Genomic DNA, 57,671 nt, shown 5'->3' with positions numbered 1-57,671 from the left:
AGGGCTATGGCATCCGTGCTAAGAAGATTGATTTGAAAAATAATAAATTGTCCTTTGACGTGATGAATAGTAAAATTACGGATAATCAGTAGGAAGGAGACCACAATGAGACGCAGCTTTTATGAGTTTTTAATGACTCTTCGTAATGTGGAAAGCGTTGAACCAGAAGCAGAATTTGCCAACAATGCTTTTCATGACTCGTCTTTTCCTAAACAAGAGCAAGATTATCAAAAATTATCCGAATATTTAGAATTGAATGCTGGCTATTTGCCTAGTATGACGATTTTTGATGAGGTTTATCAGAAGTATCAAGAAATAGATAAAAAATAATTTGAGGAAAACAGGTGATGGCAATGGCTTTACAATGGTACCCCGGACATATGAACAAGGCAAAAAATCAAGTACAGGATCGCTTAAAATTAGTCGATATCGTCCTTGAAATTGTCGATGCAAGATTACCCTTCTCTTCGAGAAACCCTGTTTTGGAACAAATAATTGACCAAAAGAAGCATATTATTATTTTGAATAAGTCGGATTTGGCCGATCCTAAAGTTACCCGGGATTGGAAGCTTAATTTTGAGCAGGAAGGTACCAATTCAATTGAGCTAGACGCCAAGCACAATAAAGGTTTGAATCAAATTAAGAGTATGATTCGTTCAGAACTTTCTGAAAAGATTGAGCGTTATGAAAGAAATGGCGTTAAGAATTACCAAATCAAAGCGATGTGTGTCGGTATTCCCAATGTTGGCAAATCGACCATTTTGAACAGACTGGTCGGTAAAAATGTGGCCGTCACGGGTAATAAGCCTGGTGTGACGAAGAATCAAAATTGGTTAAAAACTAATATTGGTATCGATTTACTCGATACTCCTGGTATTTTGTGGCCTAAAATAGATGATCCTAAGGTAGGGATGAAATTGGCTCTTTCAGGCGCTATTAAGGACAAAATCTATGCGGCTGATGATGTAGCTATCTATGCTCTGAACTTCCTCGAGGAGCATTATATGGACCAATTACAAGAAGCCTATAAACTAACTAATACTGACATCTTCAATCATACGACACCAGAGTTGTTGATGAATTTAACCAAGAAATTTGGCTATAAAGATGACTATGACCGAGCTTCTAAACGGATCATCGATGATGTGCGTAAATTAAAGCTAGGCCGCTTGACGTTTGATGTTCCTGGGGAGTTTTATGAAGAATAAATATACCATCTCAGACATAAAAACACTGTTAAGTCAAACGAATGTTTCCGCTGACTTGCTGGCTGAATTAGCTGGTGATCCCAGAGTTGGCGTGCAAAAATTATTGGCTAGCTATCAAGAAAAATTACGTAAGCAACAAGCTTTGATTGCCAGATTTCACAGTAAAGAGTTTTTAGAAAAACCATATTGGGATAACGGCAAAGTGGTTGCTGGCGTGGACGAAGTTGGACGTGGACCATTAGCCGGGCCAGTGGTCACAGCCGCGGTTATTTTGCCACCTGATAATACGCTCTATCAAGTCGATGATTCAAAGAAGCTTTCGGCAGGAAAACGTGCTGAATTGTATCGTCAAATTTGTGATCAAGCGCTTGATATCAGTCTTGGAGTAGGTAGTCCGAAGAGAATCGATCGAGAGAATATTTATCACGCTACTGAACTAACAATGCGTGATTCGATCAACAATTTGTACCTCAAGCCAGACCATATTTTGGTTGATGCAATGACTATACCAGTTGATATACCACAGACTAAATTGATCAAAGGCGATGCCAAATCTCTAAGTATCGGTGCCGCAAGTATCGTGGCTAAAGTAGCCAGAGATCGGTTAATGTCGATGTATGGTCAGCTCTATCCGGAATTTGGCTTTGAACAAAACGATGGCTATGGTACTAAGCAGCATTTGCAAGCTTTGGATGCTGTCGGTCGCACCAAGATCCATCGGTTAAGTTTTGCCCCAGTAAAAAAAATTGTTAAATTGTATCACGAGTAGACATCATTCCGTAATTTCATTCAAAGGAGTGATGTTTTTCTTATGGCTAATTTGACAGAAATATTAATTAGATGCAAAATGACTGGCATAGTTTCAAATGAATTGATGCTAAAAATTATAAAAATATCTATAAAAAGTGCTAATCTAGAATTGGAAGTCAGTAATTTCTTAAAAAAACAATTAGGAATTGCTAAATATAACCAGTTTCTTCTATTATTAACAGTGCAACCTCAGAAATTGCCGTCAGCTATCAATTTTTTAGATTTAGAGTATCCACAATTATTAAGAACGATTTATAATCCGCCGGCACTCTTGTTTTTTTCAGGAAAGATTGATTTACTTAAGACTGATTGCATTGCAATTGTTGGGGCCAGAAAAGCGACAGATTATAGTTTTCGTTGCTTGCAAAAGCTTGTCCCACGTTTGGTAAATCGTTATACTATTGTGAGCGGTCTAGCAAGCGGAGCTGATTCGTTTGCTCATTATCATACTTTACATAATTCTGGTCGAACGATTGCTGTTATCGGCTGTGGCTTAGATCAGGTTTATCCGAAGTCAAACTTGGAATTGCAAAGTTTAATTATGGATAAAGGTTTGGTTATCAGTGAGTACCCACCAGGGACTCCTTCGATGGGTAAACATTTTCCGCAAAGAAATCGAATCATTGCTGGTCTTTGTCAAAAGGTTATCGTGACTGAGGCCAATCGTCACAGTGGTTCACTGATCACTGCGGATCTAGCATTAGAAAATAATCGCGAGGTGCTGGCAATTCCTGGAGCAATCGACAGTCCTTTGTCTATTGGATGTAACCGGTTAATTGAGGAAGGCGCTACGCCATTGATCGACTTTAATAATTTTTAAATTTAAACTTGTCAGTTTATTGTTTAGATTGACAAATGAAAAAATCTGTGATTAATATATTGTCAGTTTTAATTGATCCATTGGAAAGGAGCACTTTACGTGCCATCAACTAAGCAAAAAAATCTGGTGATCGTGGAATCACCATCAAAAGCAAAAACTATTGAAAAATATTTGGGACGTAACTATCACGTAGTAGCATCATTGGGACATGTTCGTGATCTGCCTAAGAGTCAAATGGGTGTTGATATTGAACATAACTATGAACCAAGATATATTTCGATTCGTGGTAAAGGCCCCGTAATTAAAGATCTCAAAAAAGAAGCAAAAAAAGCTAAACGTGTCTATTTAGCAGCCGATCCGGATCGTGAAGGTGAAGCCATCGCTTGGCATGTTTCACATCTATTGGGATTAAATGATGACGATAAAAATCGAGTTGTCTTCAATGAAATTACTAAAGACACTGTTAAACAAGCCTTTAAAACACCCCGTTCGATCGATATGAACTTGGTCGATGCTCAACAAGCCCGTCGTGTTTTAGATCGTTTGGTCGGTTATTCGATCTCACCAATTTTGTGGGCCAAAGTTAAAAAAGGTTTGAGTGCAGGTCGTGTGCAGTCAATCGCTTTAAAACTTGTAATTGAACGTGAAAATGAAATCAAGAAATTCGTGCCTGAAGAGTACTGGACGATCGAGTCAACTTTTAAACACGGAAAAGAGAAATTTAAGGCTAATTTCTATGGACTTGACGGAAAAAAAGCTGACCTCAAAAATAATGATGAGGTTCAAGCTGTTTTAGGAAAAGTCGACAAGAAAAAAGACTTTAATATTGATAAAGTGATGAAAAAGGAACGTAAACGGATGCCAGCTGCTCCATTTACAACTAGTTCACTTCAACAAGAAGCCAACAAACGACTCAACTTTAAAACTAGAAAGACCATGATGATTGCGCAACAATTGTATGAAGGAATCAACCTGGGCCGCAAAGAGGGTACCGTTGGTTTAATTACTTATATGCGTACCGATTCGAAACGTATTTCAAAAGTAGCTGAAGCTGATGCTTCCAAGTTCATTCATGAAGAATATGGCGAGCCATACGCAATTGTTAAAGAACGTAAGGATAAGAACCAAGAAGGTGCACAAGACGCCCATGAAGCCATTCGTCCTTCATCAGTCTTTCGTACTCCAGCTTCACTTAAAGAGATCCTTAGTCGTGATCAATTCCGCTTGTACAGCTTGATTTGGTCAAGATTCGTTGCTAGTCAAATGACACCAGCTGTCTTTGATACTATGACAGTTGATTTGTCACAAAATGGTGTTATGTTCAGAGCTAATGGTTCAAAAATCAAGTTTGAAGGTTACCGTAAGGTTTATCAAAGTGCTGCAGACAGCTCGAAAAAAGATAACATCTTACCAGAATTAGCCGAAGGCGACAAAGCTAAACTTGATAAAAATGATCCAGCACAACACTTTACTCAACCACCTGCACGTTTCACTGAAGCTTCATTGGTCAAAGCTTTGGAAGAAAACGGAGTTGGTCGTCCTTCAACCTATGCTCCAACGATTGATACGATCCAGCGTCGTTATTACGTAAAATTAAATGGAAAGAGTTTTGAACCGACTGAACTTGGTGAAATCGTTGATAATTTGATTCAAGACTACTTCCCTGACATTGTTAACGTGGACTTTACTGCCCATTTGGAAGATGAACTTGATAATATCGAAGAAGGTAACGAAAATTGGGTCAAAGTCGTAGATCGCTATTACAAGCCTTTCGCTAAGGAACTTGAGTCTGCTGAAGACAAGATTGAAAAAGTTCAAATCAAAGACGAACCAGCGGGAATGGATTGTGATATCTGTGGTGCACCAATGGTTATCAAGATGGGACGTTACGGTAAGTTCTACGCCTGCTCACGTTTCCCAGAATGTCGTAATACTAAACCAATCGTTAAAGAGATAGGCGTCGTTTGTCCTAAGTGTAAAAAGGGTCAAGTCATCGAAAGAAAATCCAAGAAGAATCGTATCTTCTACGGTTGTTCAAGATATCCTGACTGTGACTTTGTTTCATGGGACAAACCAATTGGCCGTGATTGTCCAAAAGATGGTCACTACTTAGTTGAGAAAAAGGTTAAGGGTGGCCGTCAAGTAATCTGTCCAAATGGTGATTATGAAGAGGCTATTCAGAAATAAATGAAAGAAAAAAAATTAATCGATAAATTTGTCGAAAATTTAATGGTTAATCATCATTACTCGAAAGAAACAAAAAAATCTTATTTAGAAGATATAGATAATTTTGTTTCTTTTTTAGACCAAAATGGTGGTTTTCATGGATTTACGAAGATCAATCGAATCGATGTCGAAACTTATTTGACTTATTTAGATGAAAAAAACTATGCAGATGAGACCGTTTCTCGACGGATCTCGGCGTTGCGGTCATTTTATAACTTTTTAGTTCGGAATAAGTTTATTAAGTCCAATCCCTTCGATCTCGTGCAATTGCGTCATAAAGGGCGAAAATTGCCACGATTTTTCTATGAAAAGGAGATGAATCAACTCTTTGAAGCAGTCAAAGGGGATGATCCACTTTCTCAAAGAAACGCAGCTTTATTAGAATTGCTCTATGCCACTGGCATGCGGGTCAGTGAGTGTGCTAATCTATTGTTAGATCAATTGGATTTTTCTAATGAAATCGTGTTGATTCATGGTAAAGGTGACAAGGATCGCTATGTTCCTTTTGGAAGCTATGCCAAGAGTGCATTAGAGGTTTATTTTGATCAAGGACGAAAAGTGTTGATGACGAAGAATCATCAAGACCATCAATATGTTTTTGTAAATAGTCGTGGTAAAAATTTGACTAGTCGTGGGATCGAATATATTTTGAATCAGATAATCAAGCAAACAAGCTTGACATCTGATATACATCCGCATATGATACGTCATACATTTGCCACGCACATGTTAGATCATGGGGCAGATTTGAGGACTGTGCAGGAGTTACTGGGACATTCCAGTTTATCGACGACACAGATATATACTCATGTGACAATGGAGCATTTACAAAAAGACTACAAAAAATATTTTCCAAGATAAGAGGAAGGTAAATCAATGACTACAATAGTTGCTGTAAAGCATGATGGCCACACCGCAATTGCTGGTGACGGTCAAGTTACATTAAGCGAAAAATTTATTATGAAAGGTTCCGCACACAAAGTTAGACGTATTTTTAACGACCAAGTTGTGATCGGTTTTGCCGGTGGGGTAGCTGATGCTATCACTTTACAAGACTGGCTAGAAAAGAAGCTCAAAGCTTATTCAGGTAATTTAAAACGAGCAGCTGTTGAACTTGCTCAAGATTGGCGTAAAGATCCAACTTTGCAAAAGCTTGAAGCCATGTTGATCGCAATGGATAAGGATGACTTGCTTTTGATCTCTGGTAGTGGAGAAGTGATCGAACCTGACGAAGATGTAGTCGCTATTGGTTCTGGCGGTAATTTCGCGCAAGCCGCAGCCATTGCTATGCAACGTCATGCCCAAGATATGACAGCTGAACAAATTGCCGTTGAGGCAATCAATATTGCTTCAAATATCGATATTTTTACTAACGATAACATTATTTCTGACAAATTTTAGAGTGGAGATTATTAAATAAATGGAAACTTTAACACCAAAAGAAATTGTGGCTCAACTAGATAATTACATTATTGGTCAAACTGATGCAAAGAAGGCTGTGGCGATCGCGCTTTACAATCGTTACCGCCGGATGCAAGTACCAAAGAAATTGCAACAAGAAATCACTCCAAAGAACTTAATGATGATTGGACCTACTGGTGTTGGTAAGACTGAAATTGCCCGCCGTTTGGCTAAAATCGTCAATGCTCCATTTGTAAAAGTGGAAGCAACTAAGTTTACGGAAGTCGGTTATGTGGGCCATGACGTTGAATCAATGGTCCGTGATTTAGTCAGCGTTGCCGTTTCAATGGTCGAAAAAGAAAAATTTGACGAGATCAGACCTGAAGTTCGCCGTGACGTCGATAAGCGTTTGGTTAAGTTGATTGCACCTGGTGTTAAAAAAGAACAACGCCAAAATAACAATGACTTTATGAGCATGCTCAATAACATGCAAAATGGCGGTCAAGGTTTGGGCAACATTTTTAACAACTCTGATACAGTTGATGAAGATCCAGATGCTAATTTAGAAGTAACTGATGAAGTCCGTGACCAACGTTTGTCTGTCAAAGAACAATTGGATAAAGGGTTGCTAGAAGACACTGAAGTTACGATCAAGGTCGAAGAGTCTAAAAAAGTTGGGCCAATGGACGACCAAATGGGTCAAATGGGTATCGACATGTCCGGAATGATGGATTCATTGATGCCTAAGAAGACAATTACGAGAACTTTGCCAGTCAAAGAAGCTCGAGAATTGTTGATCCAACAAGAGTCACAAAAGCGAGTTGACCATGACGAGATCTATCAAAAAGCTATCGAAAGAACTCAAAACAACGGTATCATCTTTATCGATGAGTTTGATAAGATTGCCGCTGGCGATAAACGTAATTCGGGTGAAGTCTCTCGTGAAGGTGTGCAACGTGATATCTTGCCAATCGTCGAAGGTTCACGAATCAACACTAAATATGGTCCGGTTGATACCGATCACATTCTCTTTATTGCTTCCGGTGCCTTTGCTGAAAGTAAACCAAGCGATTTGATTGCTGAGTTGCAAGGCCGTTTCCCAATCAGAGTTGAATTGAACGATTTGACAGAAGACGATTTCATTCAAATTTTGACAAAGCCAGACAATGCTTTGACAAAACAATATGTAGCGCTTACAAGAGCTGATGGGATACATTTAACTTTTACTAAAGAATCCGTGGAAGAGATTGCAAAAATCGCATTTGAATTAAATAATAGTAATCAGAATATTGGTGCTAGACGACTTTCTACTGTCTTGGAAAAGATCTTGGCAGATATTCTTTACGAAGGACCTGATATGCAAATGGGCGACATTACCATTACTCGTGAATATGTCCACGAACAAGTTGGTAAAATTGCTTCTGATCAAGATCTTTCACGTTATATTCTTTAGGGGGATAAAAATGACAGTTTATCAATTGAAGAACGACTTCTTAACTTTAAAAGTAAATTCACTCGGTGCTGAAATGAGCAGTATCAAGAACAATGAAGATTCAGAGTTTATCTGGCAAGCAGACAAAAACGTTTGGGGCAGACATGCACCTGTTTTGTTCCCAATTGTCGGTCGCCTAAAGGATGATCACTACTTTGTTGATGGCAAAGAATACAAGATGACTCAACATGGATTTGCTCGTGACCAAGAATTTAGCCTCGATTCACAGACTGATTCAAAATTGGTTTTGAGCTTAACTACGAGCGAAGCCAGCTTGGAAAAATATCCATATCACTTTAAGTTAAGAATTATTTATCAACTAGTTAAAGATACTGTACAGATCTTATATTTAGTTGATAGTTTGGAAGAATCAGACGACATGTACTTCTCAATTGGAGCACATCCAGGCTTTGAGGTACCATTTGACAAGGATTTACAATTTGAAGACTATCAAGTTGAAGTTGATCCGGTTGAAACTAGAACTCATATTCCAATTGACAACCATTTGATTGATTTGAATGGCGAAAAGAAAGTCGACAATCAAAACTTCCCAATGACACGTGACTACTTCGTCGATGACGCTGTAGTTTATCGTTTGAATGCACCGGCAGAAGTAACTATTTCTAGTCCAAAATCTGATCACAAATTAACTTTGGATACCGGAAACGCTAAATTCTTCGGTATGTGGTCAACATATCCTGACGACAATGGTAAGTTCATGTGTATCGAACCATGGTGGGGACTTGCTGATAAGACTGACTCAGATAATGACTTTAAGAATAAATACGCAATCAATAAGTTAGCTCCTAAAGAACAATTTGAAGCTTACTTCTCAATCAGCGTTAAGTAGTATTACGTTTTTTCGTAAATTTAAACAACACATATTTAAAGCCCCAACGTTCATTAAGAATGTTGAGGCTTTATTTTGTAGTTTTTTCATTATCAAATATTAATAGCCATATTGGTTAGCAGCACTACCATCGGGGTTCAAATAGCCCTTTTCCATGCCTTGTTGGGTCTGTTTTTCGCCAAAGGTTTTCATATCATCAGGCGTACTTTGTAAAGCTTGTAATTGTGACATACCATGGTCCACTTTGTAAGCGGCTGGAGATTCACCGTATTTATTGATGAAACCACTTAAAGTATTCTCATCATATGAAATACCGTTTGACTGTTGTTGCGAGTTCTGAGCGCTTTGTTGCTGAGCATTAGTATTTGTACTAGTTGCCTGTTGCGATTGATCAGAGGTCTGATTCTGAACTTGTTGATTAGAATTATTTTGCTGGTTATTATTCTGATCATTTGCAGGTTGGTTGGATGTAGTAGATTTTTTTGCAGTCTTTTTCTTAGCTGCAGGAGTCTTCTTTTTGGTGACTGTCTTTTTGGCAACGGCGGTAGTTTTATCTTTTTTTTCAGTTGAAGAGCTAGCTGATCTATTATTTGAACATGCTACTAGTGAAAGGGTAGCAGCAATTAGTAGAGCTGATGTGATAATTTTTTTCATCCTGATATCCCCCATATCCTGAATATTATTTAAATCCATTAATAACAATATAACACTTGAGGTATTCAGATATGAGAACGGCGTTTGTCAATCAGACTTTTGAAAGCAAAAAAAAAGTCACTCACCGAAGTGAATGACGTTAAATAACCGATGGCTCAAATTAAGCTTTATTGCAGTTCTGATTGAGTTTTACCACTGACCTTATCATCGGTGAACTTGACGGTGAATTGAGCTCCTGTCTTGCCAGAAATGCCTGTGCTATATGTGTAACTCTTTGATAGCTGATTATTGTTGAGTGATTCGCTATAGCTGTTAGGTTTACCCAAGTTATTTAAAATAGTGCTTTCAGGCATCCCATTTTGAATCGACATGTAAGCATCTAAGCCCAACTTCTTATCACGAGTGACTTTTAAGCCATTCAAGACTTTACTAACAGCACGCCCATGGATGAAATTGACTTTTAGATTTGAGCCGTTGCCACCATTTTGAATCTTATTCCAAGTTTTAGTTTGGATTTTAGTGTTGTTGGCATTAGAAGTACTTGTTGAATCGGCTTTACCGAGCAATCTCTCAACGGTTTCTACAGGTGTACCTTGAGCTTCATTCAGATAAATTCCACTGTATTGAGCAAAAGTTACGCCAGATTTATTTACCTTAGTCTGTTTAGACTTGTTCTGACTTGACTTGGTCGATTTAGCGACTTTGGTTGTGGTATGGAAAGGACCAGTAGCGGTCAATTTCATCGCAGTTACGCCTCCTCCAGCTAAGAGAACTAAGACGATAATGGTCCAGAACCACCATTTTTGATAGAAATGTTGTTTTTTGCGTCGCAAAGAACGTTGATATTGCGTTCTGGATGGCAAATTATTATTGTGATCCATAACTGACTCCTCCCATATTGATAACGCTTTAAACTCATTCTATCAGTAACAGTACCTAAAAGTATTGATATTATAAAAAAAGCAAAACTAATTTTAGTTTTGCTTAAAAATTCCTTATTTATTTTTTTCGTTGGCCTTTGCTTGTTGCTTTTTATAACGTAAACCAATTGGAACCAGATTCTCTTGACCTTTCAAAAGTCGCTTGATATTAGGAATATGACGATAATAAATAATGACAGTAACAATTACAGCGACAGTGGTTAAGATCCAGTCATGCAAGAAGAGGGTCATAATGGTGAAGACTAAGATCGTCGTTAAACTAGCAACACTGACCATGCTAGTCACGTAAACGATACTTGCTAGTAAGATAAAGCAGATCAAAAACAACAGTGGATTGTATGCTAGTAAAATACCTGCACTAGTAGCAACAGCTTTACCACCACGGAACTTGAGGAAAATCGAATAACAGTGTCCGATAACAGCACAGATACCGACGAATAGGATCAAGTGACGGTTAAGACCAAAGAAAACTGGCATCAATGCGCCTAAGGTTCCTTTTAAAATATCGATCACTAAAACGACCGTCCCAGCAGTTTTACCGAAAACCCGATAAGCGTTAGTTGTCCCAACGTTTCCACTACCGTAGTCGAAGATATTTTTATGGAAAAATATTTTACCAACGAGATATGCGGTTGGAAATGAGCCGATTAGATAGGCTAAAATTACACAAATGAGAAGTTTCATTAAAAAATCACTCTCTTAGCTTTATTTTTTTGGTATATTGTAACTCTATGGTGTTTTAAAGGAAATGTAAATACCAACCTAGATATTATCCACTATTTCTAGAAAAAGTAAAAGATTTCTCTTGAAAGCGAACGTACATTCGCATAAGATGAATAGTGTTATAATACTAGAATATTGGAAGAGTAGTAAATGAAAAGGAATGATATAAATGCCAAAATCATCTTATGATGATTCGTCGATTCAAATCCTTGAAGGACTAGAAGCCGTACGAAAAAGACCTGGTATGTACATTGGTTCCACTGATTCACGTGGATTACATCACTTGGTCTATGAGATCGTTGATAATGCGGTCGATGAAGCTTTATCAGGATTTGGTAAAGAAATCAATGTAACAATTAACAAGGACAGCAGTATTACTGTAGTTGACCATGGACGTGGGATGCCAACAGGGATGCATGCTTCTGGTAAGCCAACGATCGAAGTTATCTTAACCGTACTTCACGCTGGTGGAAAGTTCTCTGAGAACAGTTATAAAACATCTGGAGGTTTGCACGGTGTCGGCTCATCAGTCGTGAATGCGCTTTCGGAGTGGATGACTGTCCGGGTTGTCCGTGACCACAAAGTTTATGAGGAACGTTTCGAAAACGGTGGTCATCCAGTGGGAACGTTGAAAAAGACTGGAACAACTAAAGAAGACTCTGGTACGACGATCAGCTTCAAACCAGATAAAAGTATTTTCCAAACCACAAAGTTTAATTATGATACTTTAGCTGAAAGATTGAGAGAATCAGCTTTCTTGCTAAAAGGTGTCAAATTCACGATTACAGATAAACGTGGTGAAGAAGAAAAACAAGATATTTTCCATTATGAGGATGGTATTCAATCATTTGTTAAGTACCTCAACGAAGACAAAGATGTCTTAGGGGGCATTTTTTACGTTGAAGGAACTAATTCAGAGATTGAGATCGAATTTGCCGGCCAATATAATGACGGTTATTCGGAAAATATTATCTCCTTTGTCAATAATGTTCGAACAGCTGATGGTGGGACACATGAAGTCGGAATGAAATCTGGTTTGACGAAGGCGTTCAACGATTATGCTCGTAAAGTTGGGCTTCTCAAGGAAAATAGCAAAAACCTCGAAGGTAGTGATGTTCGAGAAGGTTTGTCAGCTATCATTTCGGTCCGCATTCCCGAAGAGATCTTACAATTCGAAGGTCAAACTAAAGGCAAACTTGGTACGCCACAAGCCCGTTCAGCGGTCGATCAATTAGTATACGAACAGATGAGTTTCTACTTGTTAGAAAATGGTGAGCAGGCTCAAATGTTGGTCAAGAAGGCTTTAAAAGCTCGTGAAGCCCGTGATGCTGCTAGAAAAGCTCGTGAAAGTACTCGGAGTGGCAAAAAGAATAAAAAGACCGATGGTTTATTGTCTGGTAAATTAACTCCGGCTCAATCTAAGAATGCCGATAAGAATGAATTGTTCTTGGTCGAAGGGGATTCCGCTGGTGGTTCTGCTAAACAAGGCCGCGATCGGAAATTCCAAGCCATCTTACCTTTGCGAGGAAAAGTTTTAAATACGCAAAAGGCTAAACTGGAAGATATTTACAAAAACGAAGAAATCAACACAATGATCTATACAATTGGTGCTGGTGTCGGAGCTGACTTTAAGTTGGAAGACCGTAACTATGACAAGGTGATCATCATGACCGATGCCGATGATGATGGTTCACATATTCAAATTCTCTTGTTAACGTTCTTCTATCGCTACATGAGACCGTTAGTTGAATCTGGCCACGTCTACATCGCTTTATCGCCACTGTATAAACTACAAAAGGGTAAAGGTGCCAAGACCCAAATTAAATATGCCTGGACACCTGATGAACTACAGGCTGACATTAAGCAAATGGGTAAAGGCTACGACCTACAACGTTTCAAAGGTTTAGGTGAAATGAATGCTGATCAGCTTTGGAAGACGACGATGGACCCAGAGAATCGAATTTTGATCAGGGTTAATATCGATGATGCAGCCTTAGCCGAACGCCGAGTTACTACCTTGATGGGTGATAAAGTTAAGCCTCGTCGTGATTGGATCGAAAGCAATGTTCGTTTCAATGGTACAGAAGAAGGCGACAATATTTTGGAAAAAGTCGATGATGAAACTGACCCAATTGATAGTAAAATCGTTGACGATTTATTGAATAAGGAATAGGTGATAGATAGTGACTGAAAATTCTTCTAAAATTCAAGATATTTCGCTCGAAAAAATCATGGGAGATCGATTTGCGAGATATTCTAAATCAATTATTCAAGAACGTGCTCTACCTGATATTCGTGATGGTTTAAAGCCTGTTCAACGAAGAATTTTGTATTCAATGTTTTTGGATGGCAATACTTATGACAAGGGCTTTCGTAAGTCCGCTAAGGGTGTCGGTAATGTCATGGGTAACTTTCATCCCCATGGTGACTCTTCAATTTATGAAGCGATGGTCCGTTTATCCCAAGACTGGAAATTACGCAATCCTTTGATTGAAATGCACGGTAACAATGGTTCGATGGATGGTGATCCACCAGCTGCCATGCGTTATACTGAAGCCCGTTTGAGTAAAATCTCTGGGGAAATGTTACGTGATATCAACAAAGACACTGTTGATGAAGAATGGAACTTTGATGATACTGAAAAGGAACCCAAAGTTTTACCAGCACGTTTTCCTAACTTGCTAGTTAATGGTGCGACTGGTATTTCAGCTGGTTATGCGACTGAGATTCCACCACATAATTTGGGTGAAGTGATCGACGCAACGATTAAGATGATCGATAATCCCGATATCACTTTGGATGAATTGATGAAAATCGTTAAGGGACCAGACTTCCCTACAGGTGGTATTTTACAAGGCAAGGCTGGAATCAAAGATGCTTATAAAACAGGGCGAGGCAAAGTTTACTTACGTTCTAAGACATCGATTCAAGAGATTCGTGGTCATAAATCACAGATTGTCATCACTGAGATCCCTTATGAGGTCAACAAAGCTCAATTAGTTAAAAAGATGGACGAAATCCGAGTCTTGAAGAAAGTCGATGGTATCGCGGAAGTTCGAGACGAAAGTGATCGTCAAGGTTTGTCGATTGTTGTTGAATTGAAACGGGATGTCGACGCCCAAGGAATTCTCAACTATTTGTTCAAAAATACTGACTTGCAAATTTCTTATAACTTCAACATGGTGGCAATCGCTGACATGCGGCCTCAACAAGTCGGATTGGTCCAGATCTTAAAGGAATATATCAAACATCAACAAGACGTGGTCTTACGCCGTAGTCAATTTGACTTAACTAAAGCGAAGAAACGTCTGCATATCGTTGAAGGTTTGATCAAAGCTTTGTCGATCTTGGATAAAGTAATCAAGACGATTCGTGGCAGTAAGAATAAATCAGATGCGAAGAACAATTTGGTGAAAGAATATCAATTTACGGAAGAACAAGCCGAGGCAATCGTATCGTTACAACTTTACCGTTTGACTAATACTGATGTGACCGAACTTCAAAAAGAAGATAAGGGCTTGAAAGATCAAATCAGTTCTTTGACGAAGATCATTGAAGATCACAGTACCTTGATGAAAGTTATCAAAAAAGAATTGACTGAAGTTCGCAATACTTATGCGGATCAACGTCGTACCAAGATCGAAGCACAAGTCGAAGAGATTGAAGTCGATACTCGTGTCATGGTCGCTAGTGAAGATGTCCGGTTATTGGTCAGTCATGATGGCTATGTCAAACGTAGTAGCTTGCGTTCTTATCAAGCTTCCACTGCAGATGACAATGGTCTAAAAGATGAAGATTATCCAATTATTGATCAAAATGTTAATACCTTGGATCATCTCTTTATCTTTACTGATAAAGGTAATTTGATCTATCGTCAAATTTTTGAGATCGACGACAGTCGTTGGAAGGATATGGGCTCGCATTTATCTCAAGAAATTGGTCTTGATAGCGATGAATCGATCCTACGTGCGTTCGTCTTCAAAGATTTGAAGCAAAAAGGCAACTTCTTAGCCGCAACTAATGAAAATTACATTAAGCAAGTTTCCTTTAGTGACCTCTTGCCTGGTCGAACTTACAAGTCCAGAGCTTCGAAGTATTGTAAGATCAAAGACGCCGCGGCTCGAGTGATGGATGTCTACTATGTTCCAAGTGATGCACAAAACTTAGTCTATGTCTTTACCAAGCATTCCTATGCTTCAGCTTTCCCAATCTCAGAAGTACCAGTTGTCAGTGGCAAAGCTATGGGTGTGAAATTCGTCAGTCTGAAAGATGATGACCAATTGGCTGGATACTTCTTAGCCAACGATGATGAAGAAAAAATCGCCGTCTTGACACAACGTGGTTCCTTCAAGCAAATGAAACTTTCTGAAATCCCGGTAACTAGTCGTGCCCGTCGAGGAGTCTTGACATTAAGGGAATTGAAGAAACAACCACATCGCATCAGCTTAGTAACTAATCTGTCTAATGAGATGGAATTATCGGTTATTACCGATACCAATCAAGAGATAACAATCGATCGTAGCAGTCACCAAAGCACTGATCGTTATTCCAACGGTTCATTTATCATGGATCCAGCAACTGATGGTAATCCAATCAGATTTGTAAAAAAAATTACAGAAAATATGTAATATAAATAACAATGTTTAAGTTTATATAGTATGATTAATCTTATAAATTGCATTAATTTTTACTTGTACAAATACTGAGGAGGATTCTTTTATTGCTGGACGAAAAATCAAGAAGAGTCTTTAGTTCCAAAGCTCTAAATTACTTTGATGAATTGACCAAGAATATGAGTTATACCAAGACGGCTCAACTATTAGGCATTACGCAGCCGGCTTTGACGCAACAAATTAAAAAAATCGAACGAGTTGTTGGAGCACCGTTGTTTTACAGCGTCGGTAAGAAAATCTATCTGACAGATCCCGGAACATCGCTGTTGAAAGCAACTCATCAGATGTTTGATTTAATCAATAATGTAACTGACCAGATTCAACAAGCTTCATCTGAAAAAAGCGGTACGATCAGCATTGGCTTACTATCGACGGCTGAATCAGTTGTAATTGAGGACTTTATCGTTGAATACAACAAAATCAATCCCAATGTTGTGATCGACTTGAATCTCTTAACTCGAAAAGAACTCTGGGATAATATTCAAAATAATCGCATCGATCTTGCAATTATGTATTTACCAGATCGTAATATTAAGAGTTGGAAGATTTATAAGTCCAAGAAGATCATCAGCGACAATATCATGTTGATCCACAACAATGAGAAATTTAGCAAACGTAAGTCGATCAGTTACAAAGACGCGATCACCAAACCTTGGGCGACTTATTTACAAAGTTATTATTTCTCTGAACTGTTGCGAGAACGTTTTAGGGATGCATTAGTCGACGCACCACAAGTCGTAGCCCGTTTTTCATCGCCATATCAGTTATTGAAATTTACTCAAGAATCTGAGGACGTCTACACCGTTTTACCATTGAGTTTTTGCATTGCTCACAAAGCAATGTTTAAACTTTACCAAACACCACTTGAACCAGCCATATCAAGTGATTTATCATTTGTATATCGAGAGGATAAAGAAAAGATTCCACGGATTCAGGAATTCTTAGATGAATGGGATAACTTCTTGAACGAAATGAGTTACATTGATCGTCTTAAATCTTCTAGATAAATATTAAAAAGGGGTATAGTACACATGCCAAAGGAAAAAGAATTAGTTTTCGGACACAAAAATCCTGATACAGATGCTGTTTCAGCAGCAATTGCATATTCATATTTACAAAATCAATTGGGATACAATACAGAAGCGGTCGCATTGGGCGAACCAAATCTTGAAACAAAATTTGTTTACAATCACTTTAATGTTAAGTTCCCAAGAATTATTTCTGCTATCAACGGCGAAGTTAAAAAAGTTATGTTAGTAGATCACAACGAAAGACAACAAAGCGTCAGTGATATTGATGATGTTGAAGTAACGCATGTTGTCGATCACCACAGAATTGCTAACTTTGAAACAGCTTTGCCTCTTTATTACCGGGCAGAACCACTTGGTTGTGTAAGTACAATTATTTGGAAGATGTACTTAGAAAATGATGTTGAAATTCCAAGTCAAATCGCCGCAATCATGGCTTCATCAATTATTTCCGATACTTTGCTATTGAAATCACCAACAACTACTGACGAAGATCGTGCTGCTTTGAAGAGTCTTGCTCAAACAGCTGGCATCGACTATGAATCATATGGTCTTGAAATGTTGAAAGCTGGAACAAACTTAGACAGCAAATCAACTCAAGAATTGATCGATATGGATGCTAAGAGCTTTGATATGAACGGCACAAGTGTACGTGTTGCCCAAGTTAACACAGTTGATGTTGATGATACTTTGAAGCGTGAAGCTGAATTCATTAAAGATATTAAGGCTGAAAATGCTGACAAGGGTTATAACTTGTTCGTACTTTTGATCACAAATATTTTGACTAGTGACACTACTGGTTTAATTATCGGTGATGCAGATCCTATCGCTAAATTTGAAACAGCTCTTAATACCAAAGTAAATGATAACAAGGCTGCCTTGCCTGGTGTTGTTTCACGTAAGAAGCAAGTTGTTCCTCCATTGGATGAACAATTCAAATAAAATTTCAAGCTATTATTGAAAATAAACTGATAACTGGATAAGTCGTCAGTTTATTTTTTTTGCTTAAAAGACTATCTCTGCAGTAATTAGAGGTATAAGCTATTTATGCCTTCAAAAATAAATTATGAAAAATGATAATTTTAAATAATGTAAATCTTGAAAACGCATTCTATTTTCTGATATAATACTAGCATTGTTCAAAATCAACATTATTGTGAAATATCAACTTGATTTTAAATGGAGAGTTTTTTATAAGGGAGTTCAAATAAATGAATGCATTAAATTTATTGATTGGTCTTATGCCAATGATTGGTTGGGGATTCTTCCCAATCTTAACTGGTAAATTTGGAGGTAAACCGGTCAATCAGATCCTCGGAACTACATACGGTACCTTGATCTTTGCCATCGTAGTTGCCTTGGTCAAACAAACACCAATGTTGAGCGGCAAGGCTTTGCTGTTTACCTTCTTATCAGGTGTCTTCTGGGCCGCAGGACAAATTTTAGTTTTTTATGCTTTTGCTGAGATGGGTGTTTCCAGAACTATGCCGGTTTCAACTGGTTTTCAATTGATTGGAGCTTCACTATGGAGCGTGATCGTTTTAGGTGAATGGGCAGGCGTACAAGCAAAATTGATTGGCTTTTCAGCTATTATTTTGATCATCGTCGGTGTCTGGTTAACGACTTTTAGCGAAAAGAAATTGCCGAAGTCTGATGGCGGGATGAATGCCGTTAAGGGTGTCTTGTTGGTTGCCTGTGCTGAAATCGGTTATCTAGGTTATTCCGCTTTTCCTCAAGGAGTTAAGGTCAGCGGTTTTTCAGCTTTCTTACCTCAAGCACTGGGCATGGCTGTGGTAGCAACGATCTTTGCTCTAGCAACTAAGAGCAATCGTCAAACTCAACCTTTCAAAACTAAGAGTTCTTATACTAATATTATCAGTGGTTTCTTCTTTGCCTTTGCTGCTTTGACATATTTAATCTCTGCTCGACCAAACGTTAATGGTTTGGCAACAGGTTTTATCTTGTCGCAGATGAATGTGGTCATTGCAACGATTGGTAGTATTTATATCTTGCATGAAGGCAAGACCAAGAAGGAAATGGTTTATATTATTTCTGGTTTAGTCTTGGTCGTAATTGCAGGAGCAGTCACAACTTTACTTTAAAGCAAACAAAAAACACGTTGGAGATCGATTCCAGCGTGCTTTTTTCATATCAGAGAGTTTATAAATTTAATTGGTCTATCTTTATTAACTATACAAATTGGGAGGATACTTATTTATACGTAGTATTAATGAGAAAATTATATTTTTTTGTAATGTATATCTAAGGAGTATATTTGTCAGATAGCTTTTCTCTATCTGACGACTAGAATATACCGCCAATTAGTTCGATAGTTAAATCATTTGCTCAAGTTAACCAGCATAATGACGTAATGTTGGCGGCGTATATGACTTGATAAAAGTTCCGATTTCTGGCAGAGAATCGCTGAATAATAAGGTGTCGCGGGTCCTTTTTTCCATAAAGCCATTAGCTGTCATTGAGTCGAAGAAACTTTCCAATTTGTCATAATAGTGATTAATGTTGTAAAAGATACAAGGGTTTTGACTGTCACCAATCACTGTCCAAGAGAAGGCTTCGGAAATCTCCTCCAAAGTTCCTGGACCTCCGGGAAGGGCAATGTTTGCAATCGAGTCATTCAACATGGCTTGCTTTCTTTGTGACATATCTTCGACGACATCGAGTTTTGACAGAGTATTATGTGATAATTCTCGGCCAGCTAGTTCCTTAGTGATGATTCCATGGACGAAGCCGCCTTTTTCAAGGACACTGTTGGCGATCACACCCATTAATCCATAACGGCCGCCGCCATATGTTAAACCATAGTTGTTTTCCACGATCCAATGACCTAATTTTTCGGCACCTAAGGTAAAAATTTCTTCATTACCAGTGGAGGCACCACAATAAACTGCAATATTTTCCATAATTTCACTTTCTATACTTTAAAATTTGTCTCGCGTTTGAGGCGACGATAATACATCAAAGAAGGGGTATCTAAGGCATCGAGGGCTCTTTGCTGATCAGTTGTCAGACTATTGGTACTCAAGGCTAAGAGGATAAAAGTTGTATATAGTTTCTTGGGCGCCAGATCAAGCTTAGTTATTTCACTATCTCTTTTGAGGTCACGATGAATAGCGGGGACGGTCAAAAGAGGCGAATTAGCTCCTCGGTTGCGACTCAAGAATAGGTTATCATTATTCCAAAATGAACGATAAGGTTCTATAAAGTTTTGATATAAATTTAAAAATTGTTGTTCGGTTTGATTGAAGTCGATCTGTTGAAATTTGCGATAAAAGCCTTCAGCCATCGCTTCTTTGTAATTGAAACCTTTAGCGATGATCAAAATCAGTAGCCGAGTATAAATACTTAGATCAGCTTTAAGGTAATCATCAAGCTTTAAAAAGACTTCTACGGGGAAATCACTTTGTTTAGGGACAGTTACACTATTAATGTTTAAAGTTGGTATTTCCGGTGTTTTTTTAACGCTGAAGAGGTATTTGAAGTAAACGTTCAAATTGCTAAGTACTTTGTTGATCGTACTAGCGGATAATTTCAAGTTATCAAGCATGAAGTCTTTAAAATGACGTACGTCGGCTTCATGAATCTCTTTAATATCCTCGGAGATTTTATAATCGAGATTATGTTGAATCGTATAGTTGAAAAAATCAGTTAACGAGTTGAGATACTCCGTGTGAGCTTTTTCGGAAATATGACGCGTTTTTAAATGGGCTTCAAAGCCAGTTAAGTAGGGAATTTTGACCATAATAAAACCTCCTTCCTTAAATATTATACATTTTTATATCTGAGCGTAAAAAAAGAGAGCTAGATCATCCTAGCTCAAAAGATATTTAATTAACATCGATCGATAAAACAGCGTCCCCGGCCGTAACATTCTTATCAGAAAAATCACCCATTGCTTTAACGGCATCAGAATTAGTGATAATTGCCATGATGGAAGTATCTTTACCAGCTGCTTTGACTTGATCTAAGTCCATCGTAGCTAATTTTTCTCCGGAGGCAACTGTATCGCCTTCTTTGACAAAAACTTCAAAGGGAGCGCCCTTTAGTTCAACCGTATCGATTCCCAAGTGTAACATGACTTCCAGACCATTTTTACTTGTAATCATTAAAGCGTGTTTAGTAGGAAAGACGGTACCAATGACACCACCGATCGGTGCCACGATCTCACTTTCACTAGGAGCAATGGCAAAACCATCACCCATTAATTTTTGGGAAAAGACTGGATCACTAACTTTTTCAAGATGAATCAAATCACCAGTGGCTGGTGCAACGAATTCGTCAACTTTCTTTTTTCTAGAGAATAACCCCATAATTAATCTTCCTCCTTGAAGTTCATAGCAATTAGTTACTGGTATTTGACCGTGGTAAAATTACTAATGCGCTTACATTGTTAATAGTTCAATTATAATTAATTTTTTCGAATTTGCAATAAGTTGATTGAACAGGTGCCGTTAGCAACTAGTTTTTTATTGAATGAAAAGCTCACTTTATCGTTAATGATCAAAAAATTCTCTTCGGTGGCAAGCTAGTTTGATAAAATGTAACGTAAAAGGAGTGGTCACATGTCAGTTAGAGGTAGGATCGTCAATGCTAAGAATGAATTATCAACGGCTGAAAGTAAGATTGCTAATTATATTTTAGAGAATCCGCAAGCAACCATCAAAATGACTGCGGCACAATTAGCAACCGTTGCTGGAACTAGTCCGGCTTCAGTCATTCGCTTGACCAAACGTTTAGAGATCGACAGCTTCACGACGTTAAAGATTCTGTTGTCATCAGACTTAACTAAGGATCAAGCTAATCCCAGTAAAGAAATCGATATTTTAGCGCAGGAGCCTTTTGATTCCATCAAAGAAAAGCTGTTGAACAATGCTTTGCAGTCGATCGCGGAAACGACCGATCAAGTCAATGAAAGTGCGGTTGACAGTTTAGTCAAAGCTATCATTAAAGCCACTAACGTCTTTGTCTTTGGCGTGGGGGCGTCGTATCTAACTGCACAAAATATCGCTCAAAAATGGAATCGCTTAGGTTATGCCACAATGGCTGACAATGATTTGAACATTTTGTTGCCTAAACTGGTAAATGCTAATCATGACGATCTTCTCTGGATCATTTCAAATTCGGGAGAATCACCTGAAGCTCTAGCGGCAGCGAAATTTGCAGAAAGTTCTGGGTTGACCGTGGCGGCAGTTACTCAATTTGGAACGAATGATTTGAGTAAGCTTGCCCAAATTGTTGTCCATACTTCACAGCCTAAAGAGAGTCCCAATCGGATTGCAGCCACTAACTCACTCTTAGCGCAATTTATGCTGGTTGACATGATCTTCTATGACTTTGTCAGTCAAACGTTTACTGACAGCTCGAAGTTTCTGAATAAATCACATGATTTAGTCAAGGAATATAAAGAAAAATTTGGCAAATAAAACCATAACTTTTGAAAGTAGGTGTAAATAATGAAAAAAATCTTTTATCAAGACTATGAAATCCTAGGTCATAAATATTTAATTGCAGCAACCGAAGAAGGTTTAGCTTTTGTTGGATCACAAGATCAGGATGTATCAGAATTAAGCCGTTTTTATCCTGACGCTGAATTAGTTGAAACTAAACTAAATAAGCTTTATTTTGACCAGATCAAAGAATATCTTAGTGGTCAACGTAAACAATTCACTTTACCGCTCGATATTTCTGGAACTGAATTTCAAAAAAATGTCTGGCAGGCTCTGCAAGAGATTCCTTACGGCCAGACGACGACCTATACTCAATTAGCACAAAAGATCGGCCATGATAAAGCAAGTCGAGCCGTCGGTACAGCAGTCGGAAAAAATCCACTCTTGATGGTCATTCCTTGTCATCGAGTAATAACCAAAACCGGTCAATTAGGTGGTTATCGTGGTGGGATGTCAATGAAGAAATCACTCTTAGAGTTAGAAAAATAGCCTGGACTTTCGTAATTTCAATTAGGTGTAAAGGCATCAAGATAATTTTGTTGTAGTAGTTTGTGATATGCTTTAAGAAGATTATTTTCATGTGATGAGGAGACTTAAATTTGAAATTAGAGGCCATCTTAAAAGAAGAATTTGGTTATGACACTTTTAGACCTGGTCAAAAAGAACTGATTGAAATGGTCATGGACGGTAAAAAGGCGATGGGGATCATGCCAACTGGTGGTGGCAAGTCAATTTGCTACCAGTTACCGGCAACTATTTTATCAGGAATAACCTTAGTCGTTTCTCCACTGATTTCTTTAATGAAGGATCAAGTGGACAGTTTAATTGAAGCTGGGATTCCGGCTACGTATTTGAATAGTACAGTTGAGTGGCATGACCGTGAAGAAAGAATGCGCTATATCGAGAGCGGTGCGGTCAAGCTCTTATTTGTGGCGCCAGAGAAGATCGTCGATGATGAGTTCTATAGTTGGCTGTCAGGATTAGATATTTCATTGATTGCAATCGATGAAGCACATGTCTTATCATCTTGGGGTCATGATTTTCGTGGTAGCTATTTGAAAATGATTCAACCACTGAAACAATTACCAGGTTCAATAGCTTGGCTGGCTCTAACGGCTACGGCTACGGAACAAGTGCAAGATGACTTGGCAAGTATTTTGGATGTACCAGCAGAAAATATTGTTAAGACTGGTTTCAATCGAGATAATTTGGCTTTAAAGATTGAACGTGGCGTCGATAAACCGGAATATATTTTAAATTATGTGAAAGCTCATCTTGATGAGTCAGGGATCATCTATGCTGGCCGTCGTGAAGACGTTGACAATATTTACCACTTCTTAAAAGAAAATGATGTCAGCGTTGGTCGGTATCATGCGGGTCTTAGCGATGAAGAACGCCATCTTCAGCAGGAGGATTTCTTATTCGATCGTATCAATGTAATTGTCGCGACCAATGCCTTTGGTATGGGGATCAATAAGACTAACGTTCGTTACGTGCTTCATTTTACTATTCCTGGAACAATTGAAAGCTATTATCAAGAAGTTGGCCGTGCAGGGCGTGATGGCTTACCAGCTGAAGCAATTTTGCTTTATACGCCAGCTGACTTGCGGTTGCACCAATTCTTCATTGATAAATCAATGGGGGATGACCAATATAAATTAAGCTTGAAGAATAAACTTTTCGAAATGAGTCGTTATGCTGAAACTGAAACTTGTTTAATGAAATTCATTTTGAATTATTTTGGTGAGAGCGATACTACTGTTTGTGGCCGCTGTTCTAATTGTTTAGATGATCGAGATTTGGATGATGTGACGGCAGATGCACAAAAGATTCTCAGTTGCGTCGTGAGAATGGGTCAAAGATATGGCAAAAAGGTAACTACCAGAGTGTTAGTCGGTAAAGATGATGTTGCAAACGATTGGCGTCACTTTGAAAGACTATCAACTTTTGGCATTTTTAAAGACCGTACTTTAAAAGAGACGAGTCGCCTCATTGAATTCTTGTCCGCTAATGGCTTCTTGCAGAGTAGTGGCGGCGAGTATCCGACTTTGATGCTGTCTAAAAAAGGCGCAGCGGTTCTAAAAGGGGAATTGAATGTCGCTAAGAAGCATGATGTCAATCAAGTCACCCCAAGTAAGACCTTATTGGCCGATGGTAGTTTTGATGTCGCTTTATTTGAAAAGCTACGGAGTTTGCGGTTGGAATTTGCACGTAAACAAGCTTTACCACCGTTTATGATCTTTTCGGATCGTTCCTTGAAAGATATGTGCGTTCGTTTACCAACTAATAGCCAAGAATTCTTGGCTGTGAGTGGAGTAGGTAAGGTAAAACTAGAACAATACGGTGAAAGTTTCATTCAAGAAATCAAGACTTATCAAGCTGAACAGGTCAGTTAAATAATCAATTCAATAATTGATTATTTTTTTTGCCTTTTTAGCCAAAAAAAGGGAGTAGGAGAGCAATAATTAAAAACACTGTTATATCAAGGATTCAATTAGATGTAATAGGTTATTAGTCTAAATAAATGTCAAATAATGACTAATTAATGGGGTGGGAAAGTGCTGAGAAGCGTATTCTATGAATGTCCAATGATGAACTCATGGTTAGAAATCGTGAAATGAGCAATTTAAGGCATATATTTGATGCAAAAAATAACTTAAAACAAATATTTTAAATAAATGTTTTACGAAAACATAATAATAGAAAACAAAAACATTAATTAACGGTCAGGAGCAGAAAGTGTAAAATGAATTTGAAGCAAGAGGGACTAAGCAGGGAGGCAGCAAAATGAAGAAGGTAGCCCTAATATCAGATATCCACAGCAATTATACGGCCTTTCGTAGTGTAATTGCTGACGCAAAAAAGCAAAAAGTTTCGGAATACTGGTTTCTTGGCGACCTTTTAATGCCAGGACCTGGAGCAAATTCAATCTTAAAATTGCTCAATTCAATTAATACTACTCTGATGATTCGTGGTAATTGGGACGATTTCCTATTTGAGGATATTGTAGCCATCGGGAAAAAATACCTGGACCAGCCACAAACGCCCTACATTGTTGAATTAGTCAAATACGTTAAGGATCACCTTGAATCACGCTATCTTCAGCAAATCAAGGCTTGGCCAATTGCCTTAGAAACGTCGGTAAATGGCTTAAAAATAGCTTTATCACACAATTATCCAGCCCAAAACTATGGTCATCAGCTTTTACCATATGAAAAACAGACGAATTTTGACCAATTATTGTTCAGCAAACCTTATGATATGGCTATTTATGGTCATACACATCATCAATTATTAAGAACTAGCAGTCACGATCAACTAATCATTAATCCTGGATCAATTGGTCAACCATATACAGCTTGGTCAAAATTCAGTGCTGACAGACGCGCTCAGTATGCAATTTTAACTTTTAATGCCGACAGTTATGCTGGAATCGACTTCAGAAAAGTTGATTACTCGATCAAAGATGAATTAGAGTTCGCAGCAGAGAATCAATTGCCATTTATTGAACTGTATCGCAAAATATTTACTGACGGCAAAGCTTTCACGCATAATGATCAGGCGTTGAATGAGATCATTGAGAAATATGATTATCGAACTGATACATTAAATTATTTAAATAAACTAGCCCTATTTGGTAAAAATATCTAACTTCCTATAATATGTATTATGTAACCTCAAATAAACAAATAGCTCTCTTCAGCCAAATTACTTCTCTATTTTTATGAAGTTCTTAATTTAAAATAAAAGCAATTCCTTTTGAATCTTTCTGTTGTCTGTTATTAGAGATTCATAATCGAATTGTTTTTTTATTTGCTTAACTTGATTCAATTCCATTAAGTAATCTAGCTCAAGCATTTTTGCAGAAGTTGTCTAAAGAAATAACATTTCAACGTCGGCCGACAGTTTTTCTTCAGCTAACGGATTTATTTAAAGTCAGTTCTTTTGGCATCAGAACTTTTAATGCAAATATTTAATTTTGGCATGTCGATGTCATACGTTTGAATTGTACTTACAGGTTCAAATATATAATATGAAAAACTTTATACTGAAACCAATACTTTTAATATCCTTATAGAATAAATAGGAATATTCAAACTTGCTCCTATCAAGCCAATTTTATTAAAAATCGTTGAAATTAACTTATTGCCTAACAACTTAGCTGGTATAGTTCCTAAAATTTGTCCTATTGAATCACAATAGCAAAGTAGAAACTTTATTAGGAAGGTTTTAACCTATCACTTTATCCTTGATATTGATAGGACAAAATCGTTTTAAAAGGTGCTGTATCAAGTACAATAAAGTGATGAACTGTACGTAATATAGTACAATATCACTGATGAATGGAAGTGTTACTTATGGCAACTACTGCTACTAATATTTCGGAAGCCAGAAAAAACCTAAAAAAAATTACCGATGATGTGGTTGATTACGATGATCACGTTATTATTACAAAACCAAAGAATCGTAATGTTGTGATCATGTCTGAGAAAGAATATGAATCTTGGAAGGAAACGATGTATTTATTTGGTACGGCAGAGAATCGTCGAAACTTGGATGAGTCTTTAAGTCAATTGAAAAATGGTGATATAAAGACGTTATCAAAAGCTGAATGGGATAAACTATCTCATGAAAATTAATCGAGTTTCCTTTACGATCAGTGCCCTTTTTGACTATCAATACTGGCAAAAGCAGGATCGAAAGACTCTGAAATCACTGAATAAAATAATCGATGAAATCGTTCGACATCCCTTTGAAGGAATCGGAGCCTGAACCCTTGAAATATAACCTCGATAACTGTTAGTTTCGAAGAATTAATAAAACAGATCGTATTGTTTATACCGTAACAAAGGATTCAATCATTATTATTCAATGTCGTTATCATTACTAATCTAAATAACTAGTAAAAAAGGCACCTCAATCAGATCTTTATTTTCTGATTGAGATGCTTTTTCATTAAATTTCATCTTCAACTGTTTCTTCGTTTTTAACACTAGCTTTTTGCATTGTACCTAATACTCCACGAGCAATTGGTCCAACTATCAATAACTGTAGTGGCAAGGCAACGATTAGATCCAAGATAATAGCAACTATCAAGCCAAGTGGATAACCACTTAGAATCGCCATTGGCAGCTCATTACTGAGTCCTTGAGCCATGGCAACATTATATCCCGTCATTACTAGTACCATCAATCCAGCCATGATGGCAGTGAAAACAATTTCTTCTTTTAAATTACGTGGCATTTAATACCCTCCTATATTTAACAACAGGATTTTAATATATCACGTTAGAAAAATCTTCATAAGTTAAAATTTGATTACAAATTAAAAATCACAGATTTTAAATTATATATTTGGAAGTATCTCAGTTCCCTATTTTCTTCATCAGATCAGTATTATTATCATATAATTTATTGGCGGACTCTATAACGTTTGGGCGAACTGTATCAATTTTTCTAAACGTTACCTTGGATTCTTCAGGAAAAATGATATTTTTAAATGAGGATTCCACTTTTTTGACGCTTCTGTTCGGCCATACGAGACATAGTTGTCAAACAAACTAATAATGCAATCGCAAAGAAAATGAGTGGAAAAGTATTCGATAGCATATCAATTTGCTTGGCATTTGCGCCGTATGTATAATAATCGTCATTATGGTTGAATCAAAAAGAACGTGAGAGTCCAGATGAGATTATAGATATTATCATGAAATCAAGATATCTCAGTCCTTATGATATTTTGGGATTAAATAGCGGAGAAATTGATCATTGAGTCAGTATAAATTTCAGGCAGCGGCCCTGGTTTTAGTTTCATCTATGCTGGGATGCAATGAGTTCATTATTGTAAAAATGTTCTTGAGATAACTTGACGAATTACTTAATTTATTTAAAAGTTAACTTATTAAACACTAAAGGATTGATAATATTGTTCAACGTAATTATTTCAGATTCAATAAAGAATTCATTCCCAAAACAGAACCGTATCGAAGATATTAATATCATCGAAACTAAAGTAATTACTAATTTAAATAATAACTTTTACAGAATCAAACCAATTCGAACAGATAAGGACCACCAAACTTTTGAAATGAGGGTTCATCTTGATTCAAAAAATTATCGAATAGCTTTTTGTTTAAAAGATCACCTTGCCTCTGTCTTTTATTTGAGTACTAGTCTGCAAAAAAGAAGTTTTGACAAGGAGGTTCAAAAAAAATTACGAAAAGGATAAAAATCACTCAACTAAAAAGTATTATTAAAACTCAGTTTAAAAATAATGATGATTTGACTTTAAAAATATTAACTTACAAAAAAGATCGTAGTTTGACTTTAATTTGTCATGATAATCAATATTTGATAAAAGAAAGAGGTTTTTATCAAAAAGATTTCCCCTTAAATTCAAAGAAAACTTTGCTTAAGCAAGCAATGAAACTTGCAAAAATCGAATTTTATCACAGTAAAACACTTTATTTAGAGTAACCGGAAAGAAATAGCATCTTTACTGATCAAACTTGGAGTCTTATCTGAATCAATATAGCGGAAGAACATCTTCAGTGTCAGCTAAGGCAATACAATTCTGGTATGTGGGTAAAATTCAAACAAGAAAATATAGTATGATGTATAAGCTTTATTGAGTGTTAAAATACTCATAAAGTAGTATGATATGAGTAGTAAATGAGCAAAAGCTTAAATTTGAAGGGAGTATGTATTATGGATAAACCACGTAAAAATATTCGTAAAGCCCGTATTCAAGTTCAGGTTGATCCGGAACTAAAATCCAAAGCTGAAGATGTTCTATCAAGTTTAGGAATGAACTCTACTACGGCTATTACAATGTTATTTAAAAGAATTGTTGCTACGGATTCCTACCCTGTAAATCTTAAATTGACTGAGCGCGAAGTTGCAACGAAAAATCTGCTAGAAGCAACTAAGGATTTACCGGTCAAAGATATTTCTCGTACAGAACTAGAAAAAATGTATGAGGATGATGACGATGACGGGTATTAATGAGATTGTCACGCTTTATGTAGCTTATACTGATGGTAATATGGTGGCAAAAAACGTCCGGTTCTTGTCTTACAAGATGTTGATGAAAGATTAACTTTCTATAAAATAACTAGTAAATTCAATAAAAAATCGAATTCAATAAAAAAACAATATTATCAGATTATTCAATGGAAAGAATCGGGTTTAAGAAAACAATCTTATATTGATACTGGCCAGATTTTAAGAATCGAAAAGAATAGTATCGGTCCGATAACTGAAATAGGAGAATTAACTAATATTGATATTCAGGGATTAGCTGATTTTATCAATAATAAAAAATGATAGAATAACTTTTCTTACGCAAATAAAACGCCACATAATCTAAATTTACAGATCATGTGGCGTTTTGTGATTTTCTAATCTCGATTATAGTGCCCATTTATCAATAATCAAACGTCCAATTTCTTGCTAATGAGCTTCAAGAGCAAAGCGACCACCATCGATAGGATGTCATGATAAATATTACTCCTCATGGTAAAGATGATTGGAGTTTCGGTAATGGTGAGGCTCAGTTTACGAATGGAAAGTTATAATTGAATAATATCAGAAATACACAAAAAGCAGTCATCTCGAATGATTTCATATCCGAGATAACTGCTTTTATTGATTATTCGTAATGATTCCCAGCCGAATAAATATAAACTATTTTGTGTTCTTCATCGATTGAATAAACTATCCTATGTTGAATATTAAGTCTTCTAGAATAATAATTATTTTCTGGAGGGACCAGTCTTTCGAAACTATCAGATGGATCAGATGGATTATCAGATAATTTTTGGACTATTTCGTCAAACTTCTTTCGTAATGGACTATGCTTTAGTTTTTTCAAGTCGCCCCTAGATGACTTACGAAATTTCACCTGATATTTTGGCATTAGATTTTATCCCAATCAACACCATTAGTAATATCAAGGCCTCCTGAATCATCTTTAGCGGCTTTATGTACTTTATTAAGCGGTTCCCATCATGCATGAGATAAAGTGTCTCTTGCAAGGCTCTATAGTCTTTAGAACTCATAATCACTGCACTGTCCTCTTCGGATCTACCATTAATTTCGATAGGAGTAGAATCCTCATTTACGGATTTGATTATTTTATAAAAATCCTTACGTGCTTGGGTTGGATTGACCGTTCTTTGCATATGACTCTATACCTCCTTTTTTACTAATGAATAATATAATGTACGCTATCAGGTACGTCAATTGATTGACTTACGAAAATATTTATCGCATCAGCTCTATATAATAATTATTCAATGTCGCTATCACTATTGAATTCATTTAAGACACCAAATAGCCACTAAACTTATCTACAAAATGAAGTTTAGTGGCTATTTGAATATGGCAACACTTTAACGACTTAGTATAAACTTAGTCTAAGGTTGCATATTTTTCTAAACAACGAATCATTTGGGCCGTGAAGCCTGATTCATTATCATACCAAGCGGTTACTTTAACAACTTGATCTGCCCCATTGCCAACGATTTGTGTTTGCGTTGGATCAAAAATCGAACCATAAGTCGACCCGATAATATCTGATGAAACAATTTCGTCGTCGTTATAACCAAATGAGATACTGTTATCAGTATGCTTCTTAATACCAGCATTTAGTTCATCCAAAGTAACCTCTTGATCCAAAGTGGCTACAAGTTCAGTCACCGAACCAGTTACAACGGGTACACGTTGCGCATGACCGTCCATCTTACCTTGTAGTTCGGGAATAACTAATCCTAAAGCCTTAGCTGCACCAGTAGTATGTGGAATAATATTTTGGGCAGCGGCACGGGCTGCACGAACATTTCCATTACGCTCGGGACCATCTTGCAACATTTGCGTAGCTGTATAGGCATGAATTGTAGTCATAGATCCAGCCTTGATACCGAATTCTTTGTTTAAAGCGTCTGCTAGTAAGGCAATACAGTTAGTTGTACAGGAGCCAACCGAAGCAATTTTCACATCGTTGGTTAGTGTATCTTCATTGACGCCGTAGACAATTGTAGGCATTTTACCAGAAGGTGCCGAAATTAAAACACGCTTTGCGCCAGCATCTAAATGAGCTTGAGATTTTTCCATCGAAGTATAGAATCCGGTACACTCTAGGACAATATCGACGCCATCGTTTTCAACCCATTGCAAATCTTGAGCATTTCTTTCCGCATACACAGGGATGCGTTTACCGTCGACTATAATCGCATCGTCATCATTGGTAATCGCATCGATCTTAAAATTACCGTGCGCCGTATCATATTTTAAAAGATGTGCCAACATGTGTGGTGAGGTTAAATCATTAATGGCCACTACTTCAAGATCAGTTTGACCCAAACCTTGCAATTCAGCAATTCTACGAAAAGCGAGTCTCCCAATTCTTCCGAAACCATTAATTCCAATTTTAGTTGTCATAAAATTCTCCTTGTTTATACATTATTATTAATTATCAAATTTAGTATATAGACAATCTAAGGTATGGTAAATCAAGAGGTACTAAGCTGGGCCTTAACATACAATATGTCAAAATAGTTGTTTCAAATTGGTCAAAGAGGCTTTTTTTAGTTATCGTTAGTCATATCGAAATTTTTTTCACCAAAATTATCATCCCTAAAATGATATTCCATTTTAAAATAGTCAATTGTGTTTAACTCAAATTTTAAATTGGGGCTAAAAATATACAGCTGATTTTTGCCGTCAAATCAAGGTTTACAGGCTATTCGATACGTCTATCCTTTAAAGGATACATAATCATTTAACCGTGTTATTATTACAATGTGCTTAGGGCATAAGACCTCTTTTATCCATATGTTTCTTCCCCATATCCGGGTAGAAAATAATATCTGATGTGACCTCTATAAAGGTCACAGGTCCGTTAAAGTTTAAGATGAACAAGCTAAGTTTTGTTCAACTTTAAAGACTGATAAGAAGCCAGTGTGGCGATTAGATTTAAAATAAGACCTCACCACTCGTCGAAGTGGTCGTCTGACCCTAAAAGGGATCGAGTTACATGAATAGCATGCTCAAGGCATAAGAAAAAACCTCTTTGTTGACATGTTTCTTCTTTTTCAATGTTAGGTAGAAATGTCTAGTATTTGATGATTGACCTAGGTTATGATTCGGTTTAAAGTTTCAAACAGACGACGGTCTGCGATTCTTTAAAGGAACAAGATGAGGTAACTCCAACAACATAGGTTTGAGACTATCCTTTAATATTTATCGGATAGCCTCTTTTTTTATGCTCAAATTAAAAATACTAATCGATAAGTAGCGTCAACAAAGTAAATTGGCAACCAAAATAGCCACTAAACTTCATTAGTTAGATGAGTTTAGTGGCTATTCAAATGCAAAAAAATTTTAAGAAGATACAAAGGTTTAACGGTAAGTCAATTCTTCATCTGTGTACGGCGGCTCTTTTCGTGCTGGAGCAAAAGAATCATCAGGTACGGCATAATCCAATTGACGTAACACCTCAATCGCAAATTCACGAAAGAACTGACCACTGGCAGTGACGATTCCCTTATCAGCTACAACAACTTTTCGAGTTAGATTCTGTTTGGGGATAAAGGTATTTTCATCATAGGCCTCTTCATATAGCCCTGCCATAAACTTGGTTTGATCCAACAATCCAGCTTTGGCCAATAGAATTGGTGAACTAGAGATCGATGCAATCAGCGGACGTTTACTTTGAGTATTCAGTTGCTTTAAAAAGTCGATATTTCGTCTATCAGCTAAAGGAATATGGTAATCAGTGATCCCGGGAAGAATCAACAATTGATAGTCGAGAGAATCGATTTCGGAGAACTCCTTTTCGGCTAAAGTTTGCATGTGGTCTTCACCTTCATAGAGTTTCTTTTCCGCAGCAACAGTAGTCAATTGCCATTTGTCTTTGGTAAAAGCCAAAGTTTCGGTTAATAAAGCAATTTCGTAGTTACAAAATCCTGGGTACATCATGACTAAGAATCGACGCATAATAAACATCCCTTTTAGTAATATTGCAGCTATTATACTGCTGGACTGCTGTTAAAACTAATTTAGTTCTTATTAGCTTTACGCTGGAAAAATTTAACAATTTCCACAATCAAGATCATTAACAAGCCAGCTCCTAAAACGATACTCCATTGCAGCAGATTCAATTCTGTCACATGGAATAATTTGTTGAAGCCTGGGACAACGATTGTTGCTGCAACCATAATAAATGATGCGACAACTCCTAAGTTAAAGACTCTGTTTCTAAATGGATGGATCTTAAAGATTGACTGATATGTTGATTTAACATTGAAGGCATGGAATAACTGAATCAAAGCTAGAGTTGCATATGCCATGGTTAAAGCATCAGCGTGCATAGCAGCATTACCTGTATGGACTGGGAACATTAAAGCTAAAGCGTAGACACTTAAAGTGATGACACCTTCAAGGATTCCTTGATAAACGATGGCTGAACCAATACCGCCGCTAAGAAAACTTGATTTACGCCCTCTTGGTTTGCGTTTCATAATACCTGGTTCCGTTGGTTCAACTCCTAGAGCAATCGCTGGAAAAGTATCAGTTGCTAAGTTGATCCATAACAATTGAACTGGTAAGAGAATATCCCAGCCAAGAATCGTCATCATAAACAAAGTCAAAACTTCACCTAGGTTGGCTGACAATAAGTATTGAATCGATTTTTGAATATTGGAGAAAACTTTCCGGCCTTCTTCAACAGCGACAATGATCGTAGCAAAGTTATCATCGGCTAAAACCATATCGGAAGCTCCTTTGGAAACTTCGGTACCTGTAATTCCCATCCCAATACCAATATCAGCTGACTTTAAGGCTGGAGCATCGTTAACACCATCGCCTGTCATTGCAACGACTTTGCCCTTTTGTTGCCAAGCATTAACGATTCTTACTTTATGTTCAGGTGAAACACGGGCATAGACTGAATATTGTTTAACTTTTTTGGCAAATTCTTGGTCACTCATCTGATCCAACTGGGCCCCGGTAATAACGGCATCATCATCGCCCGGTTCAATGATTCCCAATCGAGCGGCGATTGCTTCCGCGGTGTCTTGATGATCACCAGTGATCATTAGTGGTCTGATACCAGCATTTTTAGCATCTTCTACCGCTTTAGCAGCTTCCGGACGTTCTGGATCGATCATTCCAACCAATCCGGCAAAGATTAGGTTAGTTTCAACAGTCGATGAATCAAGCGTTTCCGGAATCTTATCAATGATTTTGTAACCCATCGATAGAACCCGTAATGCTTGAGTAGCCATAGATTTATTCTGTTGAAGAATGGCAGCTTGATCTTCGTTAGTAAAGTCACGAATCTGATCAATTTGAGCTTGAATCTTAGTTACACGTTGTAACAACATATCGGGTGCCCCTTTAACAGCTACCAGATATTGTCCATTACTTAATTGATGAATCGTTGACATTAACTTACGTTCTGAATCAAATGGTACTTCAGCCACACGAGGTTCTTTTTTCAATTCGTCTTCGATTTGATAGCCGTGATCAAAGCCAAATTGGACTAATGCTGTTTCGGTAGGGTCACCGACTAAGGCTCCATCACTTTGAATCTTCGTGTCATTGCTAAAAGTCATCACTTGTAAGAGCTTGTCTGCACCAGTGATCTTGTCGCTTGCATCATGCAACTGTCCATATTGATAGAATTTTTCGACGGTCATTTTGTTTTGAGTTAAAGTGCCGGTCTTATCAGAGGCAACAATATCGGTACTACCAAGTGTTTCCACGGCTGGTAACTTTCTCACTAAAGCTTTTCGTTTCGCCATGCGGGTCGTTCCCAATGCTAAGATAATCGTCACGATCGCTGGTAAACCTTCAGGGATGGCAGCTACTGCTAGTGAGATGGCTACTAACATCATTTCAACAATCAATTGATTCATCGGTAAGCCAGTAGGGTTATTGAAGATTCCGACTGCGAAGATGACGGCGGCGATAATCAAAATTAACCAAGTCAAAGTTTTCCCTAAAGAATTGAGATTTTCTTGTAAAGGGGTACTGTTATCTTCGGCTTTGTTGATCATTCCGGCAATGTGTCCGACTTCGGTTTGCATACCAGTGGCGACGATAACTCCTGTTCCTCGACCGTAAGTAACATTACTGTTCATAAAGGCCATATTTTTCCGATCACCTAAAGGAATATCCTCATCTGATAGAACTTGGGTGTCTTTTTCAACTGAAACTGATTCACCGGTTAAAGCTGACTCTTCAATCTTCATTGAAGCCGAGTCGATCAATCTGATATCAGCGGGCACTATATCGCCGGCCTCCAACAAGACGATATCGCCGACGACGAGATTTTCGCTGCTGACAGTCTCCATCTTGCCATTACGACGTACATGTGCTTCCGGAGTGGACATTTCTTTTAGAGCATCAATTGCTTCCTCAGCCTTTGACTCTTGGAAAACCCCAAAAACTGCATTGATAATCACAACTAGAAGAATTAATCCAGCATCAGCCCATTCCTGAGCCACTACACCGGAAATCACTGCCGCAATCAGCAGTACGATAATCATGAAGTCTTTAAATTGGTTGAAGAACTTCTGAACGATAGTCTGCTTCTTGCCTTGGGCTAAGACATTGGGTCCATCAGTAGTCAAACGTTGTTCAGCAACATTTTGGTTCAAACCTTGTTCATCAGTATCGAAGCGTTTTATTAATTCTGTGGTATCTAAAGCATAATAACGAGTGGTACTTTGATTTTCTTTCAATTTGAACTCTCCTCTCGATTTACCGGGTAAAAAAAGAGACTTGCACGCTAAATAGGCGTACAAGTCTCACTTTTTAAGACAAAACCAGACCGAAGTCTTGTTGACGATTTTGTCACAGGCAACCACATCTCTGCAAGTTACTCCCTTGTTTATGGATAGTATAACAGATTAGTCGAAAAAACTATAGCTTAGTATGCATTAATTACTCTATGTCTAATTCTTGCAAATTTTTTCTTAAAAACGACATATCCTAGGCTACCGATTGCCGTTAAAACTGAAAGCAACAGACTGAGTTTTTGAACCAAAGTATAGTGATACTGAACTAAAACCGATCCTTTGCCCTTAAGGACGACTTTGACCAGGCCATGACTACTTTCCATTGGTGTGGTGGCTTTCCCATTTCCAGTCATCGTTGCCTGATAACCTTTATAGTAAAATAAGGGCAAGACGACGGCAGAATTTTCTTTCTTAGTAGAAAAGTTGAATTTAACTTCATTATCGTTGATAGTTGTTCGATCGATATTGATATCTTTTGGATTATATTGTAGCTGGCGACTGGAATTAATCTCGTTGTAATCGACTTTACTTGGCAAATACTCGTGTCCTGCCCCAATCATGAAAGAACTGAGCTCATCATATGAAGAATACGTCTTCAAATCATAAGCAGAAGCTTGGACAGTATCTTGCGATAAATCAAAGCTAAACAGTAATAGTCCTAAGACTAAAGCAGTTTTGAAGTACTTGATGCTCATCAGATGTAAATCATCTTTAGCAATAAAGTAAGCCACGATCAGTGAAATAATTGAGAAGAATCGCCAAGGAAATTGAATCATCTTCAAGGGGTCACCTTTCCAAAAGTTCCAGGGAAAGTATTGTGTGCAGGCGAAAAACAAGCTTAGGGCAATGATGGTCAAACTGAGATTTTCTTTGTGCCAAAAATTATACATCGTATAAGCAACTAAACCTAAAAAAATCACTAAGCCTAAATTAACCGTCGACGCATGGAAAACCTGGTTGTTTAAGGAGTTAGTTACTAGTTGATTCAATGGTAACTTTTCATTATTGATGCTAACGAGTGGATCAGTTGAAAGAGTGAATTTTTGACTCAAAGTTTGCTCGATCAAAGGCAAGTAGAACCAAGCTACTAAACCGAAGTCTAAAACAGCTGCTTTGGCAAAACTGGCAATTATCTTGAGTTTAAAAAAGCTCTGAAAATTCAAGAGCACAAACATTGCCATAAAGGTTATGGCCATTACGAGTGAAATTAAATGCGACATCGCTAAACCGAAGATCGCAAATGCTAAAACGTACCAGTGATTGCGGGCATCGTTTTTAAAGCGGATCATTTCCGACAAAATCAGTGGGAGAAACATCATCCCCAGCAATTCTCCGACATCTTGACGGCTAAAGAGTACTTGCAGACGATAGGCACCCAAAAAGTACAAACTAGTGAACAATAAGGACCGTCTGGTAGAAAAGTCTAGCCGCTTCCCTGCCCAGTAACAAATAACTAAAGTTACAAAGTTGATCAAAACGAGTTCAACTAAGTAAGCAGTGGTCAATGAAACTCCTAACAATTTCAAGATTGCCGCTGGATAAAGGAAAATATCAGGATAGAACATACTGGAAGCATAACCGTAGCCACCACTGAAATAGCCATCCACTTTTGGTAAAAAGTTACCATGCTGAAATGAATATACCAGTGCTTGAATTCGATTGACATGATAATGATAATCGCCAGTTGAGAAGATCAAACCAGTCCGATAATTCAGAATTACAATTGCTGCAATACTCATTAAAACAAACAGCATGCCAATTAAAACGTTGTACTGCATACGTTTGGATAATTTGTTCAACAAAAATCATCTTCTAACTAATTTAAATTAAAAAATCATCCCTATAACATAATTTCTAACGCAAACATTACTGATTTTGATTGCAGCTATAATTTTAGGCAGTTGCTTTCTTGATTCAACTTATAGAAACTGAGTGTTTTCTGAAAAATTATCAGAATTAGTAGCGACCTTTCATCAAATCTTACTCACACTAAGACTTCCGAAATAGTCCTAAGCATGCAGATTTTGGAAGTTCCAATAGACAATCTGAACATTTCTTGCCCCTACAATCAGCCAATATTAATCGAGTTGAAAATGATATAATGAGTAGTAATTATTGTTAAATCAAGTTAACCAGGGGGAGAAGTCATGAAGTATTCAGTTATCTTATTCGATTTGGATCAAACGTTATTTGACACCGACTTAAACGCCGAAAAATCGCTCAAAAAACTCGAATTGCCTTTTTCATTTACATTTACCGATGATCGCATTTTGCACTGGCACCATTTGCAGCAAAAAATGTGGGGTGATTTGGAAAAAGGCAAGTTGTCACGGCAACAACTTAACGACACTCGTTTTCAAGCTTACTTCGATTACTTTGATCAAAAAGTTGACAGCGTAGGTCTGGAACAACAATATGAAGAGATCTTTTATACTCAACATGAATTAATGCCCCATGCCAAAATGCTCTTAGAAACTTTACAAGCAGATTATCAATTAGAAGTAATCTCCAACGGAACAATTTTAAAACAAAAGCAGATGCTCCATAATTCAGCGACTGAACACTACTTTGATAAAATGTTTTTAGCTGAAAATATCGGTTATAGCAAACCAAATGCCAAGTTCTTTGATGCCGTCGTAGATGAACTAAAACCATATCAGAGAAAAGATATGTTAGTAATTGGCGATTCCCTATCGGCTGATATTCAAGGGGCAAATAATGCGTCAATCGATAGTGTTTGGTTCAATCGCTATCAAGTTGCGAATGAAAAAGTCTCACCTACTTATGAAGTATCAGATTTGAAAGATATTATTAAAATTTTGGAGTAAACTAACCGCTACTGAATTAACAGACTTAAAGAATATTTTTATAAGTTTTCAAAAAAATGGATTGTTCCCCGTATTCTATAGGAGACAATCCATTTTTTTAGGTAATTGGTTTCAAAACTTCCAAGATAGATATTCCTTGCCTTAACGTATTTACACTATCTTTGCAAATTTCATATAATAATGCTAATTTCTGTTTAAACAGAAAAGAGGCGTTTCATTATGAAGGCAGCAGTTATTGACAAATTAGGTCAAAGACCCGTATATAAAGATTTTAAAAATCCGATTGCATCAGGCAACAGTGTGGTTATTGACGTTTCTACAGCCTCATTGAATAATCTGGCTAAGCTACGTGCAACTGGTCAACACTATTCTTCGCCAAAAACATATCCGAATGTCGCCGGTATGGATGGAGTTGGATTATTAGATAGCCAAAGAGTCTATTTTTTCACAACAGTGGCTCCCTTTGGGGCTTTTGCTGAACAAACTTTAGTTGATAAAAGTCAGATCATACCAGTACCAGATGAGGTCGATGATATAATGGCAGCAGCTATTGCCAATCCTGGAATGTCATCATGGACCGCTTTAGTTAAACGAATTCACTTAAAGAAAGGCCAGACAGTCTTAATAAATGGAGCTACTGGCAGTGCTGGTAGCTTAGCTGTTAAGATTGCTTACAGTTTAGGTGCAAAAAAAGTTATCGTCACCGGACGTAATGCTGAAAAGTTGTCAAAATTGGGTGCCGATGCTTTTGTCGCATTTGATGTGACAACTCCTCAAGGCAGAGAAAAGTTTATTAAAGACTTACAACCATATCTAATTGATAAAGTTGACGCTGTTATTGATTACTTGTGGGGCGACAGTGCTTTAGCAATAATCAATGCCATTGCAGTCGCTCCGGGAAATTACCCAACACGCTTTGCTAATCTTGGACAATCCGCAAATCAGCCTGATATTGATCTGCCATCTGCCTTTTTACGGGCTTCCGGTATCGAGTTATTAGGAAGTGGTATCAAAAGTGTGACCGATAAAGATTACCTAGAAGGAATCAGTTATGTTTTTGATTTGACTGCTAAGGGAGAGCTGACTACTCCATTTGAAACTTATAAGTTGGAAGATATTGATTTAGCTTGGGACAAACCGATTACTCCCCGACCTATTCTACTTATCTAAATATGTATTAAATACAGTAAAAAAACTATAAGGCATGTTCTCTTTACGCAGGGAGACATACTTTTTTTGAGACTTCTTGATTGTCATTATACAGTTGATTTGTGGCTCTAGAATATTGGTCCGAATTCTATCTTTTAAGGACCTAATTTTGATGGTGCTGAGAGGCGCATTCTATGAAACGTCAATGGGTAGTTGACCGTTAAATATGGCAACCGACTCTTAGAATCAAGATTTGTAAAAATAGCTAAATTTTGTCAAAAATAGGGGTTATTTGTAATAAATGACCCCTGTAAAACATTGACGCATCAGTCTCAAAAAATTACAATATAAGTCTAGGGGTTATTTATCATTAATACTTAATAATAGTCCCCGTTATAAATAACCTATAAAACGGCCTATTTTACCCTTTAAAATCGAAATTGTCGTAAAACAAAGATTAATGGATGACCATTTTAGTAATTTATAGATTGAATTTGAATGGAGAAATAATGAAACAATTAGTTTTACCGATTAAAGACAGTAATATTTTAAGTGAAGTTCAAGATACGTTATTACGCAATTTTAAATATGGCAGAAGAAATTACACGATTTTCCAAACTGGCAAGGCTACCCTACTTCGAGTTTCAGATGTCTTGGCTTTAAAATATAACGATGTGTTTGATAATTATGACGAGTTGAGAAAAACGGCCTTTATTCACGATAAAAAAACGGGCAAACCGAACACTTTGTATTTGAAACCGATCACTCGCGATTTATTGATCTATCAAAAATGGCTGTTGGAAAACAAAGTGAAATCAGATTGGCTCTTCCCATCTATGCAAAGGCTAGACCGGCACATAACTGAAAAGCAGTTTTATAAAGTAATGGCCAAAACCGGTGATTTACTTGATATTAATTATTTGGGTACCCATACTATGAGGAAAACTGGAGCCTATCGGGTTTACGTTCAGTCAAATTATAATATTGGTTTGGTTATGCGGTTATTGAACCACAGTAGTCAACAGATGACCTTGGCATATTTGGGATTGGATCAGGAATCACGTGAAGCTATGTTGGATCAGATTGATTTTGGATAATTATTAATAATCAAAAAATTACAACTATTTACATAATTGAAGTATAGAATTGAAAAAGCATATTCATTTTATAATAGTTTTAAAATAGTTTCGTTAATAAAATACCGTTTAATTAAGACAACTTTTGGTAGTTATCTAATTAAACGGTATTTTATATTAGCTTCAATCTCGATTAAATTAAACTTCTTGACCAGTAGGTCTAATAACCATTTCATTGACGGCCATATTCTTAGGTGTATTGATCACAAATGCTACTGCTTCCGCAATTTCCTCTGGTTGTAAGGCTTGCATATCCGCTCCAGGAAGATTCTTCAAACTCTCAAGCTGTTCTTTTATCTCTTGATTATTGATAGAATTGAATAATTCAGTCTGAACAGTACCCGGAGCAATAACGGTTGTCTTAATATTATTAGTCCGTTCTTCTTGGCGAAGGCCTTCCATAATTGCACGTACAGCGTATTTACTACCTGAGTATGCTGCATAACCTGGCAACACTTCATATCCTAAAACGGATGAAGTAGTAATGATGTGACCACTTTGCTGCTTTTTCATTACAGGTAAAACCGCTGCAATACCATTCAAAACACCCTTAATATTGATATCCATAATATTCTGCCATTCATCGCGAGCAATCGCATCTAAATTATTGACTGGCATGATACCAGCATTGTTAAACATCACATCAACTCGGCCATATTTTTCAACAGTTTTGTCAATCACATTTTGCACTTCATCAGCCTTTGAAACGTCAGCTGCAACAGGTAAGATTTCTGCTCCAACATTATTTTGAACAATTTTCTCCAATCGATTCATTCTCCGGGCAGCAATGGTTAATTTGGCTCCACTTTTTGCCAAAAGATTAGCTGTTGCTTCACCTATTCCACTAGAAGCTCCCATTATTACTACCACTTTATTTTTTAAAGTCATATTCTCTACTCCTCTTATGATTATTACAAGTTTTCTTTAAAGAATGAATCAAATTTATCAAAAGGAATCTTATCCATCTGATCATACAAATCAACATGGTCAGCACCTGGTACAACGACTAATTCTTTATGATCTTTGATACGATTGTATGATTCTTCTGCCATATAACGGGAATGGGCTTTCTCACCGGTTACGATTAAAACAGGACGTGGTGAAATTTCATCGATATGTGCTTGCAAGTGGAAATTGTAGTATCCCCATGGAGTTGTGGCGGTCCAACCATTAGTCGAATTTACGGAACGTGGATGGAAAGCGCGGCCTTTATAATAGTTGAAGAAAGCTGCTGTTACTGGATCAGCATTTTCTGGTAATTTGTCGGGTAGACCAACCATGTCTGTCATAGGCTTGTTGTTAGCATCAAAGTTCAATTCATGAGGGCCATTTGCTAAAGTTCCCTTGTCAGCGTCAATCCAACGTTGTTGTGCTAAATAATCTTTTTCAATTTTCCGTTGTTCGTCAGTTTTGGGATTAAAATTCAAACCTTTCCACATAGAATCTGACATATCATACATAACTGAGGTTGCCACAGCCTTGATTCTTGTGTCAATTGAAGCTGCTGTTAAAGCGTGTGAACCGATACCACAAATACCGATAGCCCCAATTCTTTCTCTATCAACAAACTTCTGCATTCCTACAAAATCGACAGCTGCCGAAAAGTCCTCTACAAAAATATCAGGCGAAGCAACATTGCGAATTGATCCAGAGCTTTCTCCAGTAGTTGATTGATCAAAAGCTACAGTTACAAATCCTTTTTCAGCTAAAGTTTGAGCATAAAGACCACTTGATTGTTCTTTGACTGCTCCGAAAGGCCCCGAAATTACGATAGCTGAATATTGTTTCATATCATCAAAGTTCAATGGTAAATATAAGTGACCTGCTAAAGTGAATCCATAACGGTTTTGAAATCGTACGTTTTGCACGTCAATTTCGGGATTGATTTTAAAAACTCTAGTGTCGTTTGCTAATTTAGTCATGTCATTTCTCCTCTTGTTGTGAAAATTTATATTGATAACGCAGATAGTCGAGACAGTCCAATTTTTTCTTGGAGCCATGCAGCTGTTCTAAAATATCAGTTCGATATCCTTCTAACAAATTGTTTTGTTCAGTTACTGGTAATCGTAAGAAATTATTTATCCATGAATCAGACAATCCGGCGTCTTTAAGAATCGCAATTATTTCGTTTTTATTCGGCATAAACAATTACGTCCTTTCTATGTCATTTACTATATATGCAATCGGGTGTAATGTTAAATACTGATTAAGTATGATGTGACATAACTTGTATGCATGTCAAAACCATGGAGGACAAAAATGGAATTACAACAATTACAAAACTTCCTCATTGTTGCTCAAGAAGAGAATATTACCCATGCAGCTGAATATCTACACATCTCACAGCCGGCCCTTTCTCGTCAGATCAAAGCATTAGAAAATGAATTTGGTAAAAAGTTGTTAACTAGAGAAAATAAACGTGTAACCCTCACTCCAGATGGAGTTCTTTTGCGAAAACGAGCTAACGAAATTATTAAATTAACCGCTAAAACAACTGCTGAATTATCGGCCAGTAATGATGAAATTGCTGGTGACATTTTATTAGGTGTCAGTGAAACCGATTCAATTCGTTATATTAGTGAACGAGCAAAAGCTTTGATTTCTGATAATCCCAAAGTTACTTTAAAACTTAAAAATGGCGATAATGAATCAATTTTGAACATGGTTAATAATGGATTAGTTGATTTAGGACTCTATTTTGGCAATGTTGACCAAAATATCTATCAGCACATCTCTCTACATCAAATAAATCGGTTTGGAATGTTGATGCGACGGAATAATCCCTTAGCAAAAAAGGCCTTTCTAACTCCAGAAGATTTGCTAGATCAGCCTTTGATTCTTTATCAGGAATCACTTGATAATGGTTTGTTATATGAATGGTTTCATACTCGAGATTTAAATATTGTTGGTACTTTTGGTATGTATTTGAGTGCCCAAAAAATGGTTGAAAGTGATCTGAGTATTGCAATGGTTTTCGATAATTTAGTTGATTATTCAAATACTGACTACATTTGTGTACCTCTTTCACCTGAAATTAAAACCGATGTGAATCTCATTTGGAAAAAATATCAAGTGTTTTCTAAACCTACTAAATTATTTTTGGATTCGATTATTAAAACTCACAGTTTATATAAATGAAAATGTTTTATCAAATTTTCTAATAATTAAGAATCTGGTACTACTATTAAATTAAGTTTGAAATTAGAAAATTAAGGAAGAAAAATCAAATGCAAAAGGTAATTATTTTAGGTTGTCCCGGTACTGAAAAAAGTACTTTTGCTAGAAAGTTACGTGATAAAACTGACCTACCCTTGCTTTATTTGGATTTGCTGTGGCACAAAAAAGATCAAACTAACTATACTAAAGCGGAATTTGACAGCAAATTAAAAAAGATACTTCAAGGCGATAAATGGATCATTGATGGTAATTATCAACGAACGATTGAGATGCGCCTTCAAGCATGTGACACGGTATTTCTATTAGATTATCCTGTCGAAGTTTGTTTGAATGGAGCTGAATCACGTGTTGGCCATCCACGTGAAGACTTGCCATGGGTAGAAAAAGTTTTTGATCCTGAATTTAAAGAATGGATCATTAATTTTTCGAAAGAACAATTGCCGGAAATCTATGAGTTATTACAGCAGTATCAAAATAAAAAACGAATAATTATCTTTAAAAATCGGAATGAAGCTAATAAATTTCTGGATGATTATAATTTCCGCCTCAACACACACTCCAACCAACATCAGCTTGTACTATGAGGTGTTATTTAGTTTACTTTAATTTTGATAATTCATTTCTAGGAATACTCTGATTCTCACCTATATCACAATATTAAAAAGAGAACCCAATAATATCAGGTTCTCTCTTGACTAAAGATTTATTTTAAGATGTCTATTTCCGATTCATAAGCTTTTATTTTTCAAAAATACGCTTTTTTAGATTAACCATCTCTAATAAGCTCAAAGCACAATCACTGCCTTTATTACCACCCTTGAGGCCAGCACGATTCATAGCCTGTTCGATCGTATCAGTTGTAAGAACGCCAAACATGACAGGTGTTTCGATTTTTAAATTGACGTTGGCAATTCCAGTTGACACGCCGTTACAGACATAATCAAAGTGGGATGTCTCTCCTCGTATCACTGCTCCTAATGCGATTAATCCATCATATTGTTGCTTTTTTGCTAATAACTGTGTGACCAAAGGAATTTCAAAAGCTCCTGGTACCCAAGTGACCTCAATATCTTCATCTGACACTCCATTTCTCTTTAGAGTATCAATGGCTCCATTCAATAGCTTCGTTGTAACAAAGTCATTAAATCTGGCTACTACAATACCTACTTTTAGTCCATTCCCGTTGTAACTGCCGCTATATGTTTTCATTTTTTTAATTTACCTCATTCAAATTTAATTGATGATGAAACTTTTGTTGCTTGGTTTTTAAATAATCATAATCGAACTTATTAGCTGGAATTTCTAAGGGTACTCTCTGAATAACTTCAATCCCATAATCAGTCAATTGTTTAACTTTATTGGGATTGTTTGTTAATAATTTTATTTTATTAACTCCTAATTGATGCAAAATGATACTGGCTTGATTGTAATTTCTGCCATCAGCAGAGAAACCAAGCTGTACATTGGCATCATAAGTATCGACCCCATTTTCTTGTAAATGATAAGCCTTTAGTTTGTTGAATAAGCCAATTCCACGGCCTTCTTGAGGTAAATAGAGAATTAATCCAGAGCCATTATTTTCCAATTCCCTCATCGCATGATGTAGTTGTGCGCCACAATCACAGCGTAAAGATCCAAACACATCGCCTGTAAAACACTCCGAATGTAATCGAACTAAAACTGGCTTTTGTGTGTCAAGATCTCCCTTTTGTAAGGCTAAAGTAATTTGATTTTGACCAGGCACTTTAAAACCAGTTAACTTAAAATCACCATATTTAGTGGGCAAATTAACTGTGGGTGTCGGTTCTAGCCTTTTTAAACTTTTTTTAACTAAGTATTGTGTTACTTCTTCAATCGTCAACATCGGAATTCGTAAACCTTCAGCTAAAGATTTGAGATTCTTTCGGCGTGCCATCAAGCCATCTTTTTTAACCACTTCACAAATGTATGCGACTGGTGATTCGCCGGTTAATCTTGCCAATTCAATTGCGGCTTCGGTATGTCCTCGTCGTTCCAGTAAGCCTTCTTTTCGACTAATCAGAGGAAAAATATGCCCTGGATGATAAAAATCAGCTTGACGACTTTGAGGATTAGCGATTGCCCGTATGGTTCTGGCCCGATCTTGGGCTGAAATTCCAGTGGTGGTACTTTTGTGATCCATAGACACGGTAAAGGCAGTTCCAAAAGCATCGTTTTCGCTCGTCATTAACTTCAAGTCTAATCTATCCGCAACTTCTGGTGCTACAGGCACACACAGTAAGCCCCGGGCGGAAGTTATCATTCGATTCACACTTTCAGTTGTAGCTTTACTTGCTAGACCAACCATATCGCCTTCCGCTTCTCTAGTTTCATCATCAGCTAAAATAATCAAACCACCATTTTTTAAAGTCGCAATTGCAGTTTCAACTTTACTATTTGTATCCATTCAATTTCACCCCTAAATCCATTTGTCGAACTAAATATTTTCCTAAAATATCTGTTTCAACATTGACCTTATCGTGTTTCTTTAAATTACCTAAAACTGTGTTCTCCCTTGTGTACGGAATCAAATCTACTTCAAAAGAATCTCCAGTTGTCAAAACAACAGTTAAACTGACGCCATCAATCGCAATGGAACCTTTTTCAACTACGAATTGCTGGTATGCTTTTGGTAAAGAAAATATTAATTTTAAAGCATTTTGATCGGCTTGCTGTTCGATGAGCTCTGTACAAAAATCAACATGTCCTTGTACGATGTGACCATCAATTCGATCTTGAAGCCGTAAAGCCTTTTCTAAATTGACCTGTTGATTCACACATAGATCTTTTAAATTGGTCCGTTTGATGCTTTCTGGCATGACTTCCACATCAAAATTCGTCTTATCTTTATTTACAACTGTTAAGCAAACACCATCAATCGCAATACTGTCACCATTTTTGACTTTATCAATCCAAAGTTCTGATGTTTTAATACTCAATTGAAGATTTTTTTGGACTTGCTGAATATTTTGAATGATGCCTTGGGTTTGTACTATCCCGGAAAACATTGCTTATTCCTCTTTTCTTAGTGCACTTATTCTCAAGTTATCGTCGAAATACTTTATTTTTGGTTTTGTAAAGTGGATGTCCCGACCCAATCCAGCCTGATTAACCACCGCTGGCAATGCATTTCCGCCAAAGATTCTTGGTGCAAGATAACTGATCCACTGTTCGATTAAATGGTTCTGAACGAATTGGGCTTGTAAATATGAGCCGCCTTCTACTAGCAGTGATTGCCAACCCTTTTTATAACAAAAAGCAACGATATTTTGCGGTATCCAATTTCCTTTTAAGACATGCACGTTTTCGTATTTTGCCAGTCGATTATTCGTAGTGTCTTGTTTGACCAATAGCCAAGTTTCTACTGATTTATCTTGTAAGAGACTCTTGTTCAAAATCGTTGCGGCATCTGTTAAGACAATTAATCTGACCGGTGGATGAGCCATTTTTATAGTTCTTACTGTTAATTTTGGATCATCAATTTTTAAAGTATGTTCTCCAATTAGTATGGCTTGGTGTTGAGCCCGAAGTTTTTGACTATCTACAAAGCTATCTTTATTAGAAATAATAGTTCTTTGAGCATGCCCTTGATTGATCTTTCCATCCAAAGTCATCGCGACTTTTAAAGTTACCCAAGGTCGTTGCCAACGATAAAAGAAGTTGTAGTGCGGATTCAATTTTTCCACTTTATCTTTTAAAATATCTTTGACGACTGTCACCCCATGTTGAATTAGATAATCTGCACCCTTTCCCATTACAATCGGATGTGGGTCTAATTGACCGATTACCACTTTCTTAATCCCGGCCTCGACGATTCGATGGGAACAAGGTGGTGTTTTTCCAAAATGAGAACATGGCTCGAGTGTTACAAACAATGTTGCACCTTGACTCTGTTCATTGGTCACCTGTTTTAAAACATCGACTTCAGCATGATCTCCGCCAAAATAATGGTGATATCCTTTGGCTATTACCTGATTGTCCTTTACCAAAATGGCTCCGACTTGGGGATTTTGAAAAGTTGCTACTCCACCAAGTTTGGCCTGTTCAATTGCTAAATTCATATAATCATTTAACAAATTACACCTCCTAGAATAAAAAAAGACCTCATTATCTTTTTTTGATAACGAGGTCTTGTGATGGATTGCCAAATAGATTTCACCAGTAGGAATCACCAAATAAGACTATAAATAGCCATTTTTAGTCACTACTGCCTAATAAATAAAGCAATAATTTTTCTTCTCCCATCCAGACTTTACTGTCGGTCCCAGACTTGCACTGGGTCAACCGCTTGCGCGGGTCACGGACTTCAACTAGGTTGTTACCGTCGGTCGGGAATTACACCCTGCCCCGAAGAAATCATATTCAGTTTTCATAAATACAATAATAATAAGTATAATTTTTGTCAAGTCTGTCCTTAATCTTGACAAGATACCAATCTGGTCAGTGGGAAGGATTTCTGCCCTTTTCAAAAATAAAAAGACAGGATTCGTCCTGCCTTTTGAAGAGATTATTTTAAATAACTAAGCTGAGTAATAATACGCCGATCAGACCAACTACGGAAATAATTGTTTCCAAAACTGTCCATGTCAATAAGGTTTCTTTAATCGTCAGATCAAAATATTCTTTGAACATCCAAAAACCTGCATCATTCACATGTGAGGCAGCTAAGGAACCAGCACCGATGGCCAAAACCATCAAGGCTGAGTTTATACCTGATGATTGCATTAATGGTAAGACCAAGCCGGCAGCGGTCAATGAAGCTACCGTAGCAGACCCTAGTGCCACTCTTAGAACTACGGCAATTAACCAACCGAGAAGCAATGGTGATAAGTTGGAACCGGAGAATAATTTCATAACTGCATTTCCGACGCCGCCATCGATTAAGACTTGTTTAAAAGCACCGCCACCACCGATAATTAGTAGCAACATAGCGATTGATTTGACTGCTTCTTCAACTGAATGCATGATCTCTGGGGTCTTAAATCGTCTTGCCCATCCCATAGTGTACATGGCTAATAGTAGTGAAATTGTCATTGAGATTGAAGGCGTTCCAATAAAGGCAATGATTGAATCTAAGGTTGTGAGGTTCTTAGGCAAATGTCCATTGTTAAACATTAATTGATAAATTGTTGTAATGGCCATCAAGATAACTGGAAATAATGATGTCAAAACTGAAATACCAAATCCTGGTGTCTCATCAAGTTTAAATTCTTTTTGTGGTCCCAATGCTGATAAATTACCTTTACGATCAAAAGCTTTTGGGGCTAATTTTTCAGCAACTTTTGTATATACGGGACCGGCAACGATAACAGCTGGAATAGCGACGATAATACCATAAAGTAAAACGTGACCAGCATTAGCACCAAGTACTGCACTGATTGCGGTTGGAGCTGGATGTGGTGGCAGGAATCCGTGGGTGACAGACAAGGCTGCGGCCATTGGAATTCCCAAGTACAGAATTGACACTCCGGCCTCTACGGCAATGGCAAAGACAATCGGTACCAACAGTACCATTCCGACTTCGAAGAATAAGGCAATTCCGATAATAAATGAAGCTAAAACGATTGCTAGTTGTAATCTTTTTTTACCGAATCTTTGAATCAAGGTGTGGGCAATGCGATAGGCTCCACCCGCATCAGCGACTAAGCGTCCTAACATTGCTCCAAAACCAAAGACGATTGAAAGTTCGCCTAATTGACTCCCGATCCCGTTTTGGATACTCGTGGCAATTTTTGTCAGGGGGATCCCTAATCCCACTCCGACTGCGATTGAAGTTATGATCAAGGAGACAAAGGTATTCATTTTAACTCTGATGATCAATAATAAAAGTAGTGCAATCCCCAATATCAATACAATAAAAGGTGTCATAATAAACCTCCATCAGCTGGGTACATGCTTGCGCATCAGCTTTTATTAATCCCCGTCTAAAGACGAGTTATTTTTGTTTTTCCTGCATGTGTTTCTTTTGAAACTCGGCAATACTCTTATATTCTGGAGCAAGGATTTTCGACAAGCGAATCCAGATTGGTAATAATTCACGATATACTGGAAAGTTTTTTTCGTCTGGATGATGAACATTAGTTACGCCAATCATATTTTTAACCGCTGAAAGATCATCGATATAACCAAGTGCATACATCCCCAGTACTGCTGCTCCAAGGCAAGAGCTTTCAAAACTTTCCGGGATCGTAACATCTTGTTCAAAAATATCGGCCAGCATTTGTCTCCACAAAGCAGAACGGGCGAATCCACCTGTTGCTTGAATGCTCTTAGGTTTGCCGGCGACGCCTTCAATCATCAACATAACCATGTAGAGATTATAGACGATGCCTTCCAAAGCGGCTCTGACCATATGGGCACGTGTATGTTGACGTGTTAAACCAAAGAACGATCCTCTGGCATAGGCATTCCAAATTGGTGCCCGCTCGCCACCTAAGTATGGGTGGAATAGCAAGCCATCAGAACCAGCTGGAATTTTTTCAGCAATCTGAGTCAAGATATCGTATGAAGAGACTTGCATCTGTTCAGCGGTGATTTTTTCGGGTGCAAACAATTGATCACTGACCCAGCGAAATACGATTCCACCGTTATTGACCGGACCACCTACAACCCACTTATCCTTAGTTAGGGCATAACAGAATAAGTTTCCATTGGGATCAACTACCGGCTTGTCGACCACTACTCGGACTGCGCCAGATGTTCCGATCGTAACAGCGACGACACCAGGATCAATCGCATTAACGCCCAAATTGGAAAGTACCCCATCACTGGCTCCAAAAACAAATGGGACTGTTTCGCTGATACCTAGTAATTGACCGTAATTCTCGTTGATTCCAGTGATTGAGTCAGTCGGTTCAACTAATTGAGGTAATTTATCTGGTGTGATGTCGAGTAAGTCGAGGGCCTGTTTTTCCCAGTCTAGTTTGAAGATATTGAACATCCCCGTTGCCGAAGCAATCGAGTATTCCATTTTATATTCACCGAATAAACGGAAAAAGACATATGTTTTCAAATCGATAAATTTCTTAGCTCGTTGATATAAATCAGGCTGTTCATTCTTTAACCAGAGCATTTTTGAGAGCGGTGCCATCGGATGAATCGGTGTACCGGTCTTGGCATAGATTTCAGCTCCGAGACCATTTTGCTTGAGCTCTTCACTGTATGCTGCAGCACGATTATCAGCCCAAGTTATTGCCCGAGTTAACGGTTGATCGTTTTCATCCATCAAAATTAGACTGTGCATGGCTGAAGAAAAGGAAACTCCTTTGAGCTCATCAGGTTTCACTTGACCTTTACGCATGACTTGACCCAGTACTTCAACGACAGCGTTAAAAATATCCTCTGGATCTTCCTCGGCCATATCGGGAGTATCTTGATATAGTTGATAACCTTTGTTCGCATACTCGATAACTTTTCCATTCATGTCATACAAAACTGCTTTAGTACTAGTCGTACCTATGTCTGCGCCAATCATATATTCCATTTGAAATTCCTCCTGGTTCAATTATTTCTTAACCACATCGTGACCACCGAATTCGTTTCGTAAAGCGGCGACAACTTTTCCGGTAAAGGTATCGTCCTCCATCGAGCGGTAACGCATCATCAAAGACAAGCCGATGACTGGAGTTGGTACTTGTTGCTTTAAAGCCTCTTCTAAGGTCCATTTGCCTTCTCCAGATGAATGCATGACTCCCTTTAGTTGATCGAGATCAGGGTCTTTAGCAAAAGCTGATTCAGCCAATTCCATCAACCAACCTCTGACTACAGAACCATGTGACCAAACTTTTGCGACTGCTTCGTTATCATAATCGAACTTGCTGTGTTCCAAAACATCGAATCCTTCTGCAATGGCTTGCATCATGCCATACTCGATCCCGTTATGGACCATTTTCAAGTAGTGACCGCTGCCGGCTTTTCCGGTGTAGAGATAACCATCCTTTTGGGCAATCCCTTGAAAAATCGGTTCGATGTATGAGAATAATTTGGAATTATCTCCACCGATCATAAAGTTGCCGTCGTGATTAGCACCACTCATTCCGCCAGAAGTTCCACAATCAAAGAAATTGATTTGTTTTTGTTTGAGGATCTCGTTGTGTCGTAAGGAATCCTCATAAAATGAATTACCACCATCAATTACGATGTCGTCTTTGCTTAATAATTCGCTCAATTTTTTGATGGTATTATCTGTTGGATTGCCCGCTGGTAACATTACCCAGACGATTTTTGGTGCTTCCAATTGATTAACCACATCGTTTAAATCCCTTGCCGTCTGTGCCCCTTTGGTTGCTGCTAACTCTTTGGCACTTTCATCTAAATCAAAGGCGACAACTTGATTGCCATTTCTGATCAAATTCTCTGTTAAATTCATGCCCATCTTTCCCAGGCCTATCATTGCTAATTTCATCAATAAACATCTCCTGTGTAACCGTTTTCAACAAAACCTATTATACAAAAATAATTTTCAAGAATCAATTTATTTGTTGAAAATTATTTTCTTTAACTAAAAAATATGGTATTTTATAGGTGAGGTAAAGACTATGGTAAAAAACATGAATTATGTGATTCACACTTATTATCACAACTTAAAGGGAACTTATAAAGAAATTGCTGATTACATATTGTCTACTGATAAGTTTGCGCCTGATCTGACTATAAATGATTTAGCTAAAGACGCCAAAGTATCCATCTCAACCATCTCGAGATTCGCCAAGATATTAGGATTCAATAGTTTTCAAGACTTTAAAATAAGCTTGTTAACTTCTAATAAGGAAGCTTCAGGTACGTTATTTTTGGATATTACCAAAGAAGATTCTTATATGGCGATCACTAAAAAAATCTTTCAAGCCAATATTTCTACCTTGGAAGCAACGGTACAAGTTTTGACCAATAAACAATTGAATTCGGCAATCAACATCATCACAGATAGCTTAGCCGTCGGCTTCTTTGGTTTGGGTGCATCTTCGATCGTGGCTGAAGATGGCTTTCACAAATTCTTGCGGTCCGATAAACAGCCCTATTATTCAGCTGACTATCATATGCAATTGATGTTGGCCGCTAAAATGACCTCAAAGGATTGCGCAGTGGTCATCTCACACAGTGGCGAAAACAAAGACACTTTACAGATTGTTTCTGAACTCAAAAAAAATAACGTTAAAATTATTGGTATTACTAGTTATGGCAATTCAGCTTTAACTGAACTGGTAGACGTTTGTTTACTGTCCGTTTCTGATGAGACTAAATATCAAAATGAAGCCTTGCACGCTATCATTGCTCAAATTTCACTGGTTGATACTTTGTATGCCATTATTGCCGTAAAGGATGAATTCCAAACTAATTCCTTGCTACAAGAGATCCGTGATACGATCAATCAGACGAGAAACAAAAAATAGCATTAAGTAAGATTCATTTCAAACAACACAAAAAAGACCCCTCTGAAACTATTTGAATCAGAGAGGTCTTTTCTTGATATTTTAAAAAATAATACTTACTTCTTTACTAGTTTTGCTTCAATTGATTCTCTTGAATCCAGGAGTTAGTAGCAACACGATACATCTTGATACCGGTCTTAGGATTTACTGCCCGGCGGTCAACAACCCACTTACTATTAGCATCGAGAACGGCACCAGTAACGTTACCATTGTTGTCGTAAACAGTTGCTTTAGTAGTAGTTGTGACACTGGCACCTGCTAAAAATGAAGCCCAAGGCAACGCATCGTTAGCTGAAACAAAGCCATTAGTACATACGTGATAGTAATAGTTACCATCAATGACAGCAATCAAATCAGAGATCCAGTTACTGTTTGGTCCTAAGGCTAGATCAGTCCGCTTGTTGCCATTGCGGTCATATAAAACAGTAACGGCATCTTTAGTTGAAACTCCACCACGAAGATCGACAGTTACACGGTTGGCGTTATTAGCGTAATCGGGATCATTCTTGTGTGAGTCAGCCAAATCATATTGCGAAACGTTAGCATAATCATTGTTATTTGTTAGGTAATATGCGTAAACATCACTTGGATCGTATTTACTGTATGCAGCTTGATCATTTCCCATTTCTTGAGAGAAATAAATCATTCCATTACTAGAAATACTTACCCCAACTCCAACGTAATTAATGTATGGATTGAGCATGTTCTTACGGTGACCATAATTTGGTTGACTATCATACATTTCCGCATAAAATTCATGAGTCATCTTTTGAGCAATGACTGTGGGATCAGTTGAGCCGATCATCGAATAAGGCATTTGAGCGATATTTTCTTCCGCCGTCAGATTATAAGGATACATCTCAGCTGAGTTCCAGCCAGCATGGTTATCTACTCCACCGCCATTGATAAAGGAATCAGTTCTCTTTTGAGCGTAATTGTTCAAAATATTTACTGATGTCAATGGTGACAAACCATTTTGAGCTCGCAAACGATTTAACTCAGCCAGCATGGCTGCTTTAACAGAAGCGGTATCAATGTTTTGATATCCAGATTGGGTACTGGCATTAGTGGAATTATTAGTACTGCTACTATTAGATGAACTAGTATCAGTTGAATTAGCTGTACTCTTGGTGGTTGATGCGAGATTTGAATCGGCATTAGTGTTAGTCTTATTAGGTGTGGTTACGCTGGTTGTCGTGCCATCAATACTAGAATCGACATCAGCTAAAACAACGTTACCTCCTAAACTTGTAGCAAGCAGTGCACTCGCAGCCACTAAAATTGCGGCTCTTTTGGTTTTTGAAAACATGATACTACTCCCCTTTTCACTGTAGAAATCATTACTAGGTTTATTTTAACTCACTAAATACATTAATAAACTATAATGACAAGTTTATAATATCTCAGCAAATAAAAAAACTTTTTTACTCTTAAAGTATAACTTTAATTGACATAGTTTGGAATAATAAACGGTTTAAAAAAATACCCAACAAAAATTTCTTTTTGTTGAGTCACAATAATTTCTTTAAGATTTATCAAAATCACGAATCCAGGCTACGGCTAAAGCGCCTTTTCCTAAATGAGCTCCAATGACAGGTCCAAAATATGAACGGTCTAAAGTTGCGTCTGGATAATGTTCATGCACTTCATCTGCCCAACGGTCACCAGCTTCTGGATCATCAGCGTCAAGAACTAATAATCTTAAAGGATACGGACTATCGTTCATGGCTTGGCTGAGCTTTTCTTCGGCTTTGAGCTTAGCCTTCTTCATTGAACGAACTTTGTCGTAAGCGACGATTTTGTGGGACTGATCATCAAACTCTAACAAGGGCTTGATATTTAAAACCGTTCCAATTACGGCAGAGGTATTAGATAAACGGCCGCCCTTGACGAGATTTTTCAAATCATCAACGACAAAAGATTCTCCAATAGATGAACGTAAGGCATCTAAGCGATCGATGATCTCTGCAAGTGGTTTATCTTCTTGAGCCATGCGGGCTGCTTCTTGAGCTAAGTATCCCATCAAACGAACGGTGATTTGGGAATCGTAAACCACGACGTTGATATTTTCAATTGTTTGAGCTGCACTCTTCAAATTATTAACGAAGCCAGAAATCGTGCTTGCCAAATGGATTGAAATTACGGTATCATAACCTTCTTTAGCCAATTTATCATATACCTTCATCATTTCGCCAATGGAAGGTTGAGCCGTCGAAGGTAATTCGGGTGACTTTTGAAGCATATCGTAGAATTCGGATGTTGTAATATCAATGTCTTCACGGTATGTTTTAGTATTAAATACTACCTCGATCGGCACAACTGTTATATTATATTTATCGACTATCTCTTGTGGCAAATAAGATGTACTATCTGTTACAATGGCTATTTTCATAAATTTATCAATTCCTTGTTTGGTTACGTATAATGATTGTATAACCATTAGATTATATCATATTCACGCTATTTTATATTTGTTAGGGATTAAAAGTTTCAGAAATTGTAATGTAAATTAAGAAAGGAAGTAAAATATGTCTTTTGATGGAATGTTTACCCATGCGATGGTAGACGAATTGAATCAAAACTTGAAAGGCGGTCGGATCAGTAAGATTCAGCAACCTTTTGCCAACGAATTGATCTTAACGATCCGGAGCAACCGAAAAAATCGGCAGCTCTTATTATCAGCCCACCCTTCATATGCTCGCGTTCAGATCACTGACCAACCTTTTGCTAATCCAGCTAAACCGTCAACGTTTGTAATGTCATTGCGAAAATACATTACCAGTGCGATCGTCCAAGATTTTCGCCAATTAAATAATGATCGGGTAGTTTCAATCGACCTTTCAGCTAAAAATGAATTAGGCGATATCCATGACTATACTTTGATCACGGAAATCATGGCCCGACACAGCAATATCTTTTTAGTGGAAAAAGCCACTGATAAGATTGTTGATCTGATCAAACGAGTTTCGCCGGAAAATAATAGTTTTCGTGGTCTGTTGCCTGGAGACGATTATAAATTGCCACCAACCCAAAATAAAATCAATCCCTTTTCGACTACTGAGACGGATTTAACTGGATTGACCGCAGCCGATATCAGACAAAAGTATGAAGGAATCGGAATCGACACTTCCAAAGAATTAGTGCAAAAAGTGGCCAATGGTCAAAACTTGAACGACTTTATCAAAGCCTATCAAACCCAGATTCACCCTAATACAGCCAATAATGACAAACACAAACTAGGTTTCTTCCCAATTGCGTTTGAAAATACCACCACCCAGGTTAACGAATACGATTCACTCAGTGAGTTGCTCGATAATTATTACTTGGACAAAGCTCGCCTTGACCGCATTGAACAACAAACTAAGAGCATTACTCATCGTCTTAGCATTATTTTGAAAAAAGATAAGTCTAAAATCAAGAAGTTGAATCAACAACTGGATTCAACTGATGTGATGAACAAATATAACCTCTACGGCGAACTTTTGACCACATATATGTCGAAAATTCAACATGGTTCTAGCAAAATCACTTTGACTAATTATTACAATAACGAAGAAGTAACTATCAAGCTCAACCCAGAATACTCACCTTCTTTGAACGCTCAAAGCTACTACAAGAAATATCGTAAGCTTCAAAATTCGATTCCTCATATCAAAGAACAACTGGAAATCACGACTAATGAAGTCAATTACCTTGAATCAGTCTTGGCTTCCTTGGAATATGTGGATATTGACGATGTTGATGGTATCGTTGAAGAATTGATCGACTCCGGATACATTAAGAAGAAGCGTAAGAATGCTCCTAAAAAGCGCAAGAAAAAAATCGGTGAAAACTTCCAAA

At 37.5% G+C, this 57,671-nt stretch carries 55 protein-coding genes and 1 riboswitch (2 of these 56 running past the window's edge); of the genes, 30 read left to right on the top strand and 25 right to left on the bottom strand.

The genetic code is table 11. The annotated features are described in order from the left end of the window. From ACYT32_RS08120 to ACYT32_RS08075, 10 genes are all read left to right on the top strand, one after another. Positions 1-92: the 3' end of a YpmS family protein gene (locus tag ACYT32_RS08120; RefSeq protein ID WP_395265458.1), read on the top strand. The gene continues 502 nt to the left of window position 1, outside the view; only the last 92 of its 594 coding nucleotides appear in the window; the start codon falls outside the window, past its left edge; its stop codon occupies positions 90-92. 13 nt (positions 93-105) lie between these two features. Beyond that, positions 106-330 (top strand): YozE family protein, encoded by a 225-nt coding sequence (locus tag ACYT32_RS08115; RefSeq protein WP_395265459.1) that lies wholly within the window; start codon positions 106-108, stop codon positions 328-330. Positions 331-353: 23 nt separating this feature from the next. After that, positions 354-1,208: a ribosome biogenesis GTPase YlqF gene (gene ylqF, locus ACYT32_RS08110; protein ID WP_395265461.1), complete on the top strand. Its 855-nt coding sequence runs from the start codon at positions 354-356 to the stop codon at positions 1,206-1,208. Continuing rightward, on the top strand, positions 1,198-1,977 hold the full coding sequence (locus ACYT32_RS08105; protein ID WP_395265462.1) for a ribonuclease HII: 780 nt from the start codon (positions 1,198-1,200) through the stop codon (positions 1,975-1,977). The genes ylqF and ACYT32_RS08105 overlap by 11 nt, the downstream gene beginning before the upstream one ends. A gap of 42 nt (positions 1,978-2,019) precedes the next feature. Continuing rightward, a complete protein-coding gene (gene dprA, locus ACYT32_RS08100) occupies positions 2,020-2,838 on the top strand; it encodes a DNA-processing protein DprA (RefSeq protein ID WP_395265463.1) in 819 nt (272 codons plus the stop codon). A gap of 99 nt (positions 2,839-2,937) precedes the next feature. Beyond that, on the top strand, positions 2,938-5,025 hold the full coding sequence (gene topA / locus ACYT32_RS08095) for a type I DNA topoisomerase (protein WP_395265464.1): 2,088 nt from the start codon (positions 2,938-2,940) through the stop codon (positions 5,023-5,025). Beyond that, positions 5,026-5,925 (top strand): tyrosine recombinase XerC, encoded by a 900-nt coding sequence (xerC, locus tag ACYT32_RS08090; RefSeq protein WP_395265465.1) that lies wholly within the window; start codon positions 5,026-5,028, stop codon positions 5,923-5,925. A 15-nt stretch (positions 5,926-5,940) separates the two neighbouring features. Next, positions 5,941-6,465: an HslVU peptidase proteolytic subunit gene (gene hslV, locus ACYT32_RS08085; RefSeq protein ID WP_395265466.1), complete on the top strand. Its 525-nt coding sequence runs from the start codon at positions 5,941-5,943 to the stop codon at positions 6,463-6,465. A gap of 19 nt (positions 6,466-6,484) precedes the next feature. Beyond that, the gene (gene hslU, locus ACYT32_RS08080; RefSeq protein ID WP_395265467.1) at positions 6,485-7,918 is read left to right on the top strand and encodes an ATP-dependent protease ATPase subunit HslU; all 1,434 of its coding nucleotides are present in this window, start codon (positions 6,485-6,487) and stop codon (positions 7,916-7,918) included. A 10-nt stretch (positions 7,919-7,928) separates the two neighbouring features. Then, a complete protein-coding gene (locus tag ACYT32_RS08075) occupies positions 7,929-8,807 on the top strand; it encodes an aldose 1-epimerase family protein (protein ID WP_395265468.1) in 879 nt (292 codons plus the stop codon). A gap of 99 nt (positions 8,808-8,906) precedes the next feature. Here ACYT32_RS08075 and ACYT32_RS08070 read toward each other — a convergent pair whose 3' ends face one another. From ACYT32_RS08070 to plsY, 3 genes are all read right to left on the bottom strand, one after another. Then, positions 8,907-9,461: a hypothetical protein gene (locus ACYT32_RS08070; protein ID WP_395265469.1), complete on the bottom strand. Its 555-nt coding sequence runs from the start codon at positions 9,459-9,461 to the stop codon at positions 8,907-8,909. A gap of 167 nt (positions 9,462-9,628) precedes the next feature. Then, complete coding sequence (locus ACYT32_RS08065; RefSeq protein WP_395265470.1) at positions 9,629-10,342, bottom strand: DUF3862 domain-containing protein; 714 nt, start codon at positions 10,340-10,342, stop codon at positions 9,629-9,631. A gap of 114 nt (positions 10,343-10,456) precedes the next feature. After that, positions 10,457-11,086, bottom strand: a complete 630-nt coding sequence (plsY, locus tag ACYT32_RS08060; RefSeq protein ID WP_395265471.1) for a glycerol-3-phosphate 1-O-acyltransferase PlsY — start codon at positions 11,084-11,086, stop codon at positions 10,457-10,459. 208 nt (positions 11,087-11,294) lie between these two features. Between plsY and parE the strand changes: the two genes are divergently transcribed. The 5 genes from parE (at position 11,295) to rbsU (ending at position 18,928) form a co-directional block, all read left to right on the top strand. Further along, positions 11,295-13,298, top strand: coding sequence for a DNA topoisomerase IV subunit B (gene parE, locus ACYT32_RS08055; RefSeq protein ID WP_395265472.1), 2,004 nt, complete (start codon positions 11,295-11,297; stop codon positions 13,296-13,298). A gap of 10 nt (positions 13,299-13,308) precedes the next feature. Next, positions 13,309-15,753: a DNA topoisomerase IV subunit A gene (gene parC, locus ACYT32_RS08050; protein ID WP_395265473.1), complete on the top strand. Its 2,445-nt coding sequence runs from the start codon at positions 13,309-13,311 to the stop codon at positions 15,751-15,753. A gap of 95 nt (positions 15,754-15,848) precedes the next feature. Continuing rightward, entirely contained in the window at positions 15,849-16,805 is a 957-nt protein-coding gene (locus ACYT32_RS08045; RefSeq protein WP_395265613.1) for a LysR family transcriptional regulator, read from the top strand. Positions 16,806-16,829: 24 nt separating this feature from the next. After that, positions 16,830-17,768 carry a manganese-dependent inorganic pyrophosphatase gene (locus tag ACYT32_RS08040; RefSeq protein ID WP_395265474.1) on the top strand — a complete coding sequence of 313 codons (939 nt, stop codon included), beginning with the start codon at positions 16,830-16,832 and terminating at the stop codon, positions 17,766-17,768. A 269-nt stretch (positions 17,769-18,037) separates the two neighbouring features. Further along, positions 18,038-18,928: a ribose/proton symporter RbsU gene (rbsU, locus tag ACYT32_RS08035; RefSeq protein ID WP_395265475.1), complete on the top strand. Its 891-nt coding sequence runs from the start codon at positions 18,038-18,040 to the stop codon at positions 18,926-18,928. Positions 18,929-19,177: 249 nt separating this feature from the next. Here rbsU and ACYT32_RS08030 read toward each other — a convergent pair whose 3' ends face one another. The 3 genes from ACYT32_RS08030 to ACYT32_RS08020 form a co-directional block, all read right to left on the bottom strand. After that, positions 19,178-19,747, bottom strand: a complete 570-nt coding sequence (locus tag ACYT32_RS08030; protein WP_395265476.1) for an LOG family protein — start codon at positions 19,745-19,747, stop codon at positions 19,178-19,180. Between the two features lie 11 nt (positions 19,748-19,758). Beyond that, positions 19,759-20,586: a phage integrase N-terminal SAM-like domain-containing protein gene (locus ACYT32_RS08025; RefSeq protein WP_395265477.1), complete on the bottom strand. Its 828-nt coding sequence runs from the start codon at positions 20,584-20,586 to the stop codon at positions 19,759-19,761. An 85-nt stretch (positions 20,587-20,671) separates the two neighbouring features. Continuing rightward, positions 20,672-21,157 carry a PTS sugar transporter subunit IIA gene (locus ACYT32_RS08020; protein ID WP_395265614.1) on the bottom strand — a complete coding sequence of 162 codons (486 nt, stop codon included), beginning with the start codon at positions 21,155-21,157 and terminating at the stop codon, positions 20,672-20,674. A 249-nt stretch (positions 21,158-21,406) separates the two neighbouring features. Here ACYT32_RS08020 and ACYT32_RS08015 point away from each other — a divergent pair, with 249 nt between their 5' ends. From ACYT32_RS08015 to ACYT32_RS07985, 7 genes are all read left to right on the top strand, one after another. Then, positions 21,407-22,267: a MurR/RpiR family transcriptional regulator gene (locus tag ACYT32_RS08015; RefSeq protein WP_395265478.1), complete on the top strand. Its 861-nt coding sequence runs from the start codon at positions 21,407-21,409 to the stop codon at positions 22,265-22,267. 27 nt (positions 22,268-22,294) lie between these two features. Next, entirely contained in the window at positions 22,295-22,780 is a 486-nt protein-coding gene (locus ACYT32_RS08010; RefSeq protein WP_395265615.1) for a methylated-DNA--[protein]-cysteine S-methyltransferase, read from the top strand. 110 nt (positions 22,781-22,890) lie between these two features. After that, complete coding sequence (gene recQ / locus ACYT32_RS08005) at positions 22,891-24,687, top strand: DNA helicase RecQ (RefSeq protein WP_395265479.1); 1,797 nt, start codon at positions 22,891-22,893, stop codon at positions 24,685-24,687. 391 nt (positions 24,688-25,078) lie between these two features. After that, complete coding sequence (locus ACYT32_RS08000) at positions 25,079-25,942, top strand: metallophosphoesterase family protein (protein WP_395265480.1); 864 nt, start codon at positions 25,079-25,081, stop codon at positions 25,940-25,942. 707 nt (positions 25,943-26,649) lie between these two features. Further along, a complete protein-coding gene (locus ACYT32_RS07995) occupies positions 26,650-26,931 on the top strand; it encodes a type II toxin-antitoxin system Phd/YefM family antitoxin (RefSeq protein WP_395265482.1) in 282 nt (93 codons plus the stop codon). Then, on the top strand, positions 26,921-27,064 hold the full coding sequence (locus tag ACYT32_RS07990; RefSeq protein WP_395265483.1) for a type II toxin-antitoxin system YoeB family toxin: 144 nt from the start codon (positions 26,921-26,923) through the stop codon (positions 27,062-27,064). Before ACYT32_RS07995 ends, ACYT32_RS07990 begins: the two co-directional genes overlap by 11 nt. Before the next feature lie 40 nt (positions 27,065-27,104). Continuing rightward, positions 27,105-27,182 carry a type II toxin-antitoxin system YoeB family toxin gene (locus ACYT32_RS07985; RefSeq protein WP_461793392.1) on the top strand — a complete coding sequence of 26 codons (78 nt, stop codon included), beginning with the start codon at positions 27,105-27,107 and terminating at the stop codon, positions 27,180-27,182. A 65-nt stretch (positions 27,183-27,247) separates the two neighbouring features. On the opposite strand, the gene ACYT32_RS07980 is transcribed toward ACYT32_RS07985, so the two are convergent. Further along, on the bottom strand, positions 27,248-27,535 hold the full coding sequence (locus ACYT32_RS07980) for a DUF2798 domain-containing protein (RefSeq protein WP_395265484.1): 288 nt from the start codon (positions 27,533-27,535) through the stop codon (positions 27,248-27,250). A 1,463-nt stretch (positions 27,536-28,998) separates the two neighbouring features. On the opposite strand from ACYT32_RS07980, the gene ACYT32_RS07975 reads away from it, so the two are divergent. After that, positions 28,999-29,295, top strand: a complete 297-nt coding sequence (locus ACYT32_RS07975; RefSeq protein WP_395265485.1) for a type II toxin-antitoxin system RelB/DinJ family antitoxin — start codon at positions 28,999-29,001, stop codon at positions 29,293-29,295. 646 nt (positions 29,296-29,941) lie between these two features. Here ACYT32_RS07975 and ACYT32_RS07970 read toward each other — a convergent pair. The 6 genes from ACYT32_RS07970 to ACYT32_RS07945 all read right to left on the bottom strand — a co-directional run bounded on the left by ACYT32_RS07970 (position 29,942) and on the right by ACYT32_RS07945 (position 37,897). Further along, on the bottom strand, positions 29,942-30,208 hold the full coding sequence (locus ACYT32_RS07970; protein ID WP_395265487.1) for a Txe/YoeB family addiction module toxin: 267 nt from the start codon (positions 30,206-30,208) through the stop codon (positions 29,942-29,944). Then, positions 30,180-30,473, bottom strand: a complete 294-nt coding sequence (locus ACYT32_RS07965; RefSeq protein ID WP_395265488.1) for a type II toxin-antitoxin system Phd/YefM family antitoxin — start codon at positions 30,471-30,473, stop codon at positions 30,180-30,182. The genes ACYT32_RS07970 and ACYT32_RS07965 overlap by 29 nt, the downstream gene beginning before the upstream one ends. Positions 30,474-30,702: 229 nt before the next feature. Next, a complete protein-coding gene (gene gap, locus ACYT32_RS07960) occupies positions 30,703-31,731 on the bottom strand; it encodes a type I glyceraldehyde-3-phosphate dehydrogenase (RefSeq protein WP_395265489.1) in 1,029 nt (342 codons plus the stop codon). 960 nt (positions 31,732-32,691) lie between these two features. Beyond that, positions 32,692-33,288 (bottom strand): DJ-1/PfpI family protein, encoded by a 597-nt coding sequence (locus tag ACYT32_RS07955; protein WP_395265490.1) that lies wholly within the window; start codon positions 33,286-33,288, stop codon positions 32,692-32,694. Between the two features lie 62 nt (positions 33,289-33,350). Then, positions 33,351-36,038: a cation-translocating P-type ATPase gene (locus tag ACYT32_RS07950; protein ID WP_395265491.1), complete on the bottom strand. Its 2,688-nt coding sequence runs from the start codon at positions 36,036-36,038 to the stop codon at positions 33,351-33,353. Between the two features lie 188 nt (positions 36,039-36,226). Further along, a complete protein-coding gene (locus ACYT32_RS07945; protein ID WP_395265492.1) occupies positions 36,227-37,897 on the bottom strand; it encodes a hypothetical protein in 1,671 nt (556 codons plus the stop codon). A 345-nt stretch (positions 37,898-38,242) separates the two neighbouring features. On the opposite strand from ACYT32_RS07945, the gene ACYT32_RS07940 reads away from it, so the two are divergent. From ACYT32_RS07940 to ACYT32_RS07930, 3 genes are all read left to right on the top strand, one after another. Next, entirely contained in the window at positions 38,243-38,923 is a 681-nt protein-coding gene (locus tag ACYT32_RS07940; protein WP_395265493.1) for a YjjG family noncanonical pyrimidine nucleotidase, read from the top strand. 219 nt (positions 38,924-39,142) lie between these two features. Then, the gene (locus tag ACYT32_RS07935) at positions 39,143-40,093 is read left to right on the top strand and encodes a quinone oxidoreductase family protein (protein ID WP_395265494.1); all 951 of its coding nucleotides are present in this window, start codon (positions 39,143-39,145) and stop codon (positions 40,091-40,093) included. Between the two features lie 488 nt (positions 40,094-40,581). Continuing rightward, positions 40,582-41,169: a tyrosine-type recombinase/integrase gene (locus tag ACYT32_RS07930; RefSeq protein ID WP_395265495.1), complete on the top strand. Its 588-nt coding sequence runs from the start codon at positions 40,582-40,584 to the stop codon at positions 41,167-41,169. 177 nt (positions 41,170-41,346) lie between these two features. Here ACYT32_RS07930 and ACYT32_RS07925 read toward each other — a convergent pair whose 3' ends face one another. Genes ACYT32_RS07925 through ACYT32_RS07915 form a run of 3 tightly spaced genes read right to left on the bottom strand, consistent with a single transcriptional unit; the run spans position 41,347 to position 43,350 of the window. After that, positions 41,347-42,096, bottom strand: a complete 750-nt coding sequence (locus tag ACYT32_RS07925; RefSeq protein ID WP_395265496.1) for an SDR family oxidoreductase — start codon at positions 42,094-42,096, stop codon at positions 41,347-41,349. A 23-nt stretch (positions 42,097-42,119) separates the two neighbouring features. After that, positions 42,120-43,130 carry an alpha/beta hydrolase gene (locus tag ACYT32_RS07920; RefSeq protein WP_395265497.1) on the bottom strand — a complete coding sequence of 337 codons (1,011 nt, stop codon included), beginning with the start codon at positions 43,128-43,130 and terminating at the stop codon, positions 42,120-42,122. 1 nt (position 43,131) lies between these two features. Further along, on the bottom strand, positions 43,132-43,350 hold the full coding sequence (locus ACYT32_RS07915) for a hypothetical protein (RefSeq protein WP_395265498.1): 219 nt from the start codon (positions 43,348-43,350) through the stop codon (positions 43,132-43,134). A gap of 117 nt (positions 43,351-43,467) precedes the next feature. Here ACYT32_RS07915 and ACYT32_RS07910 point away from each other — a divergent pair, with 117 nt between their 5' ends. Then, positions 43,468-44,346, top strand: coding sequence for a LysR family transcriptional regulator (locus ACYT32_RS07910; RefSeq protein ID WP_461793391.1), 879 nt, complete (start codon positions 43,468-43,470; stop codon positions 44,344-44,346). 89 nt (positions 44,347-44,435) lie between these two features. Next, positions 44,436-44,969, top strand: a complete 534-nt coding sequence (locus ACYT32_RS07905; protein ID WP_395265500.1) for a P-loop NTPase family protein — start codon at positions 44,436-44,438, stop codon at positions 44,967-44,969. A 154-nt stretch (positions 44,970-45,123) separates the two neighbouring features. Here the strand turns inward: ACYT32_RS07905 and ribH are convergent, their stop codons facing one another. The 7 genes from ribH to gnd all read right to left on the bottom strand — a co-directional run bounded on the left by ribH (position 45,124) and on the right by gnd (position 52,807). After that, the gene (gene ribH, locus ACYT32_RS07900; protein ID WP_395265501.1) at positions 45,124-45,594 is read right to left on the bottom strand and encodes a 6,7-dimethyl-8-ribityllumazine synthase; all 471 of its coding nucleotides are present in this window, start codon (positions 45,592-45,594) and stop codon (positions 45,124-45,126) included. A 4-nt stretch (positions 45,595-45,598) separates the two neighbouring features. Further along, entirely contained in the window at positions 45,599-46,810 is a 1,212-nt protein-coding gene (ribA, locus tag ACYT32_RS07895) for a GTP cyclohydrolase II (RefSeq protein WP_395265502.1), read from the bottom strand. Then, positions 46,797-47,411, bottom strand: coding sequence for a riboflavin synthase (locus ACYT32_RS07890; protein ID WP_395265503.1), 615 nt, complete (start codon positions 47,409-47,411; stop codon positions 46,797-46,799). Before ACYT32_RS07890 ends, ribA begins: the two co-directional genes overlap by 14 nt. 3 nt (positions 47,412-47,414) lie before the next feature. After that, positions 47,415-48,479: a bifunctional diaminohydroxyphosphoribosylaminopyrimidine deaminase/5-amino-6-(5-phosphoribosylamino)uracil reductase RibD gene (gene ribD, locus ACYT32_RS07885; protein WP_395265504.1), complete on the bottom strand. Its 1,065-nt coding sequence runs from the start codon at positions 48,477-48,479 to the stop codon at positions 47,415-47,417. Between the two features lie 153 nt (positions 48,480-48,632). Continuing rightward, positions 48,633-48,762, bottom strand: a riboswitch (FMN riboswitch). A gap of 153 nt (positions 48,763-48,915) precedes the next feature. Next, positions 48,916-50,271, bottom strand: a complete 1,356-nt coding sequence (locus ACYT32_RS07880; RefSeq protein WP_395265505.1) for a gluconate:H+ symporter — start codon at positions 50,269-50,271, stop codon at positions 48,916-48,918. Positions 50,272-50,338: 67 nt separating this feature from the next. Next, complete coding sequence (gntK, locus tag ACYT32_RS07875; protein ID WP_395265506.1) at positions 50,339-51,886, bottom strand: gluconokinase; 1,548 nt, start codon at positions 51,884-51,886, stop codon at positions 50,339-50,341. Positions 51,887-51,907: 21 nt separating this feature from the next. Beyond that, on the bottom strand, positions 51,908-52,807 hold the full coding sequence (gnd, locus tag ACYT32_RS07870) for a phosphogluconate dehydrogenase (NAD(+)-dependent, decarboxylating) (RefSeq protein ID WP_395265507.1): 900 nt from the start codon (positions 52,805-52,807) through the stop codon (positions 51,908-51,910). Positions 52,808-52,940: 133 nt separating this feature from the next. Between gnd and ACYT32_RS07865 the strand changes: the two genes are divergently transcribed. Next, complete coding sequence (locus ACYT32_RS07865; protein ID WP_395265508.1) at positions 52,941-53,792, top strand: MurR/RpiR family transcriptional regulator; 852 nt, start codon at positions 52,941-52,943, stop codon at positions 53,790-53,792. Between the two features lie 106 nt (positions 53,793-53,898). On the opposite strand, the gene ACYT32_RS07860 is transcribed toward ACYT32_RS07865, so the two are convergent. Further along, a complete protein-coding gene (locus ACYT32_RS07860; protein WP_395265509.1) occupies positions 53,899-55,140 on the bottom strand; it encodes a CAP domain-containing protein in 1,242 nt (413 codons plus the stop codon). Between the two features lie 216 nt (positions 55,141-55,356). Further along, positions 55,357-56,223 carry a DegV family protein gene (locus ACYT32_RS07855; protein ID WP_395265510.1) on the bottom strand — a complete coding sequence of 289 codons (867 nt, stop codon included), beginning with the start codon at positions 56,221-56,223 and terminating at the stop codon, positions 55,357-55,359. A 136-nt stretch (positions 56,224-56,359) separates the two neighbouring features. On the opposite strand from ACYT32_RS07855, the gene ACYT32_RS07850 reads away from it, so the two are divergent. Then, positions 56,360-57,671, top strand: partial view of an Rqc2 family fibronectin-binding protein gene (locus ACYT32_RS07850; protein ID WP_395265511.1) — the 5' portion only. It continues 350 nt past the right edge of the window; the window shows 1,312 of its 1,662 coding nt (coding positions 1-1,312); it begins with the start codon at positions 56,360-56,362; the stop codon falls past the right edge of the window.

It is taken from the genome of Companilactobacillus sp. FL22-3 (genome assembly GCF_054881455.1).
The sequence above is the reverse complement of the archived record's forward strand: the minus strand, read 5'-3'. Positions and strand labels throughout refer to the sequence as shown.

What these genes read in the sequence shown, in the direction of transcription:
- ACYT32_RS08065 (WP_395265470.1), bottom strand. Translation starts at nt 10,342, where the DNA reads ATGGATCACAATAATAATTTGCCATCCAGAACGCAATATCAACGTTCT.
- ACYT32_RS08025 (WP_395265477.1), bottom strand. Translation starts at nt 20,586, where the DNA reads ATGGTCAAAATTCCCTACTTAACTGGCTTTGAAGCCCATTTAAAAACG.
- ACYT32_RS08070 (WP_395265469.1), bottom strand. Translation starts at nt 9,461, where the DNA reads ATGAAAAAAATTATCACATCAGCTCTACTAATTGCTGCTACCCTTTCA.
- ACYT32_RS08030 (WP_395265476.1), bottom strand. Translation starts at nt 19,747, where the DNA reads ATGGAAAATATTGCAGTTTATTGTGGTGCCTCCACTGGTAATGAAGAA.
- ACYT32_RS08115 (WP_395265459.1), top strand. Translation starts at nt 106, where the DNA reads ATGAGACGCAGCTTTTATGAGTTTTTAATGACTCTTCGTAATGTGGAA.
- ACYT32_RS07965 (WP_395265488.1), bottom strand. Translation starts at nt 30,473, where the DNA reads ATGCAAAGAACGGTCAATCCAACCCAAGCACGTAAGGATTTTTATAAA.
- ACYT32_RS08000 (WP_395265480.1), top strand. Translation starts at nt 25,079, where the DNA reads ATGAAGAAGGTAGCCCTAATATCAGATATCCACAGCAATTATACGGCC.
- parE (WP_395265472.1), top strand. Translation starts at nt 11,295, where the DNA reads ATGCCAAAATCATCTTATGATGATTCGTCGATTCAAATCCTTGAAGGA.
- ACYT32_RS07930 (WP_395265495.1), top strand. Translation starts at nt 40,582, where the DNA reads ATGAAACAATTAGTTTTACCGATTAAAGACAGTAATATTTTAAGTGAA.
- hslU (WP_395265467.1), top strand. Translation starts at nt 6,485, where the DNA reads ATGGAAACTTTAACACCAAAAGAAATTGTGGCTCAACTAGATAATTAC.
- ACYT32_RS07970 (WP_395265487.1), bottom strand. Translation starts at nt 30,208, where the DNA reads ATGCCAAAATATCAGGTGAAATTTCGTAAGTCATCTAGGGGCGACTTG.
- ribH (WP_395265501.1), bottom strand. Translation starts at nt 45,594, where the DNA reads ATGAAAACATATAGCGGCAGTTACAACGGGAATGGACTAAAAGTAGGT.
- rbsU (WP_395265475.1), top strand. Translation starts at nt 18,038, where the DNA reads ATGAATGCATTAAATTTATTGATTGGTCTTATGCCAATGATTGGTTGG.
- ylqF (WP_395265461.1), top strand. Translation starts at nt 354, where the DNA reads ATGGCTTTACAATGGTACCCCGGACATATGAACAAGGCAAAAAATCAA.
- ACYT32_RS07980 (WP_395265484.1), bottom strand. Translation starts at nt 27,535, where the DNA reads ATGCCACGTAATTTAAAAGAAGAAATTGTTTTCACTGCCATCATGGCT.
- ACYT32_RS07880 (WP_395265505.1), bottom strand. Translation starts at nt 50,271, where the DNA reads ATGACACCTTTTATTGTATTGATATTGGGGATTGCACTACTTTTATTA.
- ACYT32_RS07935 (WP_395265494.1), top strand. Translation starts at nt 39,143, where the DNA reads ATGAAGGCAGCAGTTATTGACAAATTAGGTCAAAGACCCGTATATAAA.
- ACYT32_RS07865 (WP_395265508.1), top strand. Translation starts at nt 52,941, where the DNA reads ATGGTAAAAAACATGAATTATGTGATTCACACTTATTATCACAACTTA.
- ACYT32_RS07905 (WP_395265500.1), top strand. Translation starts at nt 44,436, where the DNA reads ATGCAAAAGGTAATTATTTTAGGTTGTCCCGGTACTGAAAAAAGTACT.
- ACYT32_RS07995 (WP_395265482.1), top strand. Translation starts at nt 26,650, where the DNA reads ATGGCAACTACTGCTACTAATATTTCGGAAGCCAGAAAAAACCTAAAA.
- ACYT32_RS07990 (WP_395265483.1), top strand. Translation starts at nt 26,921, where the DNA reads ATGAAAATTAATCGAGTTTCCTTTACGATCAGTGCCCTTTTTGACTAT.
- gnd (WP_395265507.1), bottom strand. Translation starts at nt 52,807, where the DNA reads ATGAAATTAGCAATGATAGGCCTGGGAAAGATGGGCATGAATTTAACA.
- ACYT32_RS07955 (WP_395265490.1), bottom strand. Translation starts at nt 33,288, where the DNA reads ATGCGTCGATTCTTAGTCATGATGTACCCAGGATTTTGTAACTACGAA.
- xerC (WP_395265465.1), top strand. Translation starts at nt 5,026, where the DNA reads ATGAAAGAAAAAAAATTAATCGATAAATTTGTCGAAAATTTAATGGTT.
- dprA (WP_395265463.1), top strand. Translation starts at nt 2,020, where the DNA reads ATGGCTAATTTGACAGAAATATTAATTAGATGCAAAATGACTGGCATA.
- ACYT32_RS07860 (WP_395265509.1), bottom strand. Translation starts at nt 55,140, where the DNA reads ATGTTTTCAAAAACCAAAAGAGCCGCAATTTTAGTGGCTGCGAGTGCA.
- hslV (WP_395265466.1), top strand. Translation starts at nt 5,941, where the DNA reads ATGACTACAATAGTTGCTGTAAAGCATGATGGCCACACCGCAATTGCT.
- ACYT32_RS07940 (WP_395265493.1), top strand. Translation starts at nt 38,243, where the DNA reads ATGAAGTATTCAGTTATCTTATTCGATTTGGATCAAACGTTATTTGAC.
- gap (WP_395265489.1), bottom strand. Translation starts at nt 31,731, where the DNA reads ATGACAACTAAAATTGGAATTAATGGTTTCGGAAGAATTGGGAGACTC.
- gntK (WP_395265506.1), bottom strand. Translation starts at nt 51,886, where the DNA reads ATGGAATATATGATTGGCGCAGACATAGGTACGACTAGTACTAAAGCA.
- ribA (WP_395265502.1), bottom strand. Translation starts at nt 46,810, where the DNA reads ATGGATACAAATAGTAAAGTTGAAACTGCAATTGCGACTTTAAAAAAT.
- ACYT32_RS08015 (WP_395265478.1), top strand. Translation starts at nt 21,407, where the DNA reads ATGTCAGTTAGAGGTAGGATCGTCAATGCTAAGAATGAATTATCAACG.
- ACYT32_RS07975 (WP_395265485.1), top strand. Translation starts at nt 28,999, where the DNA reads ATGGATAAACCACGTAAAAATATTCGTAAAGCCCGTATTCAAGTTCAG.
- ACYT32_RS07910 (WP_461793391.1), top strand. Translation starts at nt 43,468, where the DNA reads ATGGAATTACAACAATTACAAAACTTCCTCATTGTTGCTCAAGAAGAG.
- ACYT32_RS08105 (WP_395265462.1), top strand. Translation starts at nt 1,198, where the DNA reads ATGAAGAATAAATATACCATCTCAGACATAAAAACACTGTTAAGTCAA.
- ACYT32_RS07925 (WP_395265496.1), bottom strand. Translation starts at nt 42,096, where the DNA reads ATGACTTTAAAAAATAAAGTGGTAGTAATAATGGGAGCTTCTAGTGGA.
- ACYT32_RS08075 (WP_395265468.1), top strand. Translation starts at nt 7,929, where the DNA reads ATGACAGTTTATCAATTGAAGAACGACTTCTTAACTTTAAAAGTAAAT.
- ACYT32_RS08040 (WP_395265474.1), top strand. Translation starts at nt 16,830, where the DNA reads ATGCCAAAGGAAAAAGAATTAGTTTTCGGACACAAAAATCCTGATACA.
- ACYT32_RS07915 (WP_395265498.1), bottom strand. Translation starts at nt 43,350, where the DNA reads ATGCCGAATAAAAACGAAATAATTGCGATTCTTAAAGACGCCGGATTG.
- ACYT32_RS07855 (WP_395265510.1), bottom strand. Translation starts at nt 56,223, where the DNA reads ATGAAAATAGCCATTGTAACAGATAGTACATCTTATTTGCCACAAGAG.
- ACYT32_RS07920 (WP_395265497.1), bottom strand. Translation starts at nt 43,130, where the DNA reads ATGACTAAATTAGCAAACGACACTAGAGTTTTTAAAATCAATCCCGAA.
- plsY (WP_395265471.1), bottom strand. Translation starts at nt 11,086, where the DNA reads ATGAAACTTCTCATTTGTGTAATTTTAGCCTATCTAATCGGCTCATTT.
- ACYT32_RS07890 (WP_395265503.1), bottom strand. Translation starts at nt 47,411, where the DNA reads ATGTTTTCCGGGATAGTACAAACCCAAGGCATCATTCAAAATATTCAG.